Consider the following 42,926-nt stretch of genomic DNA (forward strand, 5'->3'; position numbering starts at 1 on the left):
GGATGTTCATCCGGTCTCTCCGACATAGCTGAAGCCTCGCAACTCCAGCCTCCTCGGTTCAGACCGGATGGACAACCTCCTGAAAGCTCACACCTAGTCCCCACAGAACCAGACCGGACTCTGCTCATGAACGGAGGCAAACACGGGCAAAGTCAGTACAACTCGCACAGTGCACCATCGTCATGCGACTGACGATGCATTAGCTTCGACCCGAGCCACCGAACGACGGCGAGCCAGGAGACACGGTTGGACCCTGCCGTCCCCATTCCTGACTGGAAACTTGAGCTTCTCGCGCAGCGTCGGACGTTCAGGGACGTCGTCGTCATGCCGACGGAATCGATCCACAAAGACAGCATGTTCACGGGCGGTCCGGTCTGGCCGTACTATCCGCTGCAGGTGCGGGCTAGATACAGCAAGGGCGTCCTCCCTCTGCCGCGAGACAGGCGTCCTCGTTGCATCGATCCGCCGACGGCGACCCTCGCGACGGCGACCTGGTGTGGCCCCATCATCCACCATTTCGGCCATGCGGTTGCGGATTTCGGCACCCGGCTCGCTGCCTCCAGCGTCGCTGATCCGACGCAGCCTCTGCTCTTCTCCCTCAACACGCGATCGAAGCGACGACCTCCAGCCTTCTTTTGGGAGCTGCTCGACCATTTCGGCATCGATCGCAAAAGGATCATCCTTCTGCGTGAGCCGACCATGCTGCGCGAGCTCCACGTGTTCCCGCAGGGAGAGCGGCGCGGAAGTCTTCGGACACCGTGCCGCTACCTCGATCTCCTCGACCGAATCACTCGCGGAACGGGCAACACAGACCGATATCCCCTCGTCTACGTCTCACGGTCACGTCTGCGCGGTGACGAAGGCTCTTCGCCGACCCACCTGATCGGTCAAATCGGGGGCGAACGTTATCTCGAAGATGCGCTTGCAGGCATCGGTGCCAAGATCATGTATCCCGAAGCGCTCCCGCTTGAGGACCAGCTCGACATCTACCGACGCACCGACAGACTGGTCTTCGCCGAGGGCTCTGCCCTGCATGGATTGCAGCTTCTCGGTCGAATCGGAGCAGAGATCGTCGTCATCAACCGAAGACGCTTCAAGCGGGTGGCAGCAGGCGCGCTGCGGTCTCGTGCACGGTCACTGACCTATATCGATGCCGTGAGAGGCGAAATCTGCAGCCTTGATGTGCAGGGCCGGCGCGACCGTGTTCGTGCAATCTCCGTTCTCGGTACCGCGAGTCTGCTGAAAGGTCTCGCGCGTGCGGGGATCGATCTCCGTGACACTTGGAACGACGCAGATTACGAGCGGACCCGCGACGCTGACATAGCAGCGTGGCGAGTAGCGGCGCTGGCGATGGGGGGCCACAGCGGCACGGAGGCGGCGATCGCTACCAGCTTGCGGCGCCTGTCATTGATCCCCGGCCTGGAGGATACTTCCTGATCACGTCTGCAAATTTGAGCGAGGAGGATGTGGGCTACTACACTTGGCCGGTCCGCCATTTCCGGCAGTCCGCCCGCATCGCTTGAACAGCATTGCCGCCTGCTCGACCGGGTATCAATGCGACAGGGCAGAACGAACCAAATCCCCCCGAATTCGTTCCTAGATCCGGAGAAGGAGAGTGCCTGATATGAAGACGCTATGTACCATCGTGGTTGCGGGCCTTGGCGTGCTGGGGGCGATCACTGCAGTTTCGGCTCAACCATATGGCGGTCGCGACTACGGATACGACCGCCGGGACGAGGGATACCGGGAACGCGGAGACTATGATCGTGACCGCGGCTATCGAGGCCGGGACTTCGATGACGGAGATCGTCGAATGGGCTTCAACGAGCGCGAGTACCTGCGCTGCAACCCAGATGTCTTGCGGGCGGTACGCAATGGCACGATGGAGTCGGGGCTCGTGCATTTTGAAACGTTCGGCCGTCGTGAACGTCGCCGACTTCGCTGTTAGGCAGATTGGCAGTCGAATAGTCCTTCATCGACTTGAAGCCGTCCAAAACTCTCGACGCAATACGACCTCGTCAGGCTCATGCCGACGGGGTTTTTTCATTCTCGGCAGTCAGAGATGCCAATCGGGTAGAAGTGGCGCTGAGGTGACATCCGGCTTGCACGGTTCGGCCCAGCATCCGACGCCCCACGCCCGGCGACCCGCGCTTCGCCCATGTGCGGACCATCAGCCGCCGTTCGTGCCATCGGTCCTCCGCCTCCTTGCTCTCGGATGAGCCCGGCATATAATATGCCGGGCTCATCCAATTTTATGATGAGATATAAAGGTTTAGACGAAGAACGTGCCGTCCAACTGCTGAGGGGTGATGCCTGCCAGGGTCACCAAGCCGCCGCCAGACAAGGCTAAGGACGCATTGCCGAACTCGTCCTGCTGAGCGACGTAGCTCTGACCAAACAGCGCAAGCCGATCACCATCCGCGAAGCTGAAATCCGTAATGATGTCAGTTCCCGAATCGACACCGAAGTTGAACTGGTCGGCTCCCGAACCGCCGAGAAGAATGTCATTCCCGGCGCCGCCATCAAGCGTATCATTACCGGCTTCTCCGAACAATGAATCCATCCCGCCATTGCCGACCAAGACATCATTGCCGACATCACCGCCGAGTTCGTCGTTGCCGGCCCCGCCAATAAAGATGTCGTCGCCCGTTCCTCCATTTAAACGATCGTTTCCATCTTCACCAAATAGGGTATCGTTACCTCCGCTGCCGACCAGAATGTCGTCTCCGGTCCCTCCGCCGAGCTCATCGTTACCATCGCCGCCACTGAGACTATCGTCACTGACGCCGCCGTTCATGCGATCGTCGCCTGCTTCGCCGAACAAAGTGTCTCTACCATCCTGCCCGAGGACCGTGTCATTGCCGGCTCCTGCGCTGACCGTATCATTGCCGACGCCACCGACGATGAAATCATTGCCGGTGCCAGCAGTGACTGTGTCATCACCCTGACCGGCGTTGTAGTAGAAATCCTGCCCGGCGCGGAATGGCGGTGAAAATGTCAGCGTATCGTCACCGCTGGTTCCCAATACCACCCCCTCGAACGTATTGCCGCGCTCGGTGCCGGAGACAAGGTCACGTACATCGAAAGTGATGCCCTGCGTTCCGGCGACGAAGGTTATACCCTCGTCATCAAAGCGCGAGATGGGCCCGATCAGATTGCCGTCAGCATCCTCTGCCTGCGCACGAACCGCGAGCCCTCCATCCTGATTCGCGAGGCTGCCGGAATCATCGCCGTTGCCGTTGCCGACTTCGGCCGAGGTAAAGGTCAGACGAATGTTACCGGCACCGCCGTCGAAGCGATCGAACCGGACGGTGTCGTCCCCTGCCCCTAAATCCACCCGGTCTCTACCATCCGTGTAGATGTTGAGGCCGAAACTGTCGTTGCCATCACCCCCGGACACGATGTCGGTCCCAGATCCACTACCGATCGTATCGTTGCCGCCGCCCGTCGAAATAACGTTTCTGCCACCGCCTCCGAATACGACGTCGTCTTCCGATCCGGTGGTGAGCCTGTCATTTCCGACTCCACTCGTAATTTGCGCGCGAACGTTACCAGTATTGACGATGTTATCGCCAGCATCGGATAAATTTAAGTTTACGAATTCAAAGCCTCTGATGACAGTGCCATCTGACGCTGTACCTGCACCCTCGGCATTGAGGTTGAGGCGAATCGGAGGAGCCGAGCCGGCAATGGGGCCATTGAAATTAAAGTTCAGCGATAGGAAATCGTTGCCATCGCCCCCATTCAACCGATCGAGTTTTCCGCCGGTGACGAAGTCATCTCCGGTCCCAGCATTGACTACGTCGCGCCTGGGATCGATTGACCCTGCGAATATGTTGGCGGGACGGTCGACAGAATCGATCGTATCGTTGCCACCTCGCCCGTTGATGACGTCCTCTTCCTCGGTGCCGGTAAGGAAATTGTCGCCGTTATCGCCATTGATGATAGCCATTGCGTCGTCTCCCTAACTCGCAGCCTGAGATGCACATGCGGCTCACAGGTTCGCGGTTAGGTAGATACGTGCATGCAACAGCGAAGGTTTCAGACTGAGGGCAAGTTTTCTGCTATTTTTTAGTCACAATTGTTACTCATGATAATCGTGTCAGCTTAAAATAGTGAGAATATTTGTGCTCGCTATGGATTAAAACGACTTTCGGTGCGTATTTGCATTGAGCGCGGCGAGCTATCCGGTTCGATGTGGGCCGCCACTGATCCGGCCTCCGGGATCCAGTCACGAACGCCTTTGACGGTGAAATCCGGTCCATTGCCCAATCGCATCTGAAGGGGAATGCTACGAAGGCTGGGCAGGCCCGCGGATACGTTGATCGCGTCCGGCGCTTCGAGCTCTCGAATGACCGAATGGTCAAGCATTCGCCGGTGAACTTATCAATCACGTTCAGTATTTTTAGTACTTGCAGTATGTACTTACCTGTGGCCGCGCTGAGTGCGATGCGCGACGACGTTGCAGGACGAGAGGTAGCCGGGACAGCCTGACCGCGAGGGCAGGGCCTCGGCCATCGTCGAGCAGAGGCGTGCCTGCTTCAATGGCGTCACCGGAGCCTCCAGGCCTCCGCGGCGCCAGATGCGCTCGACGCATTTCGCGTTCGCAGACCAGCCATCGCGCCGGAGCGGGGCCTCATCCGACGCTCGCTGGAGCGTCGTTATGGAGAGTCATGGCGACGACGGTGGCCGTCAATGGGGCCTCGTCCTCGACGAGCACGGCATCCTTGCTCTGGGCCGAACGAAGTCGCACCAGAACACGACAGCCCGATCATTCCACGCACGATAATTTTGCATAATAATTAATGGACGCACAGAAGAGACGCCCAGGAGAAGAGAAGCACTTGTTCGGAGAATTTACTATAAAATATATTCTTTAGTTAACCGATGGTATTGGACTTGAACGGGGAATTTAAATAATGGCAATCAGTGCGTCAGCTCAATCGGAGACGTGCCATGGTCCTTTCTGCCGCAGATCTTGTCCCAGTCCAGATCCCCTCGACGGGCGGAGATGATGTCGAGCGGGGCCTGTTTCAGATTCTCCGCAAGTACATCAAGACGGAAGATGCGAACTGGAACGCGTCCACGACCATGGCCGAGGCGCAGATCGATTCCCTGGATCTGGTCGAGGTGATCTTCGAGATCGAAGACCAGTTCGAGGTCGAAATAAAATTCAACGCGAACGCCAAGTCCGCCGACGAGACGACCTTCGGCGACGTGGTCGATCTCATCCGCTCCGCCCTCGCCGCAAATGCACGGACAGCATGAGCAACGTCGTCGTTTCCGGCATCGGCGTGACCTGCCCGAGCGGCCTCGATCTCGAGACCTACTGGGCGAGCCTGACCGCGGGAAGGCCCTGCTTCACCCCGGTTCGGGCTCTGCCGGATTCGGACATCATCGCCGCGGAAATCGATGGTTCGGTGGATTTTTCCGGTCTCCCGATCTCCGTTCCGGGCGCCTGCGACCGCAACGCCGTGCTGGCGGTTTCCGCCGCCGGTCATGCGCTGGCGGATGCCGGCCTGACGCTCGGTTCGGTGGCGCCGGAACGGATCGCCGTGATCCTAGGCAATGGCGGCGGCGGCCTGATGAGCCTCGACACGCAGTACGAGCGGCTTTTCGCGGAGAACAAGCGTCCCCACCCCTTCTCCGTCGTGCGAGCGATGGGTAGTTCGTCTGCGAGCTGGGTCTCGATCGCCTACGGAGCGCAAGGTCCGTGCTTCGTCATCGCGAGCGCCTGTGCATCGGCGACCCACGCGATCGGCGTGGCAGCGCAGCTCGTGCGCAGCGGCATCGTGGATGTGGCGATCACCGGCGGAACCGAGGCGCCGCTATCCCGCGGCACTCTTCTGGCCTGGAACGGTATGAAGATCATGAGCCGGACCGGCTGTCGGCCTTTCTCACGCGACCGCGACGGGCTCGTCGTCGGCGAGGGCGCCGGCATCCTCGTGTTGGAGCGTGAGGTTCACGCGCGGGCGCGCGGATGCCTGCCGAAGGTCGCGCTGGCGGGGTTCGGCTCGGGCGCCGATGCGGGGGACATCGTCGCGCCGACGGTGGACGGGATGGTGAGGGCGATGCGCGCCGCGCTCGCGGATGCGGATCTGGCCGCGAGCGACATTGCCTACGTCAACGCCCATGGAACCGGGACGCGCGCCAACGACCTCACGGAGGTCCGGGCGCTCCGGGAGGTGTTCGGAGCGGGGACGGTGCCGCCGGTTTCCTCTACCAAGGGAACGACCGGTCACGCGCTCGGCGCGGCGGGTGCGCTCGAAGCGGTCGCGACTGTCCTCGCGATGACCCATTCGGTGGCCCCGCCCACGGCCCATTTGACCGACCAGGATCCGGAACTCGATATCGACGCGATTCCGCTTCAAGCGCGCTCGATGCCGATCCGCGCGGCCATGTCGAACTCCTTCGCGTTCGGCGGCCTGAATGCGAGCCTGATCCTGCGGCAGGTGAGCTGAGCCGTGGAGACCTTCCGCAAAACCCGTTCAGGACGATGGCGGCTTCACCCGTGACCGGAACCCAGAGCGATTCCGGCCGAGACCGCCCGATGTCCGATGCGCGCGAGGCGTTCCTGGCGGCCCTGCGGCAGCGCGTCGGCACGCGGATCGGCGCCTCGGTCTGGACAACGCTCGACCAGGCGCGGATCGACGGTTTCGCGGCAGCGACGGGCGACCATCAGTTCGTCCATGTCGATCCCGTTCGCGCCGCCGCCGAGACACCATTCGGAGGGACCGTGGCGCATGGCTACCTGACGCTCTCGATCCTCGGAGGCGCCCTGGGCGAGGTCCTGCCCGCCGATCCCTGCGTGCGGGCCGTGCTGAATCTCGGTGCCGACAAGGTCAGGTTCCTTGCGCCCGTGCGCGTCGACGCTCGGGTGCGCGGGATCTTCACCCTCAACGGCGTCGGCGCGCTGCCGGAGAACAAAGCCGCGTTGAGGCTCGGCGCCACGGTAGAGGTGGCTGACGATGCGACGCGGCCGGCGCTCACGGCCGAACTCACCCTGATGCTCGTCTTCTCCGACTAATCGGGGGGCTGTCGAAGCGCCGTCCCCTCAAGACCAAGCCGTCCGACGAAGCCCCTTCCGGTTGCACACGTGTCGTCGTCACGATCCCCAACGATGTCTCCGGTGCCGGCGATGAAACAGGATGCAGGGCACGCCGTCCGAGCCTGCGACTTCACGCGCGATTAACTACGTCCGTGCATGGATGTGGACAGAATTGACGCGTTTCGAGCCGGCCGGACGATCTGGATGGACACAGCATGGTCAGGCCCAAGACTCGGCGCGGGGAGCGTCGGCGCCCTCGCGAGGATCGGCTGGACCGTCCTGGGAATCCTTGCCGTCAGCGGCACCGGAGCGCGCGCCGAATCCATCGACGAGGCCATGGGATGGGCTCTGCGGTCTAGTTTCGATCGGAAGGCGGACGACGAGCGGCAAGCGGCCGTCGAAGCCCAGGTCATCAGTGGCTGGGAGGCCTTCCTGCCCACCATGGGCTACGCGGTGAACCGTCGCCTCGACAGTAAGATCAAGTATTCGCCGGACTTCGTCTCCGACCCCACCGTGCCCGGCGGGACCGATGCCCTGCAGCGGTGGCAACCCAATACGTCGGGCTTCCAATTGAGCCTGCCGTTGTTCGACGGGTTCAAGCGCTACAACGATCTCCAGGCGGCCCGCAGCGCCTCGGCGGCGGGCCGCGGCCTGCAGGATGCCAAAGCCCAGCAGATCCTGCTCGACACCGCCAGTGCCTACCTCGCCGTCCTGCGCGACCGGGCGATCGTCCAGCTGCGCGAGGCCGCGATCGCCGACGTTTCGAAAGTCGCCCGCAGCGTCGCTTTGCGGCGCGAGGTCCACGACGCCACGAATGCCGAGGCGGCCTTGGCCGAATCGCGCGTCATCGCCGCCACGATCAGCCTCGAACAGGCGAAGTCGAACCTCGTCGCCTCCGAGACCGAGCTGGTCCGCCTCGCAGGACCCGCCGCGAATCCGACCGCATTGCCGCTCGTCCCCAACGCTTTGCTGCCATCCTCGCTCGGCGAGCTCCGGGGCATCCTCGTTCGCGCCAATCCGACACTCGTCGCCGCGCGCCTGGACGCGGAATCGGCGGCCTTCACGGCCAAGGCGTCGTATGCGCAGTTCCTGCCGCAGCTGAGCCTGGAGGTCACCCACGGTCGCCGCGGCCCTGTCTCGCTGACGCCGTACAGGGTCCAGGACACCTCGACGATGCTGCAGGCCCTGATTCCGATCTACCAGCCCGGCGAGTTCGGCAACGTCGCTCGCGAGCATGCGATCGCGCGTCAGAAGAGCTACGTGGCGCAGGATCTCGAAAACACCCTGATCGCCCAGGCGACGGCGGCCTTCAAACAGCGCCGTTCGACGATCGAGCAAGTCGGCCAGGCCGAGCAGCGCGTCCGCAAGATCACGCGGGCCGTGCAGGGCCGCCAGATGGAGCTTCGGCTCGGCTCGATGACGGTGGTCGACATCCTCAACACCGTCGCCGAGCTGGCCGAGGCCCGTGTGGCCAAGATCAATCTCGAGTTCGCCCGCGACCGTGCGACCTACGCCCTCGCCGCCGTGGTGAACCGGCTCCGCGGATAGACTGCGCTCCGCGGGAGCGGCCACCGCCCGGCGAAGGAGCGCGCCGCCCCGGAAAACCCGCGGGCGAATCGCATGACCGTCCATGGCCTCTCTCGACGGCATGTAGACTTGAGGCATTGCAAGCCTCGGATCGCAGAGATCGGCGATTTTCCAAAGCCAATGTCTCGACGCGACCCGATTAGTCGATATTAATGGGAAATTTAACTGGTTAAATTGAGTCTATTTCAGTGAAATCAGCCGGTATTAGTGTTAACGTATTCATTTTATTGCAAAAGAACGCGATGTATTCGATCAATGCGTCGCCGGCAGACAACGGCGCCGGCAACGAAGGAGATCAGGCATGAAAGAACTCAAGCTCGACCAGATCAAGCAGATCGCCGGCGGCGGCGGCCCCTGCGGCCAGGACAAGGGCGGCAGCCCGCCCCCGCCCCCGGCCTGCGGCCCGTCGAAGGGTGGCAAGTCCAGCTGATATCGACGTTATTCTAGTCGAACATCACTGAGGCCATGCGGGCGAGATCGGCCACGGTCCGATCAGGTCCGCATGCAAGACAGAAGGCTGTACCGATGATCCGCTCTCGGTACAGCCTTTTCTCGATTTCCATCGAACTCGCGGACCAGAGGTGATCGCATGCTGGACGTCCCTCCGATGCCGGCCACCAGCCTGGACGCTACCGGCTTAAATTCCGCCGGCTCGGATTCTCCCGATGTGGCCGCCGCCGATCTCGCCCATCACCTCCATCCCTTCGCCGACATGAAGGAACTCCTGGACGGCGGCATCCGCGTGATGACGCGCGGCGAGGGAGTCTACGTCTACGACAGCACCGGAAAACGCTATCTCGACGCTTTCGCCGGGCTCTGGTGCGTGAATGTCGGTTACGGCCGCCGCGAGATTGCGGACGCCGTCTTCGCGCAGATGAATGCCCTTCCCTATTACAATACCTATTTCGCGACGACGACGGCGGCGACGGCACTGCTGGCAGAGAAGATCTGCTCCTATGCGGGGCCGAACATCAACCGGGTGTTCTTCACCAATTCTGGATCCGAGGCCAACGATACCTGGTTCAGGATGGCGCGGGTCTATTGGGCGACGTGCGGCAAGCCCGAGAAGTCGATCGTGATCGCCCGGCACAACGCCTATCACGGCTCGACGGTGGCGGGCGCGAGCCTCGGCGGCATGAAACACATGCACGAGCAGGGCAACCTGCCGATTCCCGGCATCGTCCATATCGGCCAGCCCTACTGGTACGGCGAGGGCGGCGACCTCGCGCCGGCCGAGTTCGGCCTGGCGCGGGCACGCGAACTGGAAGACAAGATCCTGGAACTGGGGCCTGAGCGCGTCGCGGCCTTCGTCGCCGAACCTATCCAGGGCGTCGGCGGCGTGATCGTTCCGCCCGAGACCTACTGGCCCGAGATCCAGCGCATCTGCCGGAAATACGACATCCTGCTGGCCGTCGACGAAGTCATCACCGGCTTTGGCCGCCTCGGATCCTGGTTCGGCTACCAGCATTACGGGCTGGAACCGGATTTCTGCGCGATCGCCAAGGGCCTGTCGTCGGGTTACCTGCCGATCGCGGGCGTCATGGTCTCCGACCGCGTGGCCGACATCCTCATCCACAAGGCAGGTCCGTTCCACCACGGTTTCACCTATTCGGGTCACCCGGTCGCCGCCGCCGCCGCTCTCGCGAACCTGCGGATCCTCGAAGAGGAGCGGCTGGTCGAGCGCGTGCGAGACGACATCGGACCCTATTTCGCCGAGGCCTGGCGCGGTCTTTCCGACCACGTCATCGTCGGCGAGGCGGTCTCGGTCGGGTTGCTGGGGGCGGTTCAGCTCGTGCTCGACAAGACGACCCGGCAGCGCTTCTCGCGGCCCGGCGATATCGGAATGGTCATCCGCAACTTCTGCATCATGCGGGGCGTGATCGTCCGCGCCAGCGCCGACCGCATCCTGGTATCGCCGCCCTTCACGATCAGCCGGAGCGAGGTCGACGACATCGTCTCGACCCTGCGCGACGTGATGGATTTCGTCTCGGCGGAACTGTCGTCGGACTGATTGCCTGCGGCCGGATGAAGGTCGTCCGAACGCCGATCGCGGCGAAGGAAAGGCCGCATTCAGAGTGTTTTAACCCTATTTTTCTAGGGTCATGCGGCCACTGACGCAGTGATCTTCGCAAGTCGACGATCACGTATCGGAAGATGAGCGAAACTTGGCCGTGCTGTATGCCAGGACGGCGGACTCGAGACGAGTGCGCCGTCTTCTTTTGTCAGTGGGAGGCACAGATGCTTCCGACGATCGTCACCGGAATCTCTTGCTCCAAGAGGTCGAAACCGAGGTTTTAGTCGGCACATGACGGCTGTGCTGCAGATCATCAAGCTCCTTGGGCGCCTCCCTCTCGCATCGCGGCGTCGCGCCCTCCGCACCCTGTGGCGGGTGGCGCTTCCGTTTCGCGCGGATGTGGGATTCGGACTCGAGCGCGTCGTCGAAAAGTACCTCAAGATCGGTGCAGGACCGGCGCGGCGCCTGGCGTTGGAACATGACTACCAGGACACCCTGCTGGTCATGGAATGGTATGCGAGCATTTCCCGAAATCGTCAGCAACTGATCGACGATTGCAGCGGGACGCGCGTCAGCGACCCGGCTCTCGTCGAACGCATCGCGGCGAGCGGAGATTCCGTCATCCTCGCGCCGATTCATATGGGCATCTTCCCGATCGGCATCACCTACGTCTTCTGGAAGTATTTTGCGGGCCGTCGATTGTTGGTCCTCCGGGCGCGGGAAGACCTGCCGGAGAACAACGCGGCGATGGATCGCCTGCGCGAAGTCGCCGGCGAGTTCCGTATCCTCAATACCCGCAACGAGGCGGATTTCATCGATGCTATGCGCTTCGCCCGCAAGGGAGGCGTGGTGGTGTCGCTGCTCGATCTCCCCGAAACCTACGGTTCTCCAGCCGACACCACCCTGTTCGGGGAACCGGCCGCCATCGCCCTCGGGCTCGACGCGATGGCGCGCATGCTCAAGGCCGTGGTCCTGCCGATGACCGTCCACTCGCTCCCATCGCGGGACGAGATCGTCTTCGGCCAGCCCTTCGAGGTCTCGGCGAACTCGCCCGAGGAACGCCGGTCGCTGGCACGCGCGATCGGCCGTCAGATCGAAGGTTTCGTCGCGATCGCGCCCGAGCAGTGGCACATGTGGACCCGCCTTCCCGAATTCTATCCCGAGCGGGTCCGATCGCGCATGCCTCATGCCGCGAACGATGCCGGAAAGGTCGAAGCCCATGTCGGTCTCTGACGTCTTCGGGCGGCTTCTCGGACGGAGGCAGGCCAAGCCTTCGGGCATGATGAGCCGGTTCGAGGTGACCGGTCTTCACGAGCTGTCCTCCACGATCGAGTTCCGCCGCGATACCGCGTCCAACCTCCTGGTCGTATTCTTCGTCGTGCTCGCGGCCTTCCTGATCGCCGCGATGTGGATCGGCACGTTCGCCAAGCAGGAGACGATGCGCGGCATCGTGCTCGGCTCGAAGGGCAGCCAGCGCATCAGCGCTCCCGTCGACGGCACCGTGACGAAGGTCTGGGTGGCGCAAGGGGAGGAGGTCGCGGTCGGCCAGCGCCTGCTGACCGTCGCGCCTCAGCAGAGTTCGGCCGGCGCCAAACCGCTTTCGGAAGCCGAAGTGCAGTCGTTGACCGGGCAGCGGCAGACCATTCAGAAGCAGATCGTCGATCTCGAAGCCCTGACCTCGAACGACGCGCACGATCTCGGCGCGCTGGAAGGCAACGTCGTCAAGATCAACGAGAACCTGCGCAAGCAGGAAGCCGAGCTGACGAGCGCGCTGGCCTCTCAGGACGGCATCGTCCGCAAGCTCCAGACCTATCTCAAGCTCGGCGACGTCACCCGCGACGTCGTCACCGCACAGGAGCGGATCAAGCAGGACTACACGCGCCAGCTCCTCGATGTCCGCCTCCAGGTGTCCCAACTCGCCTCGACGCAGATCGAACGCCGCAGGACCGTACAGCAGAACAAGTCGGCCAATGCCAACGAGCGGGCGCAGCTCGGGCGCGCGCTGGCCGAGCTCGATTCCCGGATCGAGCGTGCGAAATCGGCGATCGCCACGGAGGTGATCGTCGGCATCAGGGGCAGGATCGCGGCGCTCAACGTGCGGGAAGGCTCCGACGTGAAGCTCGGCGACACGATCGCGGCCATCGGCGATCCGGACGCGACCTTCACCATCGGCCTGCAGGCGCCCTCGAAGACCATGGGGCTGCTGGCGCTCGGCCAGAGGGTCGTGCTGAAGTACGACGCGTTTCCCTACAAGACCTTCGGGGTCAAGCATGGCCGGATCATCGCGATCGGCCGGCAGCCCCTGAGTTTGCCGAAGGAGGACGAGGCGTCGGCGGTGCTCGACGTGTCGCTCGCCAAGGCCGGACCGCGACCGCCGCCGCAATCGAAGTTCCTGATCGAGGTGGAGCCCGAGGACAAGACCATCGTCGCCTACGGAGCGGAGAGGCCGATCCTGATCGGGTCGACGCTGAGCGCCGACATCATCGTCGAGCGCCGTCGGCTCATCGACTGGGTGCTCGATCCGATCTTCGCCATGAGGGGACGCACGTGAGCCTGCCATTCGTCTCCGACAAGCCGCGCGTCCGGACCCTGCTCCAGAGCGAGCAGCAGGAATGCGGCCTCGCCTGCATGGCGATGATCGCCAATGCCCACGGCCACAACGTCGACCTTCCCTACATGCGGTCGGTCCACCAGATCTTCAAAGGCGGGATGACGGTCGCCGAGCTGTACGGGCTCGGCGGCGCCTTCGGCTTCGACACCCGGGCCCTGGGCGTCGAGAACACAGACGACCTCGTCGGCCTCAATCTGCCGGCGATCCTGCATTGGGAACACCGGCATTACGTGGTGCTCGACCGGATCACGCGTGGACAATACGTCGTCCACGATCCTGCCGTTGGCCGGCGCGTGTTCTCCCGCAAGGATTTCGAGAAGTATTTCTCGGGCGTCGCCCTCGAATTCCAGCCGCGCGTGGCGGTGGACAAGATCGTTTCCAAGGACGGCCTGTCGCTCTGGGCGATCATCAAGTCGACCGGCGGGTTCCAGGCGACCTTCTGGAAGATCCTCTCGGTCTCGATCGCCGTCGGACTGCTCGCGCTCGCCTCACCGATCCTGCTGCAGGTCTCCCTCGATTTCGTCCTGCCGCAGGCCGACCTCGACCTGCTCGCGATCATCGCCATCGGTCTTGCGGCGCTGTTGATGTTCGAGGCCGTGGGAAACTGGCTGCGGGACATGCTCATCCTGCGGGCGTCGATCGGTATGCAGCTGCAGTTCTCCCGCTCGGTCGTCGGCCACGGCCTGCGACTGCCTCTGCGCTACTTCGAGGCCCGTCATCCGGGCGACTTCATCACGCGACTGAACTCGGTCGATCAGGTCAAGGCCTTCGCGGCGGACGGCATGGTCCGGTCGCTGGCCGACACCGCCGTGTCGGTGATCTCGGTGGCGCTGATGTTCTACTACTCGATCGACATGACGCTGATGGTGCTCGCCACCCTGGCGCTGGCGGTCGGCATGCGCACGTTGTTCCTGCAGCGAACGCGGGAGGCGACCACCGAGGCCCTGACCGCCAAGACCGAGGAAGTCAGCACGCTCCTGGATGGTCTCGACCGGATCCAGATCATCAAGGCCCACAACGTCGCAGGCCGGATCGAGCAACGATGGTTCGAGAAGCTGTCTCGCTACGCCGGCCGCGACTTCATCTCCCGGCGGCTGCAGATCGATACCCAGCTCTGGGTGCACATGATCGTCATTCTCGGAACGGTGGGGACGCTCTACGCCGGGGTCGGCGCCGTGCTGCTCAACCAGATGACCATCGGCATGCTCTACGCCTTCTTCGCGCTGCGCGGCACCTTCTTCGTGATGATCGACACCCTGACCACCAATCTGATGCATCTGACCGTGATCAAGTCGCACGTCCGCCGTCTGGAGGACGTGATCCAGAACGAGCCGGAAGCGTCCGCGAAATCGGCGGTGATCCGCAAGGCGATCCGCCGGGACGTGGAGCTGACGGACATCGCCATCTCGTTCGGTCGGGAGGAGCGTCCGGTCGTCCGGTCGGCCAACCTGCGGATCGATATCCATGGCGGCGAACACATCGCGATCGTCGGCGAATCCGGCTCCGGCAAGTCTTCGCTCTTGAAGGTCATCGCGAGTGTGACTCAACCGACGAGCGGTTCGCTCCTCGTCGACGGGCAATCCCTCGGACGGTTCGGCGTTATGGAGTACCGATCCAACCTCGGCGTGGTCTTCGCAGAGGACGGCCTCTTCACGGCGACCATCGTCGAGAACGTCAGCCTGTTCGATCCCGACATGCCCATCGAGAGAATCCGGCACGCGCTGTCGACCGTGGGTCTCGACGCGGAGATGGACGCGCTTCCCCAGGGCATCGCGACCATCGTCGCAAACAACAACTCGCTGCTGTCGACCGGCCAGCGACGAAGGGTGCTCGCGGCCCGGGCGATCTGCCGCCAGCCACGGTTGATGCTGTTCGACGAGATCACCGCCAATCTCGACGCGGCGACCGAGAAGGACCTGCTCGAGAGCCTGTGCAGGCTGCCCGGTGCGAAGATCTTCGTGACGCATAGCGACCGGGTGCTGGCGTATGTCGACCGCGCCTATCGCCTGGAGGACGGTGTGCTCAAGCCGATGGATCTGTCGACCGGACCGAATGAACTGAAAATCGCATAATGCAGAGATGACGGAGGCGTGCGGAGCTCCTAGCAGGCCGCTGAAGAAGTCTGGTTTGGCGCCCGTCATGGACGATGTTCGCTGCCTTTGCAGCGACCGGCGCCTTCGAGGGGGTTAGGTTCGTCACCGTCGGCGGCCCCTCCGTTTCCAGAGGTGGGCCCGGCCCCGGGCTTTCCCCTCATCCCGCCGCTTTGGCCAGTAGCCTGGGCAGGCGCACGAGGTTGTAGGCGACGGCCGCGAAGGCGAAGACCGCCTCGACCTTGAGCTTCGACCGGACCTTCACCTTGGCCAACACCGCCTGGACCTTGATCCAGCTGAAGACCTCCTCCACGCGCTTGCGGCAGCGCCAAGCTGATCGCGTAGCCGGGATGGTGCGTGGTGCGACCACCGATGGCCGTTTTGCGCGGCTTGCCGGATTTGAACACCGCCCCGTTGATGGCGATGTGGGGCGTGACGCGGCGCGCCCGCAGGTCGCCGACGAAGGCCCGGACATCGTAGGCCTTGTCCACCCCCAGGGTGATCCGATGCCGGCGCGGGCGCCGGTCGAGCATCGTCGGCGTCGCCTCGCTCTCGGCGGTCCCGGTGGCATGGGTCAGCGTCGCGTCCACCACGAGCCCGTTGCGGTTCTCCATCAGGGCATGGCCCATGAAGCACAGCCGGCTCTCCTGGCCGGCTCTCCTGCGATAGAGCCGGGCATCCGGATCGGTGGTCGAGGCATGGGTCTCGTTCGAGCGCGTCTCCTTGCGGAAGTCGCCTTCGCCGTTGCGGCCCGGTCCCGGCGGCTCGCCCGAGCCGTCCTTGGGCCGGAAGCTCTTCATGCTCACCCAGGCCTCGACCAGCGTGCCGTCGACGGAAAAGTGGTCGCTCGACAGGAGCCGCTTGACGGGCTTCAGGGCCATCAGGCCCGACAGGAAGGCGCGGGCGACATCCGCCTCCAGCAGCCGGTCGCGGTTGTGCGTGAACACCGTCGGATGCCAGACGGCGGCGTCCATCTCCAACCCGACGAACCACCGGAAAAGCAGATTGTCGTCGATCTGCTCCATCAGCATCCGCTCGGACCGCACAGAGAAGAAGGCCTGCAGCAGCGTCGCCCGCAGCAACATCTCCGGCGGGATCGAGGGCCGCCCCATCCCCGAATACAGCGCCTCGAAAGCCCGCTCAGTCCGGCCAGGACCTCGTCCGCCAGCGCCCGGATCGGCCGCAAGAGATGATCGGCCGGAACGCATTCCTCCAGGCGGACGTAGTTGAACAGGCTCTCCGACCGATCCTCACGCCCGCGCATCGCGCGACCCCACTCTTGCCTCGGACAGAGTGAATCATCTCCAAGACATGCCGACCGGCGACTTTTTCAGCGACCTGCCAGAGCGAATGACTGGATGAAAGCATCGGGCGTGGTGCCGCGGACCAACAGCGGCGTGTCGATTTCGATGAAGCCCTCCCCATCAAGATGGTATCGCACGGCCCGCCGTATAGCATGGCGCTGCCGGAGCGCAGTTAGGCGCTTCTGACCGCGACGGGTGGGGTGTCCGCCACCGCAGCGCGTCACCACGTTCGGACCAAGCGCCCGGCGCGGAGGCACCGATCTGCAGACCCAGACAGAGTGGATCGCTATTAACTATCCTGTAGACATCTCCAAGGCTCGGCGGTGCTTGTTGCCCGCTGATGAGATGGACTGCATCGCCGACCAGGACTGTAGCCTGCCACGTATCGACCGTCCCGCGCGTACGTCGATGATGCGTGCCACGCGATCACCCTTCCCGATCTCAGCCATGGATCCTCCGTCGGTGCGACAGCATTTGATAGACGAACGCGGCCGAGGAGGCGCTCAGTGAATACAAATCGTAACCGCCCTCCAGGCTTGCAACGAGGCGACCACCGCACAGCTCGTCCGGGGCGCTCAACATTCGCTCCGCGATCCAATCATAAGCGGAAGCGTCAAAGCATAGATGGGCCTATGGATCTGGCTTATGACTGTCAAAACCGGCGGAAAGAATTATAATCTCTGGCTGAAAGGCTCGTAGTGCCGGAATAATCTGATCCTCGACGCGATCTCGCATCACGCTTCCATCATCCCCGGCGCGTAGACGAATATTCATGACTTGACCATGCCCACTACGTTCGTCTTCCGAACCAGTGATCATATCGAAAGGTCACTCGTGTAGTGAGATCACCAGTACGAAGGGGTTGTCCCAGAATATGTTCTGTGCGCCGTTGCCGTGATGGGCTTCGAAATCAAGAATGATGATTCGGGATAAGCCATGTCGAGCTTGGGCATGTCGCGCTCCCACTGCAAGATTGTTGATAAGACAGAAGCCCAGCGCGTGGCGTATCTCCGCGTGGTGACCTGGTGGACGCACGGCACAGAACGCGTTGGCGGCTTTTCCCAGACATACCGCGTCGATGGCGGCAATCACTCCGCCAGCGGCGCGCCGGGCCGCATCGAGCGAGCGCGCCGAAACGACCGTGTCCGGGTCGATTCCACTGCCCTTCGCTCGGACACAACTCCTCTATACGCAGCAGGTAAGCGCGCTCATGGACTCGCTCCAGCGCGTTCCGATCGGCCAGGGGGGCCTGTCGCCATACGAGTTCGGAAAAGCCAAGGCTTGGAGAGCGTACAGGACCACTATAAGCCGTTGTGCTACTTCAGGATGAACTGGGCCAGGGTCATTAGCCGAGCAATCAGCGTGCGTCAATACCATTGTCGGCGGTCAGAGCAACATTTAAGACGCAATAAATGACGGTTTATCAAATAGAAAAAAAATTTATTCGAGCCAACGCTGTTCGTGCATTCTGGCTAGGATTAGAAAAAACAAATCATGATTGTAACTACAATTTGTGCGACGGCCGACAGTACTGTAGCTGGCACGCCATGTTGCGGCCATCAACGTCCTGAGAGGCACCGTGCTTGGCTGTGGGATGTCGCAGCTCCGCCATAGTCATTTTGTCCGTTTCCACACGGCAATCTTAGCGGCTCAATCGGTCGTCATGCTCGCCAACTTGAGCCTGGACAACTATGCAACTCGCCGCTCCTTCCAGAGAATTAAAGGGCCGCCCTCTGGCAATTTGTTACGGTGAAAATATTTAATACTGCCGTTGATAGATGATACTCCTGATAAGACCACTATTTTTCGTCGAGGTGATTGTCCACCGGCTATTGCGACGAGGCATTCGCGCTAGTCTAAATACACGTAGCGCTGGACGTCGGCGCCAGCGTTTCGCTGCCTCTGGCAAGTGGCAATCAGACAAAGCGACGCTCCGTAATATTAGATATTTTTGCTGTTCGGAAATACATAATATTAAATAGTATCTATATTTTTATATCTTACATAAATGACGCTACTATAAAATAATATATTGTACGTATATAGCATATAATTTGGTTACTATAAGACAACTTAAAATCAATTTTAGATATTAAAAATTTTAGCAACACTTGTTTTTACAATTTCTAATACAGTCGCATTAAACATAGGTATATGGGCGAAATTTGGGCAGCAATGCATATTATAGAGCCTTGGCTGAGCGAGATTTTGATTGATATAGCGGAGTGCATTCGCCGCGTGGCTTGTGTGAAAAGGCGGATGACAAAAGCACGAACCAGGTCGGCTTCGCCACTTCATTCATCGCATTCAATACATCGGCAGTATGTCGAAGTATTGCTTCCGAGAAATATGGAGCGCCCTTTTCGTTATCGACGTCAATAATCGCGCGATACTAGAAATCAAAAATTCGCCAGCCAGAGGGATGACTACCATCCCATCATGGTCGATGTCTTTCTCTGTCAAGTGGAGCTCACTAGTGACGTCGAAATCCCTTCTGCGATCTGCGGCTTTTGCTTTCGCGTCGATGTGTGCAAGCCTTCCTCCTGTCGCCCAGGCTGCCGATGGCCCTCTTGAGGTCATTACGGGATCCTACAAGCTTCTCGATCGGGACGAACCGTTGGTCGCCACCGACCGCAAGGTCGATCTCTGGGCCGAAATCTACAGCCCCAAGGCACTGACGGGTAAGCCGTTTCCCGTGGTGGTCTTCCTGCACGGGAACCACGGCACCTGCGGCACTTACGACAAGCAACTTCAGGTCCGCATCGATTCGGGTGTCGCCTACACCACGACGGGCATGTGCAATCCCGGCGAAGTCGTCGCGCCGAGCCATCTCGGATACGAGTATCTGGCGAAGGAACTCGCCTCCTGGGGCTACATGGTCGTCTCCATCAACGCGAACCGTGGCATCACGGCTGGAAGTGGCGCGGAAGGAGACGGCGGCCTCAATCTGATGCGGGGTCGGCTGATCCTGCGGCACCTGGCCCTGTTGTCCGATTGGAATCGTGGCACCGGCGAGATCCCGGTGCCGTCCACGCTCAAGTTCAACCCGCGTGCGACGATGGATCTCTCGCAGGTCGGCCTGATGGGTCACAGCCGCGGCGGTGAGGGGGCCCGCGCGGCGCTCCAACAGTTTCGTGACGAAGGGAGCCCATTCCCAGCCTTGACCGGCCGCATGTCGATCAAGTCGATCTTCGAGATCGCCCCCGTCGACGGTCAGACCTCGCGCGTCCTCGACGCCGACGGCGTCAACAGCATGGTCCTTCTGCCGGCCTGCGACGGTGACGTCCTCAACCTCCAGGGCATAAAGGTCTTTGACCGAGCCTTCTCGAGGACGGAGCCTGACAAATCGAAGACCTTCCACGGAACGGTCTATGTCTGGGGCGCCAATCACAACGCCTACAACACAGAGTGGCAATTGTCGGATTCGGACGGCTGTTCCGGCACCGATGCGATCTTTCAAGCGACCGGCCGCTCGAAGCCGCAGCAGGTCACAGCCGTCGAAACCTTGGTCCCTTTCTTCCGGGCTACCGTCGGCGCGCAAGCGGACAAGTCCCTGGCGGCGCAGTTCGATCCCAGCAATTCTCTGCCGTCCAACCTCGTCGACATCGCCAATGTCGATCGTGGCTACCTCCCGGCCCCGCTCGGAGACTCCGTGCAGAAGCTCGAGACCTTCTCGCAGGAAACGGGACTGAACGATGCCGGCATCCGCACCAAGATCAGGGGTGTCCAGGTCGTTCATCAGGATGCGGGTTCAACCAGTTTATGGGGGTCGGAACACCAGCCGGGAACTCGGGTCGCGACCGTGTCGTGGACGCCGGACTCGGACAAGAGCAAGATGTTTCAGATCAACTTCAAACCGGCCAAAGACATGTCCGGGTTCAAGACCCTGTCGTTCCGCACCGCATTGCGCTGCTTTAGCGAGATCTGCGACTTTCCCGCATCGGCGGATGGTGAACTCCCCTACGGCGTGCGGCTGATCGATGGGAATGGCGAGTCTTCGAAAGCCTATCTCACCGGCCGGGACGTGCGCATCAGCCGGCCGGTCGGACTGCCGGAAGCGAGATATCCCCAACCGCCTGGGCCGGATTTCGTCATCCCACCCTACCTTCACTCGACGCTGTTCACGATCCAGATTCCTCTCTCCGCCTTAAGCGGAGTGGATCTCAGCCGGATCACGGGGCTGCGCTTCATTTTCCATGGCCAGGAGAGCGGCACTGTCGACATCGCCGATATCCTGCTGTTGAAATCCGAGCCCGTGGTGGATCCCAACCCGAAGGTCGCATCGAAAGCCCCGGCGAGCATGATGGCCTCCGCCAGAATTCAACTGGCATCCATGACCCAATACGATCCCGCCGCTGACGCCAACACGCTGAAGATCGTCCGCAAGCCCCCCGCGGTCCGGCCGGCCGGTACCACTGCGAGGGCGGCCCCTGCTCCGGTCATGGTCGACGTCGTCCTGACCTCGAAGCGCCACTTCCCCGTCACTAATTCCTTCCCGCGGCTGAAGGTGGGCGACAAGATCGTCGAGGGCGGCACGATCGGGCCGGACGGCAAGACCATGACGATCAGCGTTCCCGAGGCGACCTACAACGCGCTCCCGGCCGGCGCCGACGTCACGCTCTCCGTCCTGGCGAGTTCGGCCCCGTGGAGGTTCGGTCCGCTGCCGAAGTAACGCGACAGCGGCATCCTGCAGGCAGCTGCGGATCAAATGAGAACTGGTGGTATTCGTGGCATAAAGTCACGAATACCGACTTTAATTACGATTTTTCTAAATTTTATCAGTAGCAGATTCCATCCTTCAATAAAGACACGGCGATGTGGTCGTGCCATGGCCGAGTTGGCGCGTGAATTGCCCTGCATGTTGGCAAAAGCAGCGCCAATTCGAAGCATGACCCCTGTTCGCGGGCGGTATCGTGCTGAACAGCCGGCGAGCTTCTGGAAGGATTGTTGTGTGCGTCTGACGACACTTGCTTCAGTCGGAATTTTGGCGATGGCTCTGTCCGGCTGCGTCGCCTCCGACGGCCTCGACCCCTCACATGCCGGCATCTCACAGGCCGGCCCTTCGGATGCGAGTCTCGTGGACCTGACCGCCAGACGGTCGCGAGAGGTCTCTATGGGCAAGCCGCCATCGGGGGCTTTGCTGGCATCGAGCCGCGAAACGGCACGCACCGTCAATTTCGGGTCGGAGATGGCCGAGGCGGAGATCGGAGGACGTCCCACGTCGACGGCTCAGGGGGAGGACAACCCATTCAAGACGGTCGCCCTGCGTAACGCCGCCGAGAACCAACCGGCCGCCGGCCGCTACGTGATGAATTTCGAGGATGCCGACATCAAGGAGGTGCTCCAGTCGGTTCTCGGCACCATGCTCGGTGTCACCTATACGGTGGCACCGAACGTCAGCGGCCGCATCACCCTGTCGTCGACGACCCAGTTGACGCGGATCGAGGTGCTGTCGACCCTCGAGACGGTTCTCGCCGCCCAGAACATCGCCCTCACCAAGATCGGGTCGACCTATCGGGTCGCGCCCATGGCCGTCGGCGGGGGCGTCATGGACGGGGGCGAGGCGATGCCGGGCAACGGCGTCTCCGTGGTACCCTTGCGCTTCACCTCGGCGGCGACCATGACCAAGCTCCTCTCCGGCTTCATCGCGGAGACGGACGGGCTGCGCATCGATCCGGGCCGCAACGCGATCCTTGTCCGGGGACCCGCTCCCAACCGCGAAGAGGCGGTGCGCGCCATCGAATCCTTCGACACGGACTGGATGCAGAACCAGTCGGTGAGCCTCTTCGAGGTCCGGCGAGCCCGTGTCGACGCCGTCGTGGCGGAGCTGACGCGGATCTTCGACAACGAGAACAACAACGGCAGCGGTTCAGGGCTGATACAGTTCAAGTCGATCTCGCGGATGCGGGCCATCCTGGCCATATCGAAGAACCCGGCCCTGATCCGCCGCGCCGAGACCTGGATCCGACGGCTGGACCAGGAGAGCGACCGGGCAGCGGACAACGTCTTCGTCTATCGCCCACGCCACCGCGACGCCAAGGAGCTGGCCCGCCTCGTCAACAGCCTGTTCAAGAACGGCGGCACTGGCTCGTCCGACTCGCCCGGAGCAATGGGCCTCGGCGGGGGCCTGTCCACCACGCCTTTCGGCAGCGGGTCGCAGGATGGCGGAGGCCGGGGAAGCGAGGGCGGTTCCCTGAATCCGGGGGGAGCGCAGTCCTCGCTGGCTCAGCCGGTGAGTGCCACGCGCTCGGGCGGGTTCCGCACTGCCCCGGCTTCGGCCGAGGCCTTCACCCCTGATCCCGTGCAGAACGAGGGCGAATCCGGCCGCGGCGGTCAGAGCCGCCGGCTCGCCCTGTCGGTGAATGCCGACCCCGCCAACAACACCGTCGTCTCCTATACCGACGGAGAGACCTACCAGAAGATCCTCGCCGTCATGCGCAGCCTCGACGTCGCCCCGGTCCAGGTAGCGATCAACGTGATCATCGCCGAAGTGCAGCTCAACGACGCCCTCAAATACGGCATCCAGTTCTACCTGCGCAGCAACAGGATGGGGCTGGGCGCGAACAAGGGTTCCATCGGTCTCGGCGACACCGCCGAGCAGATTCTGAAGAGCAAGCTGCCCGGCTTCAATTTCGTCGGCGGCGGCAACAGCCCCGACGTGGTGATCTCGGCCCTCGACAGCATCTCCAAGGTCCAGGTGCTGTCCTCGCCCTCTCTCGTCGTGATGGAGAACAAGCCGGCGGTCCTCCAGGTCGGCGATCAGGTGCCGATCACCACGCGACAGGGGCAGAGTGTGGTCAACGTCGATGCGCCCGTCCTGAACCAGGTCGAGTTCAAGGATACCGGCATCATCCTGAAGCTGATTCCCCGCGTGGGGCAGAGCGACACCGTCACCCTGGACGTGGAACAGGAGATCTCCAACGTCTCCAAGGGCGAGGATACGCTCACGCCGACGATCTCGCGGCGCAGGGTGTCGAGTTCGCTGACGATCAACAACGGCCAGACCGTACTCCTGGCCGGCATGATCAGCGAGAGCCGTCACGCGGTGAAGGACGGCATCCCCTATCTCGCCCGCACGCTGATCGGCGACCTGTTCGGCTCCACCGACAAGGGCTTCGACCGCAAGGAGCTCGTCATGTTCATCCGCCCGGTCGTGGTGCGCAACGGCGAGGATGCGACGTCGGTGGCCGAGGAATTCCGCTCACGCCTGAAGTTTTCCGGCAGGCCGAGGGCCGATGCCTCCGCCCGGGCGGCAATCTACAAGCAATGATCGCGCGGAGCCTCGTCCCGCATCCCGATCGGGCGGCCGTCGGCATCAGTCTCGTCGCGGCCGCCCTGCTCGCGGCCCTTCCTGCGGAGAGCCTGCCACGGCTCCTCGCCGCCATGCTGATCACCGTCCTCGTCGGTTGGATCATCTGGCAGGACGCCGTGACCTTCACGATCCCGGACGGCGCCGTCGCCGGCATCGTGATGGTGGGGGCGGCCCTGCGCCTCGGCGAAGGCCTCGAGGCCCTGCACGATCCCCGGCTCGTCATCGCGGGCCTGACCGTGGACGCCGTATTCTGCGCCGGAACCCTGCTCCTCCTGCGGGAGCTCTTCTACCGCCGGCGCGGCTACGACGGGCTGGGTTTCGGCGACGTCAAGCTCGCCTCGGCGGGAGGCGTCCTCGCGGGCGTCCAGGGTTTCGCATGGGCGACCTTCGGCGCCTGCGCCCTGGCACTGGCGTTCGTCCTCGTCCGCAGGGTCGCGGGGCGGCCGATGGGCGCGCGGGACCGCATCGCCCTGGGCGCCTTCCTGGCGCCCGCGATCCTTCTGGTCTGGGCGCTGGGCCGGATGGTCCCGTCCCTCGACGCGACGGGGTTCTGATGCCGAGCTTCACCTATCGGGCGATCGATCCGGGCGGACGCATCCATTCCGGCGTCATGGATGCTGGGTCGCAGGCGGAGATCCTGGAAGAACTCGACCGTGCGGGTCTCGTGCCGATCGCTGCCCTCGCCGCCGCGGGGGGACGTGCCCGTCGGGACTGGCGCCAGTGGCTGACGCCGGAGCCGCGCAGCGAGGAGGTGACGGCCCTCACCCTCGACATCGTCATGCTGCTCAAGGGTGGCGTCACCCTGAGCCAGTCCCTGCTGCTGCTGACGCAGATGGGCGCGGGACGCTGGCAGAAGCACGTGCTGCGCGATGTCCATGCGGCGCTCGCCAGCGGCAACAGCCTCTCGCAGGCCCTGTCCGAGCATCCGCGCCTCTTTCCGCCGATCTACGTCAAGATGGTGGAGGTCGCCGAGGCCACCGGCCGCCTGGAGCAGGCCCTGACCAACCTCGCCGAGGAACGCCAGCGCACCGAGCGCCTGCGCAAGCGACTGGTGGGAGCGATCAGCTATCCGGTCTTCCTCATCTTCGCCGCCATGAGTGCGATGATCTTCATCTTCGTCTACGTGATCCCGCAATTCGAGACCGCGCTGGAAGGCTTCAAGGACAAGCTCGACCCGTCCGCCCTCCTCGTCTTCGATGCCTCCGCGTTCCTGCGCCACAACGGCGAGGTCATCCTCATCACCATGGCCGCCCTGGTGCTCGGCCTGTTCATGGTGAGCCGCGTCACCGCCGGGCATCGCCTCGGCCTGCGTCTGGCCTTCCGGGTGCCGGTGCTGCGTACCCTCTTCCTCTATGAAGGGACCCTCACCTTCTGCCGGACGCTCGCGGTGCTGGTCTCGAACGGTATCGATATCTCCACCACCCTGCGTCTGCTGCGCGACGTCGTCCGGCTCCCGACCCTGTCCCGCGAGATCGACGCCGTCATCGCCGACGTCCGCAAGGGCCAGCGGCTCTCGCACTCCCTCGCGACGCGGGGCGTCCTGCCTGCCCATGTCGTCCAGGTTCTTCGCGTTGGCGAGGAGGCCGGCGATCTCGCCGACAGCGCCCGTCGTGTGGCGGGTTTCTACGAGATGCGCCTCGACGCCGCCCTGGGACGCGCCATCGCCATCATCGGCCCCGCCACGATGATGGTCGTCAGCGTGATGATCGCCTGGCTCATCATCTCGGTGATGACGGCACTGATGAGCGTCAACGATCTCCTGAAATGAGAGGCCCGGATGTTCCCGAAGACGATCCCGAACGGACCGAGCGACAATCGTGGCCAGCGCGACCGCAGCGGCGGATTCACCCTGGTCGAGCTTCTCGTCGTGCTCGTGATCATGGGGCTGGTGATGGGCCTCGCCGGCCCTAGGGTGCTGGGCTACCTCGGCAGCTCGCGCGAGAAGGCGGCCAAGCTCCAGGTCGAGGCCTTCTCCGCCGCCCTCGACCTCTACTATCTCGATTTCGGCCGCTACCCCACCGCCAACGAGGGCTTGACCGCCCTGGTGACGCGACCGGCCGGCGCCGACCGCTGGGCGGGGCCCTACCTCAAGCAGCCGACACTGCCGGCTGATCCGTGGGGCAGGCCCTACGAGTATCGCGTGCCGGGCAAGAACGCCCCGTATGCCATCGTCTCCCTCGGTCCGAACGGCCGTGGAGCCGATGCCGTGAAGGAGGAATGAGCCGCCATGGCTTGCCTGCCACCTCTGCCACTCCTGCGACGTGGCGGCTCCGAGACCCGGCGGGCGGGGTTCACGCTCATCGAGACCATCGCGGCGCTCCTGCTCGTGAGCCTGCTCGCGGGGCTGTCGCTCCCGTTCCTGCGTGGCGGACCGGGACCGGCGGCGCTTCGGGCCGGCGCCTACCAAGTCTCGGCGCTCCTGCGCGGCGACCGCAACGCCGCCTTCTCGTCAGGGCGCGCGAGCGCGACCCTGGTCGATCCCCGCGCCGGGATCGTCCGCTCGGAACGGGGCGGCGCCGGCTTCTCCGCCGGGCCGGGCATGCGCCTCGACCTCAGGGCCTCCCTGCCCGACGCTATCCGGTTCTATCCCGACGGCCGATCGTCCGGGGGCGATGTCACCCTGTCCGCCGCCGGACGCCGTATCGACCTGCGGGTGAGCCGCGACACGGGAGCGATCGTCCTTGTTCATTGATCGCGCTCTGCCGAATGCGCGACGCCGCGCGGGTTCCGGTGCCGGCTTCACCCTCGTCGAGGCGCTCGTCGCTCTCACGGTTCTGGCCGCCGTCTCTCCGGCCCTGTTCCGCATGGCGGTGATGCTGCGGGCCGGGACCGAGGCGATCGACGATCGCACCCGCAGCGAGATCGTCGCCCGGTCCCTGCTGGATACCGTGCTGGGTCGGTGCGATACGGCGCAGTCCAGCCTGTCCGGCAGCACCGACGGACGGCGCTGGAGCGTGGAGGCCCGCCTCCTCGACGGCGAGGTGCGGCGTGTCCTCGCCGGAACCGGGCGACGTTCCGGCACCGACCGGAAGCCCGGCCAGGACGAGCCGCCCAAGGCGGAGGCCACGTCGGGGCAGCCCGACCGGAAGGCCGACGAGGATCTGCCCTGGATGCCCGTGAGCGTCACCATTCGCGTGGAGACCATGGGCCGGCCTCTTCGGATCGAGACCGTAATCCTTGCCCGGAAAGCCGCGTCGTGAGCGGGCCGAGCATCGCCCGCAAGCGGCTTCACGGGTGCGAGGGCTCGCTTCTCGTCGAGGCGCTGACGACGATCGCACTCAGTGCCCTCGTGCTCTCCGGCCTCGTCGCGACGTCGGGGCTGTTCCTGCGCGTCCTCGACCGCAGCGTGGCCCATGCCCATGACGTGGAATCCCTCGACCGGGCCATGACCGCGATCGGGCGCGACCTGCGCCGACTGGCACGGGCACGCTGGGATGGTCCGGGACCACAGTCTTTCGTCTTCGAGGGGCATCCGACGCGGCTCGTCTTCGCCCGGGCGGGGACGGACATGCGCGGCGACCATACGGTCCCTGGCGAGCGCGTCGTGTCCATCTCCAGCCAGGCGAGCCCGCAGGGCGGGCGCATCCTCAGGAGCGAGGCGCCGCTGCGTCCCGGCATGAACGGGCCCGAGAGCCTCGTCTTCGGAAGCGGGCAGGACCTGCATTCCGGGCGCACCCGTCTGCGCTTCGCCTATCTCGCGCCGTCGCGACAGGGGCGCGCTCTCCCGCTGCCGCAGACGGCTTGGCCGAGCGGTCCCCTCCTTCCCGAGGTGGTCCTGATGGAGATGATCGATCCCGAAACCGGCCGCGTCGTCCTGTCCGCCCGCACGCGGCTGATGGTCGACAGCGACATCGGCTGCCTGCAGGGCGGTCAGGGTCCCTGCGGTTTACCCGACCGGCAGGACAAGGGCGAGACCGCCGCCATCGCGCCCCGGCCCTCCCCCGAGGAGAGCCGGTTATGATGCGGTCTTCGGATCGCCAGGGTTTCGTCCTGGTGGCGGTGATCGGCATCCTCACCCTCATCGCCGCGCTGACCGGCGGCGCCCTTCTCGCCCTGCGCTCCTCGGTGGAAAGCGTCGCCCTGGCCGACGAGGACGTGGCGCTGACGGGACTGGTCCACGCCGGGATCGCCCTGACGGCCTACCGGCTGTTGCTGGAGCAACAGCCCGCCGAAGAGTTGAACGGCCAGAGCCTGCCGCTCCCGGGCGGGCGGTTCGTCGCCTCGGTCCGCGACGAGGCCGGCCTCGTGGACCTCAACGGGTCCCCGCCCGATCTTCTCGCCTCCGTCTACCGGGCGAGCGGTGCCTCCGGCATGGCACCGGACACCTTTGCTGCCCGCCTCGTCGCCTGGCGCGAGGAGTCCAGGCCGACGGAAGCGCCGAGGAGGCCGGGCAGGACGGAAGCCGGGCGCGGCGGCAAGCGGCCGGTTTCGGGCCGCCCCCTGCGGTCCCTCGACGAGGCGGCCACCCTCCTCGGTTTGAGCCAGCGCGATGTCCGGGCTCTCGCTCCCCTCGTGACCGTCTACAATCCGGACGGCAGGGTGAACGTCCTGAGCGCGAACCGCGCCGTTCTCGAAGCCCTGCCCGGTCTCAGCCGGCCGTCGCTGGAAGACATCCTCGCGCAGCGCAGAGCCCCGACGCCGGAGACCGTATCTGCCCTGAAGGCCTCCCTCGGCGCCTTGGGGGACAGCATCAAGACGGAGCCCGGGCCGGCCTATCGCGTAGCGGTCACCGCCCGCGGGCACAATGCCCGCGCCAAGAGCGTGAGCGCGGTGATCGCCTCCGCGAACGCCGAATTGGCGCCCTTCCACGTCCTGGAATGGTCGGAATGACGAACGCTCGGGAGACCGCCGCCGTGCCGGCCGAACCTTCGTCCATGAAGCGCGGCGCGCCTTCCGGCGACATCCTCGATTTCCTGCGCGGCCGGGGCGTGGCGGTCCCGCCGGCCGCCAGCGGTGGGCGGCGCGAACTCGGCGGCGAGGGCGGCCTGCTTGAAAGCCTCTGGCGCGGCGGTCATGTGGGTGCGGCCGAGCTCGCCGCGCAACTGGCCGTCTTCTACGGGCTTCCCCTCGCCCGGCCAGGCGAAGTGGCGGCGGGGGCGGTCATCGGCAGCGACCTCTCCCTCCGCTTCCTGCGCGAGACCTTCATCCTGCCCTATGCCGGCGAGGACGGTCTGTGCCTGGCCGTGGCAGATCCCGGGGCCGGCGAGGAGATCGACGCGGTAAGGCTCGCCCTACCCGGGGCCGACGCGCTGACGATCCTGCCCTTCGACGCCTTCGACCGCCTTTTCTCGGACATCGGCAAGGAAGAGCGCGAGGGACCGACCGCCGGCGCCGACGGATCGGACACCGCTCTCGAGGGCCTCGACCTCGCGCTGGGGGACGACCCCGAGGCGCTGCAGGATCTGGCGCGCGGCGCCCCCATCGTCCGCGCGGTGGATCAGGTGCTGGAGCGAGCGCTGGAAGCGGGCGCCACCGACATCCATTTCGAGACCGGGCGCGAGGCGCTGCGCATCCGCCTGCGCGTGGATGGGATCCTGCGCCTCGACCAGTCGCTCCCCAAGCGCCTCGCCCCGGCGGTGATCTCCCGCATCAAGATCCTGGCGGGCCTCGACATCGCCGAGCGGCGTCTGCCGCAGGACGGGCGCGCCAACATCCGTATCGGCCATGTGGAGGCGGATCTGCGTATCGCCGTGATGCCGACCCTCTATGGCGAGACGGCGGTGGCGCGCATTCTGCTCAAGGATGCGCGGCTCTTGGATTTCGCCCGTATCGGGATGGATGCGGTCAACCGGACGGCCTTCGAGCGCCTGCTCGCCGAGCCCCACGGGATCATCATCGTCACGGGGCCGACGGGAAGCGGAAAGACCACCACCCTGGCGACGGCGGTGTCGCTGCTCAACGATCCCGCCCGCAAGATCGTCACGGTGGAGGACCCGATCGAGTACCAGATCGCCGGCATCCACCAGACCCAGATCAAGCCCTCCATCGGCCTCGGCTTCGCCCAGGCCCTGCGCGCCTTCCTGCGTCACGATCCCGACGTGATGATGGTGGGCGAGATGCGCGACGGCGAGACCGCGAGCATCGGAATTCAGGCCGCGCTCACCGGCCACCTCGTGCTGACGACGCTCCACACCAATTCGGCCACCGACGCGGTGGTCCGCCTCGCCGACATGGGCGTCGAGCCCTACCTCATCGCAGCGAGCCTGCGCGGCGTCCTCGGCCAGCGCCTCGTCCGGCGCCTGTGCGAGCGCTGCCGCAGGCCGGCTCCCGAACGCACCGCCGAGGTGCGTGACCTGTGCCGCACCCGCGGGCTGTCCGTGCCGGAGCATGCCGACTACCACCGCGCGGTCGGATGTCCCACCTGCAGCGGCAGCGGCTTCCAGGGCCGGGTCGGCGTCTTCGAGGTCTTCGCGGCAACCCCGGAGATCCGGGTGCTGATCCGCGAGCGTCCAGACCCGCAGCGCCTCGTGGCGGCCGCTCGCCTCGACGGGATGACCACCATGCTGGAGGACGGCCTGCTCAAGGCCGCTCAGGGCTTCACCTGTATCGACGAGGTGTTCCGTGCAGTGGGCTGAGAATGAGGCCGTCGGACGCCTGTGGCAGGTACTCTCACCCTTGCGACGGGTCTTCGCGTCCCTGCTCGACAGTTTCGTCGCCCTGGTTAAACCCCTCTGCGCCCGCTGGATGCCGACCCGGCGGCTCGTCTTCCTCTTCGACGGCGCCGGCGATCTGCAGGTTCACCGGGTCTCGGGTGAGTCTGTCTCCGATCTCGGCCCCCTCACTGCCCTGAACGCCTCTTCCCGTTCCGAGATCGCCACTTCGTCCTGGTCAGCGGTCGAGCTTCACCTTCCGCCGGAGATGCTGCTGCGACGGAGCCTGAAACTGCCGGCGACCGCCCGCCTCTACCTGGGCCCGATCCTGGCGCACCGCCTGGAACGCCTCACGCCGTGGCGGCCGGACCGTATCCTCTACGGCTATCGCGTCGTCAGCGAGGATGCCGAGGCGATCGGCATCGAGTTCGCCGCTATGCCCAGACATGTCGCCGCCGGCCCCCGGGCCGCCATCGAAGCCCTCGGCCTCACCCTGACCGGGCTGGGGCCGCGACCGGCCGAGACCGGGCGGTCCCTACTCATCGACCTGGGAAGCGGCGGCGTCCCGTCCTCGCCTCACCGACTGCGTCGGCAGGTCCTGCTGGCCTGGGGTGGCGTCACGGCAAGCCTCGCCGCCGTCGCCATCGGCAGCCTGATCTGGGCATCCATGGTCGAGGCGCGCTCCGAGGACGTGTCTCTCGATCTGGCGAAAGTCCGCAGAACGCTGCGCGGCATGGTGGGGCGGGCGGGCGCCCCGGAGGCGATGATCCACGCAGGCAAGACGCCGGAAACCTCCGCGATGCTCCTGATCGACCGGGTAGCCGGGACGTTGCCGGACGACAGCCATCTGCGCGAGTTGCAGATCGGTCCCCGGACGATCAGGCTGGTCGGCCAGTCACGCGATGCCGGCAACCTGATCGGCATCCTCGAGGCATCGGGACTGACGAACGTGCGCTTCTCCGCGCCCGTGACGCGCGAGGAGGACGGCATCGACAGTTTCGAGATCGTCGCGGATCGGGGGGCGGCATCCGTGCCGGAGGCACGGCCATGAGCAACGCCCTGTCGCGCGGGCTCGACCGGCCCGACATCCGGCGGGCCGCGGCGCTCCTCGTCTTCCTCGGCCTTCCGGTCCTGCTCGGTGCCGTTGCCGTGACGGCTCTGGTGCAGGCCATCGGCCAGACGGGGGAGATCACGGCCAAGGAGGACATCCTGGCTCAGATGCGGACGCAGATTGAGGTGCGCCTGTCGGGCCGGTCGACCCTGCGGGACGTCACGCCGGTCTACCTGGCGAGCCCAAGCGCCAGCCTGGCACGGGCGGAGCTCCTGAGCCTTCTCGGCCGACTCATCGATGCGGCGGATGGCCGGCTCGTCGAGACCCAGATGGTGTCCGATCAGGGCGCCGAGTCGTCCGGGCGCATCGCGCTCCAGACCATCCTCGATATCGACAACGATGGCCTCGCCGATCTGCTGCACGCGATCGAGACCGGGCTTCCGCTGCTGAGCGTCCACGAGGTGACCATGACGCGGGCGCCGCGTGGGGAGCGGTCCGGGCCGACGCTGCTGCGCGTCACCCTCGTGGTCCATGGCTACTGGCGGACGAAGCCCGCATGATCCGCGGAAAGCGACACCGCGCGCGGCCGCGTCTGCGAGCGACCCTGATGGCTTCCTGTCTTGCCGGTTGTCTCATCGGTCTCTCCCGTATCCCGGCATGGGCCGAGCCGTCGGAGCCGGCCGCGCAGGACCACGCTGTGCAGGACCACACTGCTGTGCAGGACCACGCTGGGCATGCCCCCTCCGCCCGCGACCCCGCCATCAACCCGCTGCGGTCCATCGACCCGCGATCGCTCACGGCCTTTCGGGACAGGCCTCTGTTCGAGACGTCCCGCCGACGCTTCGTCGCCCCCCGCCCAGCGCCGGAAGCGGTGCCGGTGGCGCGGATTCCGGTCGCCCTTCCCCCCTCGCCCGCACCGAACCTGCGCTTGCTGGGACTTATCCGGATCGATGACACCGACCTCGCCATCGTGCGCGATCTCGGCGACCGGAAGGTCCACCGTCTGCGCACCGGCGACGTCTTCCAAGACTGGACGGTCACCATCGTCTCGCGTGCGGCGATCGAACTTTCGCGGGACGAGGACAGGCAGGAACTGCGCATGTTCTCGTCCCGCGGCGATCAGAAAAGGAATGACGCCGACGAACCCCAGGACGACGCGCCGTCCCCGGTCAAAGTCCCGGAATTGACGATGGAGATGTTCAAACAAAGATTCCCGCAACGCGGGCCAACGCCATGACTAAGTAATCAAGAAATTATCTCAATAATATATAACTACTAACCTATTTATATTATTGAGATACATTTCATTAGTATTTTAAAAGAAAAATATATTTAAAACGCGATCAACATTAGATGCTGACATGAACCGCCCGCGAGTTTCGTTGCCTGTTTGAGCCGGAAGCAAACGAAGGCGACGATGTGGAGATCGGCGAGTGTGCTGGGATAGCGCTCGTCATCCTTGACGAGGCGGCGGAAGCGCGTCGCCCAGGCGAAGGAGCGCGCCACGACCCAGCGGCGCGGCGGCAGCACGAAGCCGCGCTTGGCCTCCGGGAGTTTGACGACCTCCAGTTCGATGCCGTGTTCGCGGGCGACCTTGGCCAGCTTTCCCCCGGCTTAGCCCTGGTCGACATAAGCCAGATCGACGCTGTCCCCGGTGGCGGCCTGCACGGCTTGCGTCAGATGCCCGACCTGGGACCGATCGTCGGCATCGGCATCGGCGGGGGTGACGTGCAGGGCCAGGAGATGGCCCAGGGTGTCGACGGCCAGATGGACCTTCGAGCCCTTCTTACGCTTGGCGCCATCGTAGCCGGCCCGCTCGCCGCTCTCGGGCGTAGAGCGAAGGGTCCTGTCGAGGATGGCCGCGCTCGGCTCAGGAGAACGCCCGGAAGCCAGACGCAGCAGCGCCCGCAGATCGTCGGCCGGTTGCTCGAAGCAGCCTGCCGCCAGCCAGCGCTGCGCCTGCTGGTAGACGGCTTCCCGGGGCGGGAGGTCATGCGGCATCCATCGCCAGGGACCGCCAGGGCGCCCCCCGTCTTCACCACGTAGCGCAGTCCGTCGAACGCCTCGCGAAGCGAAGACTCACGCTGCCCCGCATCCTCGCGCAGCAGCGTCAGGTACGGCGCGACCAGCGCCCATTCATCATCGAAAACATCGGACGGGTAGGCTTGGCGCGAAGAGATCATGCCTCCTCATCTGGATCCCAGAACCCTCAGGTTCATACATCTAGGAGGCCAGCCAGCATTTCCCGCTCAATCGCTTCGGCCGGAGGCAGGACGGTGAGTCTCGGGCTGGCAACCGCAGGCTCCCCGCTCGGCCGCCTCGAAGTCCGCCATGCAATCCCGAAGGAAGCGCGAGGCCGCCTGCTTTGCAGTGGCAGGGGACTTTGTCTTGAGGCTGAGCTTCCAGTTCGCCTCGCCCGTCCAGGGGGCAGGCATGAATGGCCTGAGGTCCGCCGGGATGACGCGGCGGAAATAGTACGTGCCCAGCCTGTCGCGGAGGAGATATGACATCAGGGCCATGACTGTTTGCACCACCGGATTGTATGACCAGCGGGTGCATAAGACATTTATTTAAGAGATATTCCCGCCCAAGCAATGGCTCGGAAAAGATTGGCGCGCCTCGACGGAGAAACGTCGAACGCGCTCTTCGAGACTTTGGCGGATTGGAACACCTGCCTGTCGAAGCAGAAGGTTGATTTCGGAGGGCCCCAGCCATGAGGCCCGGTCATCAGGAATGCCGGACCGCTCTGCGGCAGGCATTCGAGGCGGGTGCCACATCAGCGAAACGAACCGCTAAGCCCTCTCCTCGCCTCACACTGCGCTTCACAGAGGTCGAGCTTGAACGGCTTCAGGCCGCCGCTGCCAGCATGTCGCTGAGCGCCTACGTCAGAAAAGTGCTGTTTTCCGGTGAGGCGGCTCCCCGTAAGGGGCGCTCCTATCGACCGATCGCCGATCAGGAAGCCTTGGCGCGAGTCCTCGGCCTCCTCGGTCAGTCCGGCATCGCCTACAACCTGAACCGGCTCGTGAGCGAAGCCCGCACGGGGTGCCTGCCTCTCGATCAGCCAACGCTGGCCGAGATCGAACAGGCCTGCGCACACGTCCGCTCGATGCGGGACCAACTGGTCGCGGCCCTTGGCCTGATCGAGGGCCGATCGCGGTGATCCTGAAGGCTAGCCAGCGGGCGGGCGCCAAGCAGTTGGCCTGGCACCTGCTCAACGAGCGGGACAACGAACACGTGAGCGTCCACGAGCTTCGCGGCTTCGTCGCCGATAACTTCGTGGACGCCTTAAACGAATCCTATGCCCTCAGCCGCGGCACGCGCTGCACGCAGTTCCTGTTCTCGCTCAGCCTCAGCCCACCGGAACGCGAATCGGTCCCGGTCGAGGTGTTCGAGAAGGCGATCACGGACATCGAGACGAAGGTCGGTCTGGTTGGACAGCCGCGGGCCATCGTATTCCACGAGAAGGAGGGCCGCCGCCACGCCCATTGCGTCTGGTCGCGCATCGACCCCGAGCGCATGCGAGCGATCAACCTGCCGCACTTCAAGGTGAAGCTGCGAGATGTTTCGCGCAGGCTCTACATCGAGCATGGTTGGCGCATGCCGGCCGGGCTCATCGACAGCGCGGAGCGCGATCCGCTGAACTTCAGCCGGGCGGAATGGCAGCAGGCGCGCCGGACCGAGCAGGATGCGCGTGCCCTGAAGGCCCTCTTCCAAGAATGCTGGGCGGCGTCGGATTCCGCTGCCGGCTTTCAGCACGCGCTCGACGCACGTGGTCTCATGCTCGCACGCGGCGACCGCCGGGGCGTCGTCGCCGTTGATTACCGGGGTGAGGTCTATGCGGTCGCGCGTTGGGTCGGCATCCCAACCAAGGCTGTGCGCGCCCGGTTCGGCGACGGTGAGACACTGAACCCCGTCGCCGACGTTCGGGCGCAGATGGCGGCTCGTCTCGGCGAGAAGTTGACCGGCCTTGCGGACGAGGCCACGCGGGAGTTCGAGGACGCGGCTGCCCGCCTCGAAGTCAAGCGGCGTATAATGGTCGTTTCGCAGCGGGGCGAGCGACGCGACCTCGCAGATGCACAGGCACGCCGCAGTGTCGAGGAGGCGCGCGCCAAGAGCCAGCGGCTCCGAAAAGGACTGCTTGGCATCTGGGACCGGGTCGTCGGCCGCCATGCCAAGCTGCGAAGGCAGAACGAGATCGAGGTCGACACGTCAGCGCGGCGCGATGCCATCGAGCGTCAGACACTGATCGACCGGCAACTCGCCAACCGGCGCGAACTTCAGGACGAGTTCCGCCACATCCGCAGCGCTCATCTAGACGAACAGGCCTTACTCAAACGAGACATTACCGATACCCAGGCGATGGCGCAGACGGAAATGCCGACCGAGACCGAGCCCCGACGTAAGGAACCACGCAAACGCCGCCGACGGTCGGGCCCTTCCCTCTGAAGGCCATAGAGAACGGCGTTCTCGGAGTATGACCGTGTTTTTTTGGTATGCCAGACGTATCGGCTATCGAAGGCAGAGCTTGATCCGCCGCAGTCGGGACAGCGCCTACAATCCCGGCAAATGCCCTGGTGGATGACGCAGCTCGGCAGGAATCAAGCCGCCTGCTGGGTGTCGTCCTGGCGCGCTTAGAGCTAAGATCGTCCTTCCCTGATTCCATAAACGATCAGGATCGTAGCCGTTCAACGGCTGCCGTACCTTGGCTCGTATTGGCCGACAGTCTGACCTCAACGCCAACATTTGGGTCGAGCACCATCGCAGATCGAGACGCCGCCGAGTGGCAGCCCTCTTTTGGGGAGCACTATGGGTAGCGTTAAGACGATGCTAGAACCTTGACAGGCAAAAAGAGTCATCATGGCCAAGCAACCCGCCACCGTTCCGCTTGAGGCAGGTTTTCGGCCGCGGGCACGTATCCTTCAGCTCCTTGGCGATGAGCTCATCGGTAGCCCTCGCCTCGCCGTCTTCGAACTTGTAAAAAATGCTTATGATGCTGATGCTCGAAAAGTTGTCGTCACGCTTGAGCACCTGAACACACCGGATGCACGCATCGTTGTCACGGACGACGGCTCGGGGATGTCCTCCGAAACGATTGTGAATGTCTGGCTCACTCCAGCGGATGATCACCGCAGATTGCAGCGGGAAGCAAAGGTGCGCTCTCCGCTCGGCCGCCTTCCGCTCGGCGAGAAGGGGCTGGGCAGGTTTGCGGTTCACAAGCTTGGCGGACGCATCAGGATGATCACGCGCCAGCGCAGCGGCACAGAAGTCGTCGTTACGCTCGACTGGTCCAGAATGCTTTCTCACCGCTACCTCGACGAGATTCGTATTCCGATCGTCGAGCGGAAGCCAATGACCTTTCTGGGGAACAAGCACGGCACACGCATCGTCATTGAGGCTCTAAGAGATAGTTGGACCAGAGGAGAAATCAGGGATCTTCATCGAAGCCTGACATCGATTGCTGACCCTACATCAGGCCCTTCAGACTTCCAGGTAGAACTGCGTTTGCCAGGTATGGAGAAAACCGTTGAGGACTTGCCGGATCCGGTAAAGGTGCTCGCTATATCAATGTGGACCTTCGAATTCACATTTGATGGCAATCACATCAACTGGACCTACGTTTTTCGACCATACAGTGGAATCAAGATCGAAGGAGCGATCTTAAGTGGGGTTGAGCCTCTACTGCTATCAGCAGGGAGGAAAAAAGTCGTTGCTGATCAAGATCTAATATTAGGCATTGGATCAATCTCTGGAACGTTTCATGTTTTCGATCGGGATCGCGAAACCTGGAATTTTTTACCACAGAAGCAAATAGTGCGTGACTATCTCGATAACAATGGCGGGGTAAGAATATATCGGGATGGAGTTCGGGTGTACAATTACGGTGAACCCGATGACGATTGGCTTGGCCTAGATCTTCGGCGTGTTAATACGCCAACTAGAAATATTAGCCGGAATTTGGTACTTGGTCGGATAAATTTAAAATTAGATGAGAGCTTTCAGCTTACAGAAAAGACGAACAGAGAGGGTTTCGTCGAGAACAATGCATTCGATCGCCTAAAGGAGGTGGTCATGTCTGCTTTGTCTATTTTTGAAAATAAGCGTTCGGTTCACAAACAAGTTTTAAGAACAGCACTGACAGGTATAAAACAGCCAGTCGCTCGTTCGATCGATACTCCAGTCACGCAACTTAGGAAGGAACTTTCGCAGCGGGGCCTTTCAACTCTTGTTGCTCTAGTTGACGATGTTAAACGGGAGTACGATCAGCTCCGCGAGATCATGCTGAATTCAGGTAACGCCGGCCTTCAGCTTTCGCTTATATTTCATGAGCTTGAGAGAGGAGTTCGCGGTCTGGTTGAAGCGATTGCACGTCGCGAGAGCATGCCTGAGATCGAGCAGAGAACCAGCTATCTGAAGGATCTACTGGAAGGATTCGCAACGGTTCTGAAAAAAGAACCCTCGCGCAAGCACAGCCTCGTCAAGCTTGCGCGAGAAGCCATGTTTCTCAACCAAATCAGATTCAAGGTGCATCAAGTTGCGATCGACTTCCCGCTTGGGAAAGGGGAGCAACTTGATCGGAACGTCCGAGCATCTCGTGGGCTCGCTATCGGTGCAATATCGAACGCGATCGACAATGCCATCTTCTGGACGCGCGTACGATGGCCGGACGATCCGCCAAAAGGCGATTTCCAACGACGGATATGGGTAGGGTCGAGTGACGAGTATGCCGACGGTACGGCTCTTATTGTTGGCGACAACGGGCCCGGATTAAAGGATCCACCGGACGACCTAATCCGACCATTTTGGAGCCGTCGTCCTGGCGGGATGGGACTCGGTCTGTATTATGCCAACCTTGCCATGGAACTGTCAGGCGGAAGACTCGCTTTCCCAGATCCACGGGAGATCGGCATGCCCGAATACATCGACGGTGCTGTTGTGGCATTCATTTTCAAGGATGCGTAATGAGGTTTCCAGGTGCTCAGGTCATCGCTATCGATGATCAGTTGAACGATCTACAAGGTATTGTAAGCGCTTTGCAATCAACTGGTGTCGGTGTGCTGCCTTTTCATTATAAGGGCAGCAGATCAATTAGGCGTTGTCATCCGGGTGTGCGAATTGTATTTTCTGACATAGGGTTGATTGCAAGTGCCGGTCCTCCTATTCAGCAGCATAGAGCAGTGGCTGCGGTACTGGATACAGTGCTCGTGGAGGAAAATGGACCATGGCTGCTTATCGCCTGGACCGCTGCACCGAATCAGGTGCCCGATTTGCATAACGTGCTATTGGATTCATTAGGAGCCCGCGCCCCGATAAAATCTATTCCGTTAAGTAAAAACAATTTTTTAGATGCAAGAGGAAAATTTAAAATAAAGGAAATTGCAATTGCTATAAATACTGAAGTCTCTACAGATCCAGTGGTAGGTGCCATATTCGACTTGGAAATCCGAGCGGCCTCTGCGGCCCGAGATATCTCTCGGTCCATCGCTGATCTTGCGTCGCATGGTCAATCGAATAACGGAGGCCCAACAATCGCGGATGTCCTAAAGGCGCTGTCGAAAGCAGTGGACGGAGGGGAACCGCGTCCTGAGAACGTCTTCCAGGCTGTCGCGCCCGCATTTGGGGATCGGCTTGTTCGAAAGGTCATCCGCTCAAGCGAACGTCAGCTCTGGAGCGAAGCTTTCGGATGTGCAACTACAGCTACTCTCAATGATGATCAGAAGGCTGAACTCAATACCTCTCTTCATCTTGATCCGAGCGGATCTGCTGGTGAAAGAGGGGCCCTGTCACGAGTTCCAATAGACTTGCATTCGGTTCTCCAGCGCCTGATAGGTTGTGAACTGACAACGCTGATCCATCAGCATTTTTTAAAAGCTGATAAGACAAAAAAATCTTTAGTTCAAAGCTGGAAATTGGATAACCCCAATAGCAATACATCGCAACAACCAATAGATGAAGATTTGTTCGACTTATTCGCCCATGCCTGTCGCTGGTGGCTATTGGAGGTGGTGCCAGCCTGTGATGTTTCAAACCAGAAGAGGGGTATGCGTCGAGCACTCGTATGTCTGGGCGTTCCGCATTTCCTGGGAAACCAGGACTCAGCCGGTGATCACGTTGTTAAGCTGCCAACACTTAAGCTAGATGGCGAGTTAATAGGCCTCTATGCAACCGCCAAGGTAACTCTGTCACCCCCGCCTAGACAAATAGGTAAAATCAAGCCCCTAGGCCGACTCCGAGATCAACTCTTGGACGGTGTCATGCAGCATGTCGCCAACTCGCAGTCTCGGCTTGGCTGGACTTCCTTCTGATCCGGTGAGTGCCCCAACGACAGCCTTCATAACAGGCGGGCAAATGCCGTTGCCCAACATCCGAATGCGATCCCGTCTAGTACCGAAGTTGAACTTAAATACGTCATCGAACCCCATAGCGCGGCTTAGTTCGGGAACCTGCAGCATGCGCATTCTATGTCCGTCGGGACTTGGTACGACAAGCGCAAAGCGATCAACGGTGGTGATCGTTCGCAAAGGTCGAGTAAGCCTTTGCCATCCACCGCTACCATCCGTCCCGTAGTAGACAATGAGAAACGGTGTTTCCTTGCCTATGGCTGCGACTGCCCGGTCTGCGCGATCAAGGGTTGCCTGAGCGCGCCCTTGCCGCCTCAAAGGAGTCATCGGCCAACTTTCGGTTTGATCGAGAATATTGGCAACAACTGGCCGCAGATGTGTTGCAGTAGCATCAATCAATTTGGGATCCCCTTTCAGATCGCCAACCAAGAACAACCGTCGTCGGCTCTGCGGGACGCCGAAGTCCGCGGCATTCAAAATCTGCTCGGCAAGCCGGTAACCTAGTGAACGGAGCTCACTCTTCAGTTCCTCGTAGCGCGTCCAGGGCCGCATGTGCACGACGTTCTCAAGCACCAACCACCTTGGTCGGAAAGCTCGTGCGTAGCTCACAACGTGCATCGCGGTCGCACGACTGGATTCGTCCCGCGGTGCCGACCCTTTGGCACAGGTGTGGTTGGTGCATTCGGGCGACGACAGTAAAAGGTCTACTCTACCAAGGCGGCGCACCAAGCTAGCTACATCAACATCCTCAAGACGCGATGTAACGACCCACGTATCTGGGAAGTTTGCTTTGTAAGTTTGTGTCGCGTTTGCGCACATGTCGATGGCACCCACAAAGTTGACGCCAGACGCTCTTGCGCCCCAGCTTCCACCTCCGGCACCACAGAAAATGTCGAGACCTCTGATCACGCTCACCCACCCATCATTGAAGGGGGAACGCTACCAGGTCCGACGTGGAAAGCCAGGCTCGGGCTGAATTTAATTTTACACTTTCGCGATCGCAGCAGGATGGCAATTTGTGGGGTCAATCTCAAGGAAGCAGGAAATCCTCTCACGAAGTGCCCCCAAGTCCCTGATTTCGCACTCCCAAATCACAAGTACGTGCCATCCCTTCTCGCTCAGAATGGCCTCGTTCTGGCGATCGCGAGCTACGTTGGCTTCAAGTTTGGTATTCCAGAACTCCTGTCGCGTTTTTGGCTCGTAGGCAAACCGACATCCGGGATGTCGATGCCAGAAGCATCCCCGCACTTCGATGATGCGTCTGCGGCCCGCCATCACGATATCTGGGCATCCTGGCAGAGCCTTCACGTGCAGCCGATAGCCGACGCCCGTGCTACGCAGGATACGACGCACGACGAGCTCGGGTTTCGTATTCTTCCCACGGATACGAGACATGTTCCGGGAGCGAGCCTCCGGCGTCAATGTGTCGATCACGAAAAATCCCTTAAGGTTGGCGGTTTCATCGCTTTTATGGACCTTTGACGTACAGAATCCAGATCTAGGCTCCGTTCTCTGGCAACCTCTGACGTTGCCCCCGGAAGTGCCCTCGTTTTGAATCTAGGGTCCGTCGATGTGGAGACGGAAGATGAAGAAGAGCCGGTTCAACGAAGAGCAGATCATCGGTATCTTGAAGGTGCAGCGACTGGGGCTGACGGTGGCTGAGATCTGCTGCCGTCACGGGATCAGCGACACGACGTTCTGCACGTGGCACACGCGCTACGGCGGGATGGAGGTGTCTGACGCGCGACGCGTGAAGGTGCTCGACGAGGAAAGCCGCAAGCTCAAGAAGCCCCTGGCCAGTGCGATGCTCGACGTGGAGACGCTTCGTAAGGCGGTAGGAAAAAACCTCTGACGCCCGGCACACGGTGAATGGCCGTGAGCTGAGCTATCGACGACAAGAGCTACTCGCAGCGTCGCGCCTGCAGGCTAATCGGCCTGGAGCCGAAGACGTACCGCTACGCCTCGACCCGCGGTGACGATGCGGCCGCGCGGGCGCGGCTGCGCAGCTTGGCCGACGAACGTCGCCGGTTCGGCTACAGGCGGCTTCTGATCCTGTTGCGGCGATAGGGGCAAAAGCTCAACCACAAGAAGCTCTTCCGGCTCTACAGGGACAAGCGTCTCTCGGTTCATCGGGGGACCGAGATCGCGCCCTTGACTGGCGATGCAACGGCCACCTCGTTGCCGCGGCGTCTCTCGGCTCGATGCCGGGATGCGCCGCTGCCGGGGGGATGCAACGGGGGCCTGCAAGGCCCCTTTGCCAAGTGGGTGGTGGCGGCTCGTCCGCCAGCACACATCTTGCCCTCTCCGCGGTTCACCGCACAGCTCGCCCTCTCCGCGGTTCACCGCACAGCTCGCCCTCTCCGCGGTTCACCGCACAGCTCGCCCTCTCCGCGGTTCACCGCGGCGCTCGAACACGCCTGACTGCGAAAGGCGCAAGAACCAGCGATAAACTGCCTTCCCAGGCGGAAAGTCCAGTGGCCCGCCACGCGCATCCTGTCCGCAGCATGTACAGAATGCCGTCGAAGACGGCGCGCAGTGGCCGGTGCCACGGACGGCCTGTGCTCGACGGCGCACGCAGAAGCGGTGCAAGCGCCGCCCACTCGGCATCGCTGAGGCTGGCTGCGTAAGGCAGGCTCGCGCGCAAGCTCTGCGCGGGCGGCGGGCGTCCACATCGAGGGTCCTGGGTGAGCGTCAGATACTATCCCAACACCCAGGTTGCGCGTCGCTCACCCAATAGCTAAGCTGTTCAGCCTGCTATGAAACGGGTTTTTACGCCATTGTGCAACTTATTTTAAGATCCGATAGTGGCACAGAGCCTTAAAAGCTATATCCGGGTTGCCTGCCTTAAAACGTGTTCTGAAAAACATCGGTTTCGGGAAGTAAGCTAAGTGTCTGTCCGGCGACATATTGAGTGATGTGAGGGGTTTGTGATTCAAGGCTGCCTGTGTGGAGGCTGCCGATGTGGACGACTGAGAACCGG

At 62.8% G+C, this 42,926-nt stretch carries 32 protein-coding genes and 5 pseudogenes; 29 read left to right on the forward strand and 8 right to left on the reverse strand.

Annotated elements, in window-relative coordinates:
- Positions 1-246 precede the first annotated feature (246 nt).
- Together ACFQ4G_RS18845 and ACFQ4G_RS18850 are read left to right on the forward strand one after the other, a co-directional pair.
- Positions 247-1,437 carry a glycosyltransferase 61 family protein gene (locus ACFQ4G_RS18845; RefSeq protein WP_238209135.1) on the forward strand — a complete coding sequence of 397 codons (1,191 nt, stop codon included), beginning with the start codon at positions 247-249 and terminating at the stop codon, positions 1,435-1,437.
- 187 nt (positions 1,438-1,624) lie between these two features.
- Positions 1,625-1,948: a hypothetical protein gene (locus tag ACFQ4G_RS18850; RefSeq protein WP_238209138.1), complete on the forward strand. Its 324-nt coding sequence runs from the start codon at positions 1,625-1,627 to the stop codon at positions 1,946-1,948.
- Positions 1,949-2,272: 324 nt separating this feature from the next.
- On the opposite strand, the gene ACFQ4G_RS18855 is transcribed toward ACFQ4G_RS18850, so the two are convergent.
- Entirely contained in the window at positions 2,273-3,952 is a 1,680-nt protein-coding gene (locus ACFQ4G_RS18855) for a calcium-binding protein (protein WP_238209134.1), read from the reverse strand.
- Positions 3,953-4,956: 1,004 nt separating this feature from the next.
- Between ACFQ4G_RS18855 and ACFQ4G_RS18860 the strand changes: the two genes are divergently transcribed.
- The 9 genes from ACFQ4G_RS18860 to ACFQ4G_RS18900 all read left to right on the forward strand — a co-directional run bounded on the left by ACFQ4G_RS18860 (position 4,957) and on the right by ACFQ4G_RS18900 (position 15,332).
- Entirely contained in the window at positions 4,957-5,268 is a 312-nt protein-coding gene (locus ACFQ4G_RS18860; RefSeq protein WP_238209133.1) for an acyl carrier protein, read from the forward strand.
- Entirely contained in the window at positions 5,265-6,461 is a 1,197-nt protein-coding gene (locus ACFQ4G_RS18865) for a beta-ketoacyl-[acyl-carrier-protein] synthase family protein (RefSeq protein WP_238209132.1), read from the forward strand. Before ACFQ4G_RS18860 ends, ACFQ4G_RS18865 begins: the two co-directional genes overlap by 4 nt.
- Before the next feature lie 89 nt (positions 6,462-6,550).
- Positions 6,551-7,027 (forward strand): MaoC family dehydratase, encoded by a 477-nt coding sequence (locus ACFQ4G_RS18870; protein WP_238209131.1) that lies wholly within the window; start codon positions 6,551-6,553, stop codon positions 7,025-7,027.
- A gap of 225 nt (positions 7,028-7,252) precedes the next feature.
- The gene (locus ACFQ4G_RS18875; RefSeq protein WP_238209130.1) at positions 7,253-8,596 is read left to right on the forward strand and encodes a TolC family protein; all 1,344 of its coding nucleotides are present in this window, start codon (positions 7,253-7,255) and stop codon (positions 8,594-8,596) included.
- A 340-nt stretch (positions 8,597-8,936) separates the two neighbouring features.
- Entirely contained in the window at positions 8,937-9,065 is a 129-nt protein-coding gene (locus ACFQ4G_RS18880) for a hypothetical protein (RefSeq protein ID WP_379040829.1), read from the forward strand.
- Positions 9,066-9,224: 159 nt separating this feature from the next.
- Complete coding sequence (locus tag ACFQ4G_RS18885; protein WP_379040831.1) at positions 9,225-10,646, forward strand: aspartate aminotransferase family protein; 1,422 nt, start codon at positions 9,225-9,227, stop codon at positions 10,644-10,646.
- A gap of 294 nt (positions 10,647-10,940) precedes the next feature.
- Positions 10,941-11,882: an LpxL/LpxP family acyltransferase gene (locus ACFQ4G_RS18890; protein ID WP_238209129.1), complete on the forward strand. Its 942-nt coding sequence runs from the start codon at positions 10,941-10,943 to the stop codon at positions 11,880-11,882.
- Positions 11,869-13,200 (forward strand): HlyD family secretion protein, encoded by a 1,332-nt coding sequence (locus tag ACFQ4G_RS18895; protein ID WP_238209128.1) that lies wholly within the window; start codon positions 11,869-11,871, stop codon positions 13,198-13,200. The genes ACFQ4G_RS18890 and ACFQ4G_RS18895 overlap by 14 nt, the downstream gene beginning before the upstream one ends.
- A complete protein-coding gene (locus ACFQ4G_RS18900) occupies positions 13,197-15,332 on the forward strand; it encodes a peptidase domain-containing ABC transporter (protein ID WP_238209127.1) in 2,136 nt (711 codons plus the stop codon). The genes ACFQ4G_RS18895 and ACFQ4G_RS18900 overlap by 4 nt, the downstream gene beginning before the upstream one ends.
- 178 nt (positions 15,333-15,510) lie before the next feature.
- Here ACFQ4G_RS18900 and ACFQ4G_RS18905 read toward each other — a convergent pair.
- A pseudogene (locus ACFQ4G_RS18905) lies at positions 15,511-16,614 on the reverse strand (IS5 family transposase).
- A gap of 670 nt (positions 16,615-17,284) precedes the next feature.
- Positions 17,285-17,809 (reverse strand): annotated as a pseudogene (locus ACFQ4G_RS18910) (hypothetical protein).
- 1,462 nt (positions 17,810-19,271) lie between these two features.
- Between ACFQ4G_RS18910 and ACFQ4G_RS18915 the strand changes: the two are divergent.
- The 13 genes from ACFQ4G_RS18915 to ACFQ4G_RS18975 all read left to right on the forward strand — a co-directional run bounded on the left by ACFQ4G_RS18915 (position 19,272) and on the right by ACFQ4G_RS18975 (position 32,844).
- Entirely contained in the window at positions 19,272-21,326 is a 2,055-nt protein-coding gene (locus tag ACFQ4G_RS18915; RefSeq protein ID WP_238209126.1) for a hypothetical protein, read from the forward strand.
- 318 nt (positions 21,327-21,644) lie between these two features.
- Positions 21,645-23,924 (forward strand): type II secretion system secretin GspD, encoded by a 2,280-nt coding sequence (gene gspD / locus ACFQ4G_RS18920; RefSeq protein ID WP_238209125.1) that lies wholly within the window; start codon positions 21,645-21,647, stop codon positions 23,922-23,924.
- Complete coding sequence (locus ACFQ4G_RS18925; protein ID WP_238209124.1) at positions 23,921-24,520, forward strand: prepilin peptidase; 600 nt, start codon at positions 23,921-23,923, stop codon at positions 24,518-24,520. Before gspD ends, ACFQ4G_RS18925 begins: the two co-directional genes overlap by 4 nt.
- Complete coding sequence (locus ACFQ4G_RS18930) at positions 24,520-25,734, forward strand: type II secretion system F family protein (RefSeq protein WP_238209123.1); 1,215 nt, start codon at positions 24,520-24,522, stop codon at positions 25,732-25,734. The genes ACFQ4G_RS18925 and ACFQ4G_RS18930 overlap by 1 nt, the downstream gene beginning before the upstream one ends.
- A gap of 9 nt (positions 25,735-25,743) precedes the next feature.
- Complete coding sequence (gene gspG / locus ACFQ4G_RS18935) at positions 25,744-26,187, forward strand: type II secretion system major pseudopilin GspG (protein ID WP_238209122.1); 444 nt, start codon at positions 25,744-25,746, stop codon at positions 26,185-26,187.
- Positions 26,188-26,193: 6 nt separating this feature from the next.
- Positions 26,194-26,658, forward strand: coding sequence for a prepilin-type N-terminal cleavage/methylation domain-containing protein (locus ACFQ4G_RS18940; protein WP_238209121.1), 465 nt, complete (start codon positions 26,194-26,196; stop codon positions 26,656-26,658).
- Positions 26,648-27,166: a type IV pilus modification PilV family protein gene (locus tag ACFQ4G_RS18945; RefSeq protein WP_238209120.1), complete on the forward strand. Its 519-nt coding sequence runs from the start codon at positions 26,648-26,650 to the stop codon at positions 27,164-27,166. The genes ACFQ4G_RS18940 and ACFQ4G_RS18945 overlap by 11 nt, the downstream gene beginning before the upstream one ends.
- Positions 27,163-27,927, forward strand: a complete 765-nt coding sequence (locus tag ACFQ4G_RS18950; protein WP_238209119.1) for a hypothetical protein — start codon at positions 27,163-27,165, stop codon at positions 27,925-27,927. The genes ACFQ4G_RS18945 and ACFQ4G_RS18950 overlap by 4 nt, the downstream gene beginning before the upstream one ends.
- Positions 27,924-28,796, forward strand: coding sequence for a type II secretion system minor pseudopilin (locus tag ACFQ4G_RS18955; protein WP_238209118.1), 873 nt, complete (start codon positions 27,924-27,926; stop codon positions 28,794-28,796). Before ACFQ4G_RS18950 ends, ACFQ4G_RS18955 begins: the two co-directional genes overlap by 4 nt.
- Complete coding sequence (locus tag ACFQ4G_RS18960) at positions 28,793-30,541, forward strand: GspE/PulE family protein (RefSeq protein WP_238209117.1); 1,749 nt, start codon at positions 28,793-28,795, stop codon at positions 30,539-30,541. The genes ACFQ4G_RS18955 and ACFQ4G_RS18960 overlap by 4 nt, the downstream gene beginning before the upstream one ends.
- Positions 30,528-31,607, forward strand: a complete 1,080-nt coding sequence (locus ACFQ4G_RS18965; protein ID WP_238209116.1) for a PilN domain-containing protein — start codon at positions 30,528-30,530, stop codon at positions 31,605-31,607. The genes ACFQ4G_RS18960 and ACFQ4G_RS18965 overlap by 14 nt, the downstream gene beginning before the upstream one ends.
- Positions 31,604-32,167, forward strand: coding sequence for a type II secretion system protein GspM (gene gspM / locus ACFQ4G_RS18970; RefSeq protein ID WP_238209115.1), 564 nt, complete (start codon positions 31,604-31,606; stop codon positions 32,165-32,167). The genes ACFQ4G_RS18965 and gspM overlap by 4 nt, the downstream gene beginning before the upstream one ends.
- Positions 32,168-32,484: 317 nt before the next feature.
- On the forward strand, positions 32,485-32,844 hold the full coding sequence (locus ACFQ4G_RS18975; protein WP_238209114.1) for a hypothetical protein: 360 nt from the start codon (positions 32,485-32,487) through the stop codon (positions 32,842-32,844).
- A 95-nt stretch (positions 32,845-32,939) separates the two neighbouring features.
- Here the strand turns inward: ACFQ4G_RS18975 and ACFQ4G_RS18980 are convergent.
- Positions 32,940-33,790 (reverse strand): annotated as a pseudogene (locus ACFQ4G_RS18980) (IS5 family transposase).
- A 66-nt stretch (positions 33,791-33,856) separates the two neighbouring features.
- Positions 33,857-34,126, reverse strand: coding sequence for a DUF6538 domain-containing protein (locus ACFQ4G_RS18985; protein WP_379040837.1), 270 nt, complete (start codon positions 34,124-34,126; stop codon positions 33,857-33,859).
- A 194-nt stretch (positions 34,127-34,320) separates the two neighbouring features.
- Between ACFQ4G_RS18985 and ACFQ4G_RS18990 the strand changes: the two genes are divergently transcribed.
- From ACFQ4G_RS18990 to ACFQ4G_RS19005, 4 genes are all read left to right on the forward strand, one after another.
- Positions 34,321-34,767, forward strand: a complete 447-nt coding sequence (locus ACFQ4G_RS18990; protein WP_379040839.1) for a hypothetical protein — start codon at positions 34,321-34,323, stop codon at positions 34,765-34,767.
- A 35-nt stretch (positions 34,768-34,802) separates the two neighbouring features.
- Positions 34,803-36,053 carry a relaxase/mobilization nuclease domain-containing protein gene (locus ACFQ4G_RS18995; protein ID WP_238209112.1) on the forward strand — a complete coding sequence of 417 codons (1,251 nt, stop codon included), beginning with the start codon at positions 34,803-34,805 and terminating at the stop codon, positions 36,051-36,053.
- A 411-nt stretch (positions 36,054-36,464) separates the two neighbouring features.
- The gene (locus ACFQ4G_RS19000; protein WP_238209111.1) at positions 36,465-38,567 is read left to right on the forward strand and encodes an ATP-binding protein; all 2,103 of its coding nucleotides are present in this window, start codon (positions 36,465-36,467) and stop codon (positions 38,565-38,567) included.
- Positions 38,567-39,910, forward strand: coding sequence for a hypothetical protein (locus ACFQ4G_RS19005; protein WP_238209110.1), 1,344 nt, complete (start codon positions 38,567-38,569; stop codon positions 39,908-39,910). Before ACFQ4G_RS19000 ends, ACFQ4G_RS19005 begins: the two co-directional genes overlap by 1 nt.
- On the opposite strand, the gene ACFQ4G_RS19010 is transcribed toward ACFQ4G_RS19005, so the two are convergent.
- Together ACFQ4G_RS19010 and ACFQ4G_RS19015 are read right to left on the reverse strand one after the other, a co-directional pair.
- On the reverse strand, positions 39,824-40,861 hold the full coding sequence (locus tag ACFQ4G_RS19010) for a DNA cytosine methyltransferase (RefSeq protein WP_379040842.1): 1,038 nt from the start codon (positions 40,859-40,861) through the stop codon (positions 39,824-39,826). The two genes, ACFQ4G_RS19005 and ACFQ4G_RS19010, sit on opposite strands and share 87 nt — an antisense overlap.
- A gap of 69 nt (positions 40,862-40,930) precedes the next feature.
- A complete protein-coding gene (locus ACFQ4G_RS19015; RefSeq protein ID WP_379040844.1) occupies positions 40,931-41,380 on the reverse strand; it encodes a very short patch repair endonuclease in 450 nt (149 codons plus the stop codon).
- Positions 41,381-41,531: 151 nt separating this feature from the next.
- Between ACFQ4G_RS19015 and ACFQ4G_RS19020 the strand changes: the two are divergent.
- A pseudogene (locus tag ACFQ4G_RS19020) lies at positions 41,532-42,077 on the forward strand (transposase); the annotation flags it as partial.
- Between the two features lie 272 nt (positions 42,078-42,349).
- On the opposite strand, the pseudogene ACFQ4G_RS19025 reads toward ACFQ4G_RS19020, so the two are convergent.
- Positions 42,350-42,618, reverse strand: a pseudogene (locus ACFQ4G_RS19025) (transposase); the annotation flags it as partial.
- Positions 42,619-42,926: the final 308 nt, after the last annotated feature.

This window comes from Methylobacterium marchantiae (assembly GCF_042679825.1).
GTDB lineage: Bacteria > Pseudomonadota > Alphaproteobacteria > Rhizobiales > Beijerinckiaceae > Methylobacterium > Methylobacterium marchantiae.

Excerpts from the sequence above, each read along its gene's own strand:
- ACFQ4G_RS18870 (WP_238209131.1), top strand. The coding sequence starts at position 6,551 with ATGTCCGATGCGCGCGAGGCGTTCCTGGCGGCCCTGCGGCAGCGCGTC.
- gspG (WP_238209122.1), top strand. The coding sequence starts at position 25,744 with ATGTTCCCGAAGACGATCCCGAACGGACCGAGCGACAATCGTGGCCAG.
- ACFQ4G_RS18880 (WP_379040829.1), top strand. The coding sequence starts at position 8,937 with ATGAAAGAACTCAAGCTCGACCAGATCAAGCAGATCGCCGGCGGCGGC.
- ACFQ4G_RS18890 (WP_238209129.1), top strand. The coding sequence starts at position 10,941 with ATGACGGCTGTGCTGCAGATCATCAAGCTCCTTGGGCGCCTCCCTCTC.
- ACFQ4G_RS19005 (WP_238209110.1), top strand. The coding sequence starts at position 38,567 with ATGAGGTTTCCAGGTGCTCAGGTCATCGCTATCGATGATCAGTTGAAC.
- ACFQ4G_RS18855 (WP_238209134.1), bottom strand. The coding sequence starts at position 3,952 with ATGGCTATCATCAATGGCGATAACGGCGACAATTTCCTTACCGGCACC.
- gspM (WP_238209115.1), top strand. The coding sequence starts at position 31,604 with ATGAGCAACGCCCTGTCGCGCGGGCTCGACCGGCCCGACATCCGGCGG.
- ACFQ4G_RS18865 (WP_238209132.1), top strand. The coding sequence starts at position 5,265 with ATGAGCAACGTCGTCGTTTCCGGCATCGGCGTGACCTGCCCGAGCGGC.
- ACFQ4G_RS18925 (WP_238209124.1), top strand. The coding sequence starts at position 23,921 with ATGATCGCGCGGAGCCTCGTCCCGCATCCCGATCGGGCGGCCGTCGGC.
- gspD (WP_238209125.1), top strand. The coding sequence starts at position 21,645 with ATGGCTCTGTCCGGCTGCGTCGCCTCCGACGGCCTCGACCCCTCACAT.
- ACFQ4G_RS18850 (WP_238209138.1), top strand. The coding sequence starts at position 1,625 with ATGAAGACGCTATGTACCATCGTGGTTGCGGGCCTTGGCGTGCTGGGG.
- ACFQ4G_RS18955 (WP_238209118.1), top strand. The coding sequence starts at position 27,924 with ATGATGCGGTCTTCGGATCGCCAGGGTTTCGTCCTGGTGGCGGTGATC.
- ACFQ4G_RS18990 (WP_379040839.1), top strand. The coding sequence starts at position 34,321 with ATGAGGCCCGGTCATCAGGAATGCCGGACCGCTCTGCGGCAGGCATTC.
- ACFQ4G_RS18895 (WP_238209128.1), top strand. The coding sequence starts at position 11,869 with ATGTCGGTCTCTGACGTCTTCGGGCGGCTTCTCGGACGGAGGCAGGCC.
- ACFQ4G_RS18930 (WP_238209123.1), top strand. The coding sequence starts at position 24,520 with ATGCCGAGCTTCACCTATCGGGCGATCGATCCGGGCGGACGCATCCAT.
- ACFQ4G_RS18940 (WP_238209121.1), top strand. The coding sequence starts at position 26,194 with ATGGCTTGCCTGCCACCTCTGCCACTCCTGCGACGTGGCGGCTCCGAG.
- ACFQ4G_RS18860 (WP_238209133.1), top strand. The coding sequence starts at position 4,957 with ATGGTCCTTTCTGCCGCAGATCTTGTCCCAGTCCAGATCCCCTCGACG.
- ACFQ4G_RS18885 (WP_379040831.1), top strand. The coding sequence starts at position 9,225 with ATGCTGGACGTCCCTCCGATGCCGGCCACCAGCCTGGACGCTACCGGC.
- ACFQ4G_RS18960 (WP_238209117.1), top strand. The coding sequence starts at position 28,793 with ATGACGAACGCTCGGGAGACCGCCGCCGTGCCGGCCGAACCTTCGTCC.
- ACFQ4G_RS19000 (WP_238209111.1), top strand. The coding sequence starts at position 36,465 with ATGGCCAAGCAACCCGCCACCGTTCCGCTTGAGGCAGGTTTTCGGCCG.
- ACFQ4G_RS18875 (WP_238209130.1), top strand. The coding sequence starts at position 7,253 with ATGGACACAGCATGGTCAGGCCCAAGACTCGGCGCGGGGAGCGTCGGC.
- ACFQ4G_RS18985 (WP_379040837.1), bottom strand. The coding sequence starts at position 34,126 with ATGGCCCTGATGTCATATCTCCTCCGCGACAGGCTGGGCACGTACTAT.